This window comes from Arthrobacter sp. 10T425 (genome assembly GCF_056393985.1).
On sequence record NZ_JBFTGZ010000010.1, the window covers coordinates 1 to 56673 of the forward strand.

Sequence of the window (56673 nt, forward strand, 5' to 3'; positions counted from 1 at the left end):
TAGGCGGTGATAAACCCGATCAACCGTGGCTCGGTGACGGTGAGGTTGAAGGTCACGGCGGAAACCTTCGCCGGAATCCCGTGGGCCCCGCCGGCCTGGAAGGACACGCTCCCGTCCGGGCGCACTGCAGCAGAAGTCCGCGTGTCCAGTGCCCGGAAGGGCGTGACCGGGACCAAAGCACCCGGCACGGTCGGCTTCGCGTACGTCTCGGCCACCGCGACAGGGGACGTCAGCACGTCGTTTGCCTTCGCCGCTGGCGCGGCCACCGCTGATGCTGCAAGCAAGACACCCAACGCGGCAGCCAGACAGGCGGTCCGCCGCCGAAATTGCGCACTCAAAGTAGCCATGATTCCCCCAAAACATGGCCCCGGGACAGCAGACCGCGGATACTTCTCGCGAAGCTACCACATAAGCGCGCCCCGTCAAGGTCTACTCCCCGGCCCGGCCGCCGCCACTTCGGCGTCGACCGGTCCGCGGGACGATCAGCGCGCCGGCGACGTGCCTGGTGTCGTCGGCGGCATTCCTCCCGAGGCTGCTACCCGATCAGCGCGAGCACCGCGCCGACCGTGACAACCCCGCCCGCTTTGGTGCGGACGTCGGTGACGGTGCCGTCCCGGTGCGCGGAGACCTGGGTTTCCATCTTCATGGCCTCAAGGACCACCACCGGGTCCCCGGCCGATACTTCGGCTCCCGGCTCGACGAGCCATTTCACGACTGTCCCTGCCATGTCCGCACGCAGCTCCCCCGGGTCGCCAGCGGCGGCGGCACCGCCGTCGGACGCTACCGACACTCCGGCGGGCGCTGAGCTGCCCGAGCGGGCCCAGGCGTCGAGCAGATCGGCCGGAAGGCCGACGGCGAGGCGCCTGCCGTCCACGTCGACGGTGATGGTGCGGCGTTCGCCGTCGGGCGCGGTAGTGCTGTAGTCGGGATCGGCAGGGATGCTGTCCGCGAAGTCGGTTTCGATCCAGCGGGTGTGGATGCCGAGGCCGTCCTCGGAGGTGAAGTCCGGGGATTCCAGCACGGCCCGGTGGAACGGTAGCACGGTGGCGACGCCGGTGATCCGCATTTCGGCGAGGGCCCGGCGGGCACGGCGCAGGGCCTGCTGGCGGTCCGCGCCGGTGACGATCAGCTTCGCGAGCAGGGAATCGAACTGCGGCGCGACGAAGGACCCGGAGCGGACGCCGGTGTCGAGGCGGATGCCCGGGCCGGTGGGACCGGCGAATTCGCCGATGGTGCCGGGCGAGGGCAGGAAGCCGCGGCCCACGTCCTCGGCGTTAAGCCGGAATTCGAAGGCGTGTCCGTGCGGTGCCGGGTCTTCGGCCAGGCGCAGCGGCTCCCCCGCGGCGATCCGGAACTGTTCCTGGACGAGGTCGATCCCCGTGGTTTCCTCGGTGATCGGGTGCTCCACCTGGAGCCGGGTGTTGACCTCCAGGAAGGCCACGGTGCCGTCCGCCGCGACGAGGAATTCCACCGTGCCGGCGCCGGAGTAGCCCGCTTCCCGGCAGACGGCCTTGGCGGCGTCGTAGATCAGCGTGGTCTGCTCGTCGGTCAGGAACGGCGCGGGGGCCTCTTCGAGGAGCTTCTGGTGCCGGCGCTGCAGGGAGCAGTCACGGGTTCCGACGACCACGACGTTGCCGTGCGCGTCCGCCAGGACCTGCGCCTCGACGTGGCGCGGACGGTCCAGGTAGCGCTCCACGAAGCACTCGCCCCGGCCGAAGGCGGCAACGGCTTCGCGGACGGCGGAGTCGAAGGCTTCCTCGACCTCGTCGATGATCCGGACCACTTTCATGCCGCGGCCACCGCCGCCGAAGGCGGCCTTGATGGCGATCGGCAGGCCATGCTCTTCGGCGAAGGCGCGGGCCTCGGCCGCCGTGTCGACGGGACCGTCGCTGCCGGCCACCAGGGGTGCGCCGGCCCGGACGGCCGCGTCGCGGGCCGTGATCTTGTTCCCGAGCAGCCGGATCGCGTCCGGGGTCGGACCGATCCAGGTCAGCCCGGCGTCGAGGACGGCCTGGGCAAAGTCGGCGTTTTCGGAGAGGAAGCCGTAGCCGGGGTGGACGGCGTCCGCACCGGACTGGGCCGCCACGGCGAGGAGCTTGGGGATGTTCAGGTACGTGTCCGCGGGCGAGTTGCCGTCCAGGCTGAAGGCCTCATCCGCGGCCGAGACGTGCAGGGCGTCGGCGTCGATGTCGGCGTAGACAGCGACGGACGCCAGCTGCGCGTCGTCGCAGGCCCGGGCTATGCGGACCGCGATTTCTCCACGGTTGGCGATCAGGACCTTGCGCATCAGTTACTCGCTTCTTCTGTGGTGGTGGCGTGTTCAGTAGTGCCGTGTTCGGTGGTGTGTTCGGTGGTGGCGGATTCGGCCCAGCGGAAGCGGATCCTGCCGCCGATCGGGACCTGGGCGGCGAGGTCCAGCTGGGAGTCGACCACCACGGCGATCACCGGGTAGCCGCCGGTGATCGGATGGTCGGCCAGGAAGAGCACGGGCAGGCCCTCCGGCGGGACCTGCAGGGCTCCGGCGACGGTGCCTTCGCTGGGCAGTTCGCCCTGGCGGCTGCGCTGCAGCGGCGTACCGTCCAGCCGCATGCCGACGCGGTTGGACTGTGGCAGCACGGCCCAGTCCTGGGCGGTGAAGGAATCCAGTGCCGCCTGATCGAACCAGTCGGCGCGGGGGCCGGGGACGACGTCGAGGACGGTCACCCCGGTGCCCGGGTAGTCCGGCTGCAGTTCGGGATTTCCGACGACGCCGGTCTCGGCTTCTCCGCCGGCGCCCAGTTGCTGCCCGGCGGCCAGGGGCGCAGGACCGATCCCGGACATGGTGTCCGTGGAGCGGCTGCCCAGTACCGGGGCGGCATCCAGCCCGCCGCGGACCGCGAGGTAGCTGCGGAAGCCGCTGTGCGGCGCACCGATGCTGAGCGTTTCGCCGTCGAGCAGCGCGAAGGGAGTGGCCACCGGCACGGTGCGCTGCCACGTATCGCCGGCGTCGTCCGGTGCGGACGCGATGCTCAGTTCCGACGGCGCCCCGGCGACGGCGAGGACCTGGTCCCCCACGGCCTGGACCTTGAGTCCGCCCGCGACGGTCTCGATGCCGGCTGCGCCGGTGGCGTTGCCGACGAGGCGGTTGGCCCGGCGCAACGAGGCCCGGTCCAGCGCGCCGGCGGCGGAGACGCCCAGGCCGGAGTGGCCGTCCCGGCCGAGGTCCTGGATCAGGCTCTGAAGGCCCGGTGAAACGATCCGGATCCCGGCCATGACGTCCTGCCCGGCAACCGGTTCCGGCGCGGTGCCCTCGGCCGCAGGCACCGCGGCCGGCTCGACAGCTGGCTCGGTGGCTGGCTCGGGGGCCGGCTCGGCCGCTAGGGCGAGTGCATCCCGGACCGGACGGAACTGCACCCGGTGGCCGGGGGCGGCCAGGGCGGGCGGCTCCCGGTCCAAGTCCCACATCTTGGCGTTGGTGCGCCCGATCAGCTGCCAGCCGCCCGGGGAACGGCGCGGGTACACGGCCGAGTAGTTGCCGGCCAGCGCCACGGAGCCCGCGGGAACTGCGGTGCGGGGCGAGCTGCGGCGCGGCACTTCCAGCTGCTGGTTCTCCCCGATCATGTATCCGAATCCGGGGGCGAAGCCGGCGAAGGCCACGGTCCAGACCTGCCCGGAGTGGGCGGCGATCACGCCGTCCGTTCCCAGGCCGGTGAGCCGTCCGACTTCGGCGAGGTCCTCGCCGTCGTACACGGTGTCAATGACCACCAGCTCGCCGTCGCGTTGCACGGGTGCGGTGAGGTCGAGCTGCATCAGGCGGGTGGCGATGCGCCGGGCCGAGGCCGGGGATTCGGCCTTGACCAGGACGGTCTCGGCCGCGGCCAGGATGTCCTGCTGGCCCGGCAGCGGTTTCTCGAGGAGCAGCGCCTGGAGGGCGAGCACGTCCTGGGTGCCGGAGAGCTCTGCGAGGACCGCGCGCGTCCCCACGGCCCGCACGGAGCGGACCTTGTGAACTGCGGTTTCGCCTGCTGCGGCGGCTTGTACCTTCAGGGGTTCCCCTGCTGTCTCAATCACGAGTTGCCTCAATCATTGTGCCGGTGAAATCATGCCGGCGGACAGGATCCGCCGAAGAAGATCCGCGCCGCTCAGGCGCGGGCTTCCTGCAGGAGCCGCTCCTCCTCGTCGGTATGCGGGTTGCGCCCGATGGCCAGCCCGATCACGGTCACGATGGAGGCGACCGCGAGGTAGCCGGCGATCAGGAACCAGTTGCCGCTGACAGCGAAGAGGGCAGTGAAGACCAGCGGTGCGATAGCGCCGCCGACCACGCCGGCCAGGGTGTAAGCCAGCGAACTGCCGGCGTAGCGCAGCCGCGCCGGGAACTGTTCGGTGATGTAAGCCGCCTGCGGGCCATACATGAAGGCGTGGAAGGCCAGCCCGATCACGATTCCGATGGTCAGCGTGAGGACCGACTTGTCCTGAATCATGAGGAAGAACAGCGGAATGTAGACGGCGGTTCCGACGGCGGCGATGCCGTATACGAGTCGGCGGTTGACGCGGTCCGTGAGGGCGCCCGCCGCCGGGATCAGGAACAGTTGGAAGGCTGAGCCGATCAGGATGGCGGTCAGTACGTTGCTGGTGCTCATGCCCAGTTCCTTGGTGGCGTACACGGCCATAAAGACGGTGAGCAGGGAGTACAGCACGTCCGGGCTGATGCGGGACAGGGCGGCCGAGACGAGGGCGCGCGGCTCCTTGGTGAAGACCTCCTTGATGGGGGCCTTGGGCTGTTCGCCGTGGGCCTGGATGGCCTTGAAGACGGGAGTTTCCTCGAGCTTCAGCCGGATCAGCAGGCCGAAGCCCACCAACACCGCCGAGGCGAGGAAGGCCACGCGCCAGCCCCAGGAGAGGAACTCTTCGTTGCTGAGCGTCGCGGCGAGCACGGCCAGAACGCCGTTGGCCATCAGGTTGCCGGCGGGCGGGCCAATCTGCGCGGCGGAAGACCAGAAGCCGCGCCGCTTCGCGTCGCCGAATTCGCTCGAGAGCAGCACGGCCCCGCCCCACTCGCCGCCGACGCCGATGCCCTGCGCCAGGCGCAGCAACACGAGGATGATGGGTGCGGCTATACCGATGGTGGCGTAGCCCGGGAGCGCGCCGATCACCACCGTAGCGATGCCGATCAGCAGCAGGGTGGTCACGAGGACCTGCTTGCGGCCGATCTTGTCACCGAGCCGGCCGAAGATCACGCCGCCGATGGGACGGGCGAGGTAGCCAACCGCAAAGGTCGAGAAGGACAGCAGCAGCCCGACGTATTCGTCGTTACCCGGGAAGAAGACCTTGGGGAACACGAGGGCCGAGGCCACGGAGTAGATCGCGAAGTCGTAGTACTCCAGCGAAGTGCCGGTGAGGCTCGCGACATAGGCCTTGAGGGCACCAGGCGGGATCCTCCTCTTGCCGGCGGCCGGGGTGGCCTGATGCGGTGCTGCAGTCATGGTTTTCCTCCAGGTGTGCGGGGTGCTGCCTGTTGCTTGGGTTTAGGTGCGGGTGGTCCCGGCAGAACCGGGGTGTGAAGCGTGAAGCTGCGGCCTAGACGAAGGCGGCGGTGGTGATGTCTGCGGCGTTGAGCGCTTCGCGGACGGCAGCGGCCATGGCGACGGCCCCCGGGGAGTCACCGTGCACGCAGATGCTTTCGGCGCGGATTTTCAGGATGGAGCCGTCGATGGTGCGGATGGCGGAATCGGTGGCCATCCGGAGGACATGCTCAGTGACGAGAGCGGGGTCCTCCAGCACGGCTCCGGGAAGCGTACGGGACACGAGGGTGCCGTCCGGGTTGTAGGCCCGGTCCGCGAAGGCTTCGGTCACCGCGCGGAGGCCGGCGGCCTCGGCCAGGCGCAGCACTTCCGAGCCCGGCAGGCCCAGGATGGGCAGGTTCGGGTCAACGGATTTCACGGCGTCGACGACGGCCTTCGCCTGGCCGGTGTGCGAGACGATCGCGTTGTAGAGGCCGCCGTGCGGCTTGACGTACTTGACCGTGCCGCCCTCGACGGCAGCCAGCGCCTGCAGCGCACCGATCTGGTAGACGACGTCGTCGGCCAGTTCGATCGGGTCGATGTCCAGGAAGCGGCGGCCGAAGCCGGCGAGATCGCGGTAGCCGACGTGGGCGCCGATCACGACGCCGGCGGCAACCGCCTCGCGGCAGGTCCGGCGGATGACGCTGGGGTCGCCCGCATGGAATCCGCACGCCACGTTGGCGCTGGAGACCGAGCGGAACATCGCCGAGTCGTCGCCCAGGGTCCAGCGGCCGAAGGACTCGCCAACGTCGCTGTTCAGGTCAATGGTTGCCATTTGTGATCCTCGTCTCATGATAGCCCCCTACTAGGATGCATCAATTTCTCGGATTGTTCAACAATCCGACGATTCAACATTGGGACAATCGTGTAGATTCGGCACTATGACCACTCCCGATGCAGCTGCCGGCTCCGCCCTAGGCGCAGCTGCGGCGCGGCTGCGCGTGGCCGTCCCCTCCGTGGCGGACCGGGTGGCGGCCGAGCTGCGCCTGCAACTGGCGGAGGGCCTGCTCCTGCCGGGAGCCCGGCTCACGGAGTCGACCATCGCCGAAGACCTGGGCGTCTCCCGCAACACGGTCCGCGAGGCCTTCGCCGAACTGGCGGCCGAGCGCCTGGTGGTCCGGCACCCCAACCGCGGCGTCTTCGTGGCCAGACTCGAGGCCGGCGACATCCACGACGTCTACACCGTGCGCCGCGCCATTGAAGTCAGTGCGATCCGCGGCGGCGGCAGCCCGGAGCGCGTGGCCGTGGTCCGCGCTGCCGTTGAAGAGGGCAAAGCCGCCGCCGCCGCCAATGACGAGGAGGGCCTGGGCAGCGCCAACCAGCATTTCCATGGCGCGATCGTGGCCCTGGCGGGCAGCCGGCGGCTGGACACGATCATGTCCCAGGTACTGGCTGAGATGCGGCTGTTCTTCCACAAGGCCACCGTGGACGCGCACTTCTACCGGGGCTACCTGCCGGACAACGAGGAAATCTGCACCGCCCTGGAAGCCGGAGACCTGGACCGCGCCGGCGCGCTGCTGCTGGCCTATTTGAACCGGTCCGAGGAGCGCCAGGCCGCCGTCCACGGCGAGTGAACGATTCCATGGAATCGATTCCATGATTCGTTTTGAGCGCCGTCCAGGGTGCTCTCCGGAAACCCGGCGACCTCCGCCGAGTCCCGCCAGAGGGTGGCCGCCGCCGTCACCCAGCTGGACTTCCACCCCAACGCCCAGGCGCGCGCGCTCCGTTCCACCGGGACCAACGTCATCGTGACGGCAGCGCCCCTCAATTCCGCCCCTATGTACTGCGGCTTCGGGCACCGTCCCGCACCACCGAAGGAGCAGGTCCAATGAGCACGGTTTTTGTGGTCGGAAGCCTCAATATCGACCAGAACGTCCGTGTCAGCGCCCTGCCCCGGGCGGGCGAAACCGTCCGGGGCTCGGACGCAACGTACAGCCCCGGGGGCAAGGGCGGCAACCAGGCCGTCGCGGCCGCCCGGGCCGGCGCCGCAGTGAAGTTCACCGGCGCCGTCGGCGACGACGCCCATGGCCGGCGAATTCTTGAGGTCCTCGCCGAGGCCGGCATCGATGCCGGCCACGTTCGGGTCAGCGGCACCGCCGCCACCGGAACGGCGGTCATCGCGGTCGATGACCAGGGCGAAAACCAGATCATCGTGAGTCCGGGCGCGAACGCCGGGCTTACCGCCGCCGACGTCGAAGCGGGACTCGCCGCCGTCCAGCCCGGCGACGTCCTGGTCCTGCAGCTGGAAATCCCGACGGCGCTGGTCCGGCAGGCCGCGCGGACCGCGAAGAATCGCGGGGCATTCGTCATCCTCAACGCCGCGCCGGCCCCCCGGCAGATCGAGGCGCTGCTCGACGACGTCCACCTCCTGGTGGTGAACGAACAGGAAATCCAGGTTCTCGCGGCCCTCACCGGCCTGGCCGGAATCCAAGGAAACCACCGGGACCTGGTCGTGTCGCTCCCGCCCGTCCTGGGGCCCGCCATCGTGTGCACCGCAGGCGCGGAAGGATCCTTCACCGTCGTCGACGGCAGTCCCGTGCACGTGCCGGCAACGAAAGTGGACGCCAGGGACACCACCGGAGCCGGCGACACGTTCGTGGGCTACCTCGCCGCATCCCTCGCCGGCAGCGACCGCGAGATGCCTGCGGCAATGCTCCACGCCACCCATGCCTCCGCTGTCGCCGTGACGCGCCCCGGCGCTATGGAATCGATTCCATGGCGCGATGAAGTACCGGCGTAGCCGCCAAACCCCGCAGCACCCCGCCTGAACGTCCCGCACTAAGTCCCACACGAAGGAGACCCATGAAAATCGCACTCGGCAACGACCACGCCGGCTGAACACCCGCGAAACCTGGGGCGCCAAGGAAAAGGCTGAAGTGGACGCCATCATCGCCGGCGAGCCGGCCGCCGCCGGGGACCAGACGGCGCCATCGGCTGCCCGGTAGCCGCACAGCAAAGACCCGCAATAAACGTCCGACCGGGGCCGGCCTCTTGGAGGCCGGCCCCGGTCGCAGCAGTCTGAAGTATCCCGTGCTACTTTCCGGCCGCTACCGGGACCGGATGCTCTGCCGCCGGCTTCCCGGCGTCGACATCAGCCGCGGGCGGGGTTTTCAGTTTGAGACGCTCGATGATCGAGATCCCACCGCCCTTGCCGCTGCGGTTCTTGTTGAAGATGTCGAAGCCGACGGCGAGGAGCAGTACCAGGCCCTTGATGAGCTGCTGGTAGTCGGTGCCGAGGCCCAGGATCGACATGCCGTTGTTGAGGACACCCATGATGAGACCGCCGATCATGGCCCCTGCGACGGTTCCGATGCCGCCTGTGACTGCGGCGCCGCCGATGAACGCCGCTGCGATGGCGTCCAGTTCGAAGCCCGTGCCGCCGGCCGGCTGGGCGGAGTTGAGCCGGGCCGTGAACACGAGGCCGGCCAGTGCGGCAAGGACGCCCATGTTCACGAACAGCCGGAAGGTGACGACCTTGGTTTTGATGCCGGACAGCTCAGCCGCGTGCAGGTTGCCGCCGAGTGCGTAGGTGTGCCGGCCGAAGACGCTGTTGTTCATCAGGGCCGTGTAGACGATCACCAGGACCGCCAGCACGATCAGGACGATTGGGGTGCCCCGGTAGCTGGCGAGCAGGAAGGTGATGGTCAGCATGAGCAGGGCAATGAACGCGGTCTTGGTGGCGAACCAGGCCATCGGCTCGTTCTCGAGTTCGAACTTCTTGCGGATCCGGCGTTCCTTGACCGCCTGGATCACCAGCGCCAGGGTGGCGCCGACGCCAAGGATGACCGTCAGCCACTCCAGCACCGACGTGCCGCCGGAAATGTCCGGCAGGAAGCCGCCGCCCAGCGCCCGCAGTTCGCCGGGGAACGGCGTGATCTGCTGGTTTTTGAGAACGATCAGTGTCAGGCCGCGGAAAATCAGCATCCCGGCGAGGGTGACGATGAAGGCGGGAATGCCGACGTACGCGATCCAGTAGCCCTGCCAGGCACCCACCAGCGCGCCGATCAGCAGGCAGGCCGGAATTGCAAGCCACCACTCCCAGCCCCAGTGCACGATCATGACACCGGCACAGGCGCCGATGAAGCCGGCGACCGAACCGACGGACAGGTCGATGTGGCCGGCGATGATCACCATCACCATCCCGATGGCCAGGATCAGGATATAGCTGTTCTGGACCACCAGGTTGGTGACGTTCTGCGGCTCCAGCAGGATCCCGTCCGTCAGGATCTGGAACAGCAGGACGATCAGGATCAGGGCGACAAAGATGCCAACCTGGCGGAGGCGGCTTGTCAGGAAGCCCAGGGATTCTCGGAGGGCGGACATGTTCGCTATTCCTTCTCTTTGGTCATGTAGTGCATGAGGGTTTCCTGTGATGCTTCGGCGATCGGGACCTCGCCGGTGATGTGCCCGGCAGACAGGGTGTAAATCCTGTCGCAGATGCCCAGCAGTTCGGGAAGTTCGGAGGAGATCACAATGACCGCCTTTCCTTCCGCGGCCAGCTTCGCGATGATCGTGTAGATCTCAAACTTCGCTCCGACGTCGATGCCGCGGGTGGGTTCATCGAGGATCAGCACGTCCGGATCGGAGTACATCCACTTGCTCAGCACCACTTTCTGCTGGTTGCCGCCGGACAACTTGCCCGTGACGGCGGCAACCGAGGGGGCCTTGATATTCATGCTCTTCCGGTAGTCGTTGGCCACCACGGTTTCCTGGTTCTTGTCCACCCAGCCGCCCTTGACCAGCTTGCGCAGCGCCGCCATGGATACGTTCCGCTTGATGTCCTCGATGAGGTTCAAACCGTAGAGCTTGCGGTCCTCAGTGGCGTAGGCGATGCCGTGCTTGATGGCGTCGGAGACGGTGGAAGTGTTGATTTCCGTGCCGTGTTTGAACACCTTCCCCGAGGTGGCGGTGCCGTAGCTCCGTCCAAAGACGCTCATGGCCAGCTCCGTCCTGCCGGCACCCATCAGTCCGGCCAGCCCCACCACTTCCCCCTTGCGGACGTTGAGGCTGGCGTTGTTGACCACCACCCGGCTGTAGTCCTGCGGGTGCCTGACGGACCAGTCCTCGATCCGCAGGACTTCCTCGCCAATCCGTGGTTCCCGGTCCGGATACAGGCTTTCCAGGTCCCGGCCCACCATTCCGCGGATAATGCGTTCCTGGGTGATCTCGCCGTCGCCCAGGCGGAGGGTCTCGATGGTCTTGCCGTCGCGAATGATGGTGACGGCATCCGCAACCTTGCGGATTTCGTTGAGCTTGTGGCTGATGATGATGCTGGTGACACCCTGGCCCTTGAGGTGCAGGATCAAGTCCAGCAGGTGGCTCGAGTCCTCGTCGTTGAGGGCCGCCGTCGGTTCATCGAGGATAAGGAGCTTGACCTCCTTCGAGAGTGCCTTGGCGATTTCCACGAGCTGCTGCTTGCCCACGCTGATGTGCTGGACGGGGGTGACCGGGTTTTCGCTCAGGCCCACCCGGGCCAGGAGTTTCGCGGCCTCCAGGTTGGTCTTGCGCCAGTTCACCCAGCCGCGGTTGGCCTGTTCATTGCCGAGGTAGATGTTCTCGGCGATGGACAGGTAAGGGCTCAGTGCCAGCTCCTGGTGGATGATCACGATTCCGCGCTTCTCGCTGTCGCTGATGCTGGAGAAGTTGCAGGGTTCGTTTTCGAAGAGGATGTCGCCGTCGAAGGAGCTGTGCGGGTAGACGCCGGACAGGACCTTCATCAGGGTGGATTTCCCTGCGCCGTTTTCACCGCAGATGGCGTGGACTTCGCCGCGGTTCACCTGCAGGGTGACGTCCTGGAGGGCCTTCACGCCCGGGAAGGTCTTGGTGATTCCTCGCATTTGAAGAATGGGTGTGTTCATCGCCAATTCTCACTGACTGGTAGTACCTGAGACGTCCTGCGGCTGCAGGGGTCTACGGGAAAGGGTGGCGGCCCGGACTCGACGGCGGCCCGCCACCCTTCGACGTGGCTACTTGACGTCGGCCGCGGTGTAGTAACCGGAGTCGATGAGTTCCTTCTTGTAGTTCTCGTTCGTGATGATGACGGACTTGAGCAGGTACGCAGGGACGACCTTGACCTTGTTGTTGTAGGTCTTGGTGTCGTTGACCTCGGGTTCCTGACCCTTCAGGAGGCCGTCGACCATCTTCACAGCCTGGGCTCCCAGCTGGCGGGTGTCCTTGAAGATCGTGGAGTACTGTTCGCCGGCGGTGATGGACTTCACCGAACCCTTTTCGGCGTCCTGGCCGGTGACGATCGGCAGGCTTCCCTTGGCGTAGCCGCCGGTGCTCGTCAGGGCCGAGATGATGCCGATGGAGAGGCCGTCATACGGGGAGAGGACGCCATTGAGCTTGGTGCCGGAACTGTAGGCGGCCGTGAGGATGTCCTCCATGCGCTTCTGGGCCACGGGGGCCTGCCAGCGCAGGATGGCAGCCTGCTCAAACTTGGTCTGGCCGCTGGGCACCTTCAGGGTTCCGGCGTCCAGGTACGGCTTGAGGGTGTCCATGGCGCCGGTCCAGAAGAAGTTGGCGTTGTTGTCATCCGGGCTGCCGGCGAAGAGCTCCACATTGAACGGGCCCTTGCCTTCGACCTTTTTGCCGCTGGCGTCAACAAGGCCCAGGCCGGTCAGCAACGAAGTGGCCTGCTGGACGCCCACCGTGTAGTTGTCGAAGGTGGTGTAGAAGTCGACGTTCGGCGTGCCGTTGATGAGCCGGTCGTACGCGATGACCTTGACGTTCTGCTCCTTCGCCTTGGCGAGGACATCGGTCAGCGTGGTGCCGTCGATGGCTGCGACGATGAGGGCTTTGGCACCCTTGGTGAGCATGTTCTCGATCTGGGACACCTGGGTGGGGATGTCATCATTGGCGTACTGCAGGTCGGCTTTGTAGCCGAGCTTCGTCAGGGATTCCGAGACGTTCTTGCCGTCGGCGATCCACCGCTCCGAGGTCTGCGTCGGCATCGAGATCCCGACGAGGGAACCGGCGGCGTCGGCGCTGGCGGCCGGGGCGGCCGTGCCGGGCCGGCTGCCGCAGCCTGTGGCCCCTACGGTCACAGCGAGGACAACCGCGACGGCGCCCAGGAGTTTCCTGATCTTCACAATTTTCTCCTTCCGCGGACCCATAGTCCGCGAAGTTGCTCCTGATCGCAGTCCTGCACGTCATCGTGCCCCTGCGGGGCGGTAACAGCGGGAGGATTGCGGAGGTCTGAATGGAACGGGGATTCAGCCGTCAAGGGATCTGCGGCTGATTGTTATCGCTAACAATATGGTCAAAGATAGCTTCTTGAAACATGTGAGTCAACGCACATTCGGCGCCAGTCTCCTTCTTACCGCCGCCGGACCCTCATGCGGCGAAGGTGCGCCAGGCCGCGCGGTGCGAGTCTCCGGGTTCGAGCCGCACGAGGTCCGTGCCGGTGTTGAAGGCATCCGGCGGGCACGTCATGGGTTCCACGGCGAGTCCGAGCCGGCCGGGCAGCGGCGGTTCCGCATCCCCGGTGTAGAGCTGCAGCCAGGCGCAGCTGCGGTCCCAGGCCATGCCGACGCCGGTCCCGCCCGGGTCCCGGACCACGACGTGTGCCTGTCCGTCGCCGTCGAACACCATGTCGGTGAAGGCATGGTCGATCTTGGTGGAACCGATGACGCGGGCCGCGCGGAAGTCATATCCGTGTCCTTCAACGGACCGGGTGGCGACCGGCAGCAGCCGGTCCGGCGTGACCTCAAGGAACGTCCGCGCCGGCACCTCCAGGCTCCATTGGTCCAGCGGCGCCGGCCCGGCCAGCAGGTACGGGTGGGGACAGACCCCGTAGGGCGCGGACCGCTGCCCCACATTGGCTGCTGTGACGGCAGTGTGCAGGCCCCCGCTGGCCAGCCGGTAGCTGGCGGTGATCGACAACGCGAAGGGGTAGCCCGGCGTCGGTTCGATGGCGCAGGAGAGTTCCACGGCGGAATCCGTCCGGGACTCCAGCCTCCACTCCAGCTCCGGGGTGAAGCCGTGCAGGGCGCATTGCCGGTCGGGTTCGTTGACCGGGAGCTCGTAGTCCGCACCGCCAAAGGTGTACGTCCCGTCGGGAATCCGGTTCGGCCAGGGTGCCACGATGACGCCGCGGAAGTCCGGGTTGGGCCCGCCGGCCGGGAACGGGACGATCAGGTCCCGCCCGCGGAACTGCAGCGTCCGCACCGCGGCACCGCGGGCGGCGACGACGGCGGTGTACTCCCCGTGCCGGAGCCCGTATTCGTCCCCGGTCACAGACCGCCGGCCAGCTTGTAGTAGGCGGCGTTCCAGGCGAGTTCCTTCTTGAAGCCCCTGATGGTGGTGCCGTCGTCAATGGTCAACAGCTCGGTTTGGGCGATCTCGGCGAAGTCCTCGAAGACGTCCATGCCGACGGCGGTGGAAAGCACAGTGTGGTGGGCGGCTCCGGCGGTCAGCCAGGCAGCAGCGGAGGTGGCGAAGTCCGGCTTGGGCGACCAGAGGGCACGGGCCACCGGCAGGTTGGGCAGCGGCTGCTCAAGGTCCACGACGTCGACGGCGTTGGCCACGAGGCGGAAGCGGTCGCGCATGTCGGACAGCGCCACCACGACGCCGGGGCCGGCATCGGTGTCGAAGACCAGGCGGACGGGGTCTTCCTTGCCGCCGATGCCCAGCGGGTGGATTTCCACGCGCGGCTTAGCGGCAGTCAGGGACGGGCAGACCTCCAGCATGTGCGCGCCCAGGATTTTCTCCTGGCCCGGGACGAGGTGGTAGGTGTAGTCCTCCATGAGCGAGGCGCCGCCGGGGAGCCCGGCGCCCATGACTTTGGCTGCCCGGACCAGGATGGCAGTCTTCCAGTCGCCCTCGGCGCCGAAGCCGTAACCGTCGGCCATGAGGCGCTGGACGGCCATGCCCGGCAGCTGGCGCAGTGCGCCGAGGTCTTCGAAGGACGTGGTGAAGGCGGCCGAGCCGTTGGCCTCCAGGAAGCTGCGGAGCCCCAGCTCGATCCGGGCGCTGTAGCGCAGCGACTCGTGGCGCGGGCCGCCGGCGCGGAGCTCGGGGGCCACCTCGTAGAGCTGCTCGTATTCGGCGACGAGGGAGTCGACGTCGGACTCTGCCGCGCCGTGCACGGCGTCGGCGAGTTCATTGACGGACCAAGTGTTGACCGAGACGCCGAAGCGCAACTCGGCCTCGGTCTTGTCCCCTTCGGTGACGGCGACATTGCGCATGTTGTCGCCGAAACGGGTCAGCTTGAGGGTCCGGACGGCCGCCCAACCCGCCGAGGCGCGCTGCCAGGATCCGACCTGGCGGGACACCTCGGGGTTGGACACGTGGCCGACGACGGTTTTGCGCGGGATGCCGAGACGGGACTGGATGTAGCCGAACTCGCGGTCGCCGTGCGCGGCCTGGTTCAGGTTCATGAAGTCGAAGTCGATGTCCGCCCACGGCAGTTCGACGTTGGCCTGGGTGTGCAAGTGCAGGAGCGGCTTCCGGAGCAGGTCCAGGCCCTGGATCCACATCTTGGCCGGGGAGAAGGTGTGCATCCACGCGGTCACGCCGATCACGGCGTCGTCCGAGTTGGCATCCAGGGCGGTGCGGCGGATGGCGTCCGAGTCCGTGAGCACGGGCTTCCAGACGATTTTCACCGGGACGTCGGCGGAGGCGTTCAGCGCGTCAGCGATGTCTTGGGACTGGGCGGCGACCTGCTTGAGGACGTCCTCGCCGTAGAGGTGCTGGCTGCCGGTGAGGAACCAGACCTCGAACTGCTCAAGGGACGTGTTGTTGGCGTTGGACATGTTTTCTCCTGCGGATGGTGGGGGGCGACGACGGCTTCGCGGCCTGGCGGCCCGGTTTTGGGCCTGGCGGCCTGGTTTTGGGCCTGGTGGCCCGGTTTTGGGCCTGGCGGCCCGGTTTTGGGCCTAGCGGCCGTAGACGTTCTGGTAGCGGGCGTAAAGCGAGTCGATCTGGGCCGGGTCGATCGGCAGGGGTTCGCCGAGTTGCCGGGAAATATGGACGGTCCGTGCCACTTCCTCGCACATGACGGCGGCTTTGACCGCCGAGCGGGCATCCTTGCCCACGGTGAAGGGCCCGTGGTTCTGCATCAGCACGGCCGGCGAGCTGGATTGGGCCAGGGTGTCCACGATGCCGCGGCCGATCGAGTCGTCCCCGATCAGCGCGAACGGGCCCACCGGGATCGTCCCGCCAAACTCGTCACCCATCATGGTCAGCACGCAGGGGATCTCCTCTCCCCGCGCAGCCCAGGCCGTGGCGTAGGTCGAATGCGTGTGCACCACTCCCCCGACCTCCGGCATGTGCCGGTAAACGTAGGCGTGCGCCGCTGTGTCCGAGGACGGTGACAGCGCGGGGTTGCTCCAGTCGCCCTCCGCGGGCGTGCCGTAGAGGTCCGTGACAACCATGCTCTCGGGCGTGAGGTCCGCGTAGGAGACTCCGGACGGCTTGATGACCATCAGGTCATGGCCGGGGACGCGGGCGGAGACGTTGCCGGCCGTCCACACCACCAGTTCGTAGCGCGTGAGTTCGGCGTGCAGTTCGCAGACCTCGCGACGGACCTCCGCGATGCTTTCCAGCAGGTTGCTCATGCGGACACTTCCTCTGCGACCGAGCCGGCGGGGACGGCGTTCTGCTGCGGAGCGCCCGCAGCGGCGGCAAACGAGGGCCTGGCCGCACGCTGGATCGCCTTGAGGCGGTGCATCACGCTGTTGCTGCCGCGGCCGAAGTAGTCGTGCAGCGTGCGGTACTCCTGGAAGAGCTTTTCGTAGGCGGCAACATTTTCCGGAATGGGAATATAGATGCTGCCGGGCTCCGATCCCATGGCAGCCGCAGCGGCACGGATATCCGCGTATTCACCTGCGGCCACGGCGGCGTGGATGGCCGACCCCAGGGCGGGCCCCTGGGTTGAGCCGATGGTGGAGAGCGGCAAGCCGGTGATATCCGCGTAGATCTGCATGAGCAGCTTGTTCTTCAGCAGGCCGCCGGCCACGATGAATTCCCTGACCGGCACTCCGGAGTCGCGGAAGGCGTCCACGATGGTGCGCGTGCCGAAGGCCGTGGCTTCCAGCAAGGCCCGGTAGGTGTCTTCGGGCCTGGTGGCGAGGGTCTGGCCCACCACGACGCCGGAGAGTTCGTGGTCCACCAGCACGGAACGGTTGCCGGAGTGCCAGTCCAGGGCAATGAGGCCGTGTTCGCCGATGGCCTGGCGCGAGGCCAGATCCGTGAGGTATTCGTGGATGCCCAGGCCTGCCGCCTCCGCTGCCTGGTGGTACTCGGGCGGGACGCCGTTGTTCGTGAACCAGCCGAAGATGTCCCCCACTCCGCTTTGGCCAGCTTCGTAGCCCCAAAGTCCGTCGACGATTCCGCCGTCCACCACGCCGCACATGCCCGGGACTTCCCGCAGTTCGGCACCGTTCATAACGTGGCAGGTGGAGGTTCCCATGATGGCCACCAGCTGCCCGGGCTCAACTGCCTTCGCTGCGGGCGCCGTGACGTGGGCGTCCACGTTGCCCACTGCGACGGCGATGCCTTCCGGCAGTCCGGTCCAGGCGGCGGCCTCGGCCGTCAGATAGCCGGCCGCATCGCCGAGCCGGCCGATGGTGTGCGCCAGCTTGGCGCTGACAAAATCCTTGAAGTCCGGGTTCAGGGCGGACAGGAATTCCTTGGACGGGTAGCGGCCGTCCTGGTAGATCCCTTTGTAGCCGGCCGTGCAGGCGTTGCGGACGTAGTTGCCGCACAGCTGCCAGACGATCCAGTCAGCCGCTTCCACCCAGCGGTCCATCGCGGCGTAGCTTTCCGGGTCCTCCTCCAGCAACTGCAGGCCCTTGGCGAACTCCCATTCGGAGGAGATGAGTCCGCCGTAGCGCGGCAGCCAGTTTTCGCCGAGTTCCGAGGCCAGGGCGTTGATGCGGTCCGCCTGCGGCTGGGCGGCATGGTGGCGCCACAGCTTCACGTAGGCGTGCGGGCGGTTGGCGAATCCGGGAAGCTCGTTCAGCGGTGTGCCGTCGCCCTTGACGGGGACCATGGTGCAGGCCGTGAAGTCGGTGGCGATGCCCACCACGGCGGCTGGGTCGATCCCGGCGTCGGCGACGGCCGCCGGCACAGCCCGGCGGAGCACGTCGCGGTAGTCGTTGGGCACCTGCAGGGCCCATTCGCCCGGAAGCCGGATGCCGGCGACGCCAGCCGTGTCCTTCGGAAGCTCGCCGGTGACCACGGCATGCGGGTATTCAAATACCCCGCTGCCCAGTTCCTTGCCGTCCCGGACCCGGACGACGACGGCCCGCCCGGAAAGCGTGCCGTAGTCCACGCCTATGACAAAGTTTTCGGTTCCGTCCACTGAGAAGTCCATCAAATCCTCCAATAGGTTCCGCAACATTGCGAACCCCCTTATTGTTAGCGCTAACAAACTTGCTGTCAAGAAGCCTGGCACGTATTGCCGGAACGGAGGACTTCGGCCCTTAGGAGAGACGGGGGCGGGGTGCGGTGCTGGCGCGCACCACGAGAGCAGGTTTGACCACCAGGGCGCCGCTGGCGGCATCGCCCTCCACCTGGGCGCGTATCAGGTCCACGCAGCGCTTTCCGAGTTCCTCGAAGTCCTGTCGCACGGTGGTCAGCGGCGGCATGAAGTAGGCGGATTCGGGCTGGTCGTCAAAGCCAACCACGGAGACGTCTTCCGGAACCCGGATACCCTTCTCGCCGAACGCCCGCAGCAGTCCGAGCGCCATCTGGTCGTTGCTGACGAACACCGCGGTGGCGCTGCGCTGTTCTGCCAGCTGCTGCCCGATCCGGTACCCGCTGTCCGCACTCCAGTCCCCCTCGACCAGAAGTTCGTCGGAGAGGCCGGCTTCCGCCAACTCCTCGCGCCACCCGTCAACCCGGGCTTTGCCGTCCACCCAGTCGAGCGGTCCGGAGACATGGCCGATCCGCTCGTGGCCAAGGCTGATCAGATGGGCGACGGCCAGCCGCGCACCGAGCTTCTGGTCGACCATCGCGCCGCTCAACCGCCCTTCTCCGGCTCCGCCGACGACGATTACCGGGAGATCCAGGTTCAGGTCCTCGAGCACCTGAAGTGTCCCGTCGTGCGGCACGATCACAATCAATCCGTCCGCGCCCTGGTCCGTCAGGTGCCGCACCGCATCGCAAATGGCGTTCGCCGCGGCCCCCTTGATCGCGGCAATGCTCACGAAATAGCCTGCCTCCCTGGCGGCTTGCTGGACCCCCAGCAGGGTATTCGCCGGGCCGTATTGCCCGAGCTCGGAGGCGAGGACACCGATGGTCTGGGTGCGCCGGGTCACCAGGCTCCGGGCGGCCGTGTTGCGCCGGTAGCCGAGTTCGGCAATCGCCGCCTCGACCCGGGACTTTGTTCCCGCGCTGACATTCGGGTGGTTGTTGATCACCCGCGAGACGGTCTGGTGGGAAACCTTGGCCAGCGCTGCGACGTCTTCGAGCCGCGGCTGCCGCCGGTCATTGTTGTTCCCCATGCGAGGCCCCTTTCGCTCCGATGCCGTCCACCGGCCTGAATCAAAGTGTGAAATCGAACGATAGGAGGGCACGGGGCGCCCGCTGGTCGCCCGCCCCCCGGCTCCTGTTAGCGCTAACGATAGTCCATAGGGCCCCTGGTGTGACGCCCGCAGGGAACGACGCCCGGAACCGCAACGACGTGCCCGGCGGGGACCCTACCCGGCCGGCTCGGCCGCAACCGGCGCGGCGGGCCCGGGCGCGGCAGGCACCGGCGCGCAGCCGCAGGACGCGCGCAGGACCAGCTCCACGGGGAAGATCCTGTTCCGGGTGGGAGACACGCCGTCAAAGCCAATGAGCGCTTCGACGGCGGCCTCGGCCATGGCCTGGACGGGCTGCGCGACCGTGCTCAACGGCGGCCAGCTGAACTCCGCCTCAGCCGAGCCGTCGAAGGAGAAGACCGCCAGGTCCTCGGGGACCCGCAGCCCGGCCTCGGACACGGCGCGCAGCAGGCCGACGGCCTGCAGGTCGGAACTGACGAACACGGCGGTGGGTCGGTCCGCGGCCGCGAGCAGCCGCTGCCCGGCCCGGTAGCCGCCCTGCCGGTCGAAGTCACAGCGCAGAATGGGTCCTTCCGGGAGGCCGGCCTCCGCGAGCCCCTGCTGCCACCCGACCTCGCGGGCATCGAGATCATTGCCGGCGTTCATGCCCATGACCAGTGCGATGTTGCGGTGGCCGTGGCCCACCAGGTGCTCGACGGCACGCCGGGAGCCTTCCAGCAGCTCCACGCCGACCGAGTTGAAGCCCGGCACCTCGGTGCTGTGGTTGAGCAGCACGGCGGGGATCTCCGAATGCTCCAGCTCGGTCAGGTCGGGTTCGAACAGCACGCTGGAGAGGAAGACCCCGTCAACGCGGCGGCTCGCGAGGTTCCTGACCTGGCGGCGCTCATTGGCCGCCGATCCGCCCGAGTTCGCCAGCAGCAGGGCATAGCCGCGCGCCGCCGCGGCTTCCTCCACGGCGCGGGCCAAAGTGGCGAAGAAGGGGTTGGTGGTGTCCGGGACCACCATGCCGAGCATCTCGCTGGAGCCAAGTTTCAGTGCCCTCGCCGCGGCGTTCGGACGGTACCCCAGGGCGCTGATGGCCTCGCGGACTTTCGCAGCGGTCACCGGGGAGACCCGCTTGGGGCCGCCGTTCACCACATAGCTGACGACGGCGGTGCTGACGCCCGCCAGCCTGGCCACGTCTTTTCGGGTGATCGTGGGCCTGGCGGAGGCGGGCGAGTGTGGCACAGTGACCATGCTACCGCCGGAGTTCCCCGGCTAAGCCTTCCTCGTTGGTTCCCTGCGCAGGCAGCAGGACGGGGGCGTCGCCGTGGTCCGGCACGGGCAACCGCTCCCCGCCGCGGAGGGCGGACTCGTGCGCCACGATCCCCGGCAGCGTGTAGCGGGCGGCTTCCCAGGCGTTGACGGGCGGGAGCGTTCCCGTGTCGACGGCCGTGGCAAAGTCGTCCACCAGGAAGTGGTGGCTGCCCTCGTGCCCGTTGTGAAGTCCGCGGAACTCGGCCGGAAGCCGGCCGGCGTCATGCACGGGTGCCATTCCGGAGCTGAAGGCGTCCCGCAGTGCCGGTGCGACACTGGCCAGCGAAGGATCGTCGGCAGCCAGCGTGGCCCCGGTGGCCAGTTCCGCGCTGACGTCGGTCACGGACTCCTTGTCCTGCCACACACTGACCGTGGCCAGCTGCTCGAAGCTGGCGTCCGTGCCGAAGTACCGGAAGCGGCTTTCGCGCAGGTGGGAGGGGTAGCCGACGCGGCGCATCTCGTTGATGCGCATGGACCCGCCGGTTGAGAGTTCGAACAGCGCGGTGGCATTGGAGAAGTCGTTGCCGAACATGCTGACATCCTTATCGAACACGCCGTCGCCGCGCTCGTCGGAGACGCCAATGCAGCTGACGCTGACGGCATGGCCGCCGATTGCGCCCAGTACCCCGCCGGTGGAGTGAGTCGGATACAGCATGGGCGGGTAGCTGGCGGTGCGTTTCCAGTCCTCCCCGCCGCTGTACTGGTAGGCCTCGTAGAAGCCGAGATCCATGTCGTGGACGTAGTCGCCCTCGGCGTAGAAGATGCGGCCAAAGGCGCCTTCAGCCTTGCGCTTGCGGGCATAGACGGTGGCGGGGTTGTAGTAGCTTGTCTCGCCCATCATGTAGGTCAGGCCCGTCTCCCGGACAGCCTCGATGATCCGGGCGATCTCGTCCTCGCTGATGGCCATCGGCACTGCCGAATACACATGCTTGCCCGCCCGGAGCGCCTGCAGCACCAGCGGCCCGTGCGTCCAGCGCTGGGTGAAGATCGCCACGGCGTCGAGGCCGCCGTCGAGCATGGCCTCAAAGCTGGGATAGGTCCCCGCCAGGCCGAGCCGCTCCCGGAGGGCCTCGGCCCGTTCCGGCAGGACGTCCGTGACATGGACTTCTGAAATCGCGGGATGGGCGTCGAAGAGTTTGGCGAAGGCGCCTGCGAACTGTCCGGCGCCGACAATGCCTAGTGAGAAAGTCATGCACGCAAGTTTTACACCAGTTTCTACTCGAGTCAATAGCAGAAGATGAGCAGAAAGATTCCTCCCGGAAACATAAAAGAAACGCTTGCGCATAAGAAAGTTACTCGTGTAGATTCAGGCCTCAGTTGTAATCCACGTCACAGCATCCACGTAACTGCGGAGGACCCACCAATGACCACCACAACTGCCCGCGGAGCCGTTCCGGCACGCAAGGCGCCCGGCACGGGAACGGGCAATGCTGCCCCCCGCGGCCGGCGCCGAACCCGCAGCGACCTGAGGGTCGCCCTTCTCTTCATCGCCCCGGCCTTGCTCGGCTTCGTTGCCTTCTACCTGGTGCCGAGCATCCGCGGCGTCTACCTCAGCTTCACCGAGTACAGCGTTTTGGGCGATCCCACCTGGATCGGCACCAAAAACTACACCGCGATCTTCGCGGACGATCTCTTCTGGAACGCCATGGCCGTGACGGTCCAGTACGTGGCACTGAACATCGGCTTCCAGACCGTCATCGCGCTCGGACTTGCCCTGCTGATGCACAACGTCGCCAAGTCCACGCTAATCCGCGGCGCCCTGCTGCTGCCCTTCCTGGTGGCGAACGTGATCGTCGCGCTGCTCTGGTTCTGGATGCTCGACTACCAGCTGGGAATCGTCAACGAGGTCATCAACTGGCTGGGCCTGCCGCGCATCGCCTTCTTCGGCAGCGAGCAATGGGCCATCCCCACCATCGCCGGCGTCAATGTCTGGCGGCACATGGGCTACACCGCCCTGCTGATCTTCGCCGGCCTGCAGTCCATCCCCAACCACGTGTACGAGGTCGCCTCGCTCGACGGCGCCTCCCCGACCCGGACCTTCTGGAGCATCACGATGCCGCTCCTGCGCCCGGTGCTGGTGTTGGTCCTGGTGGTCACCGTCATCGGCTCCTTCCAGGTCTTCGACACCGTGGCAGTGACCACGGGCGGCGGCCCGATCAATGCCTCCCGCGTCATCCAGATGTACATCTACCAGAAGGCCTTCGGTGAATCCGACTTCGGCTACGCCTCGGCCCTGTCCGTCATTCTCTTCGTCATTCTCGCTCTCGTGGCCTTCGTCCAGATGAAGTTCCTCAAGGGCAACGAATCGGATCTGGACTAAGGAACCCCAGCCATGACTACCCTCGCCCCTTCCCGCAAGAAGCCCGCCACCTCCGCTCCCGCTCCCAGGAAGCCGGTCAACTGGCGCCGCGTCGGCGCCTGGACCCTCGTCGCCATTGCCGTCGCCGTGACGATCGCGCCGTTCCTCTGGATGCTCCGCACCGCGCTGTCCAGCAACGCCTCCCTGGCCTCGAACGCCAGCAACCTCCTGCCGGCCGATTTCAGCCTCGGCGCCTTCAAGCGGGTCCTGGGGCTGCAGAGCCCCGAGGAAGCAATCGCCGAGGGAGGCTCCGGCGCCGCCATCAACTTCTGGCTGTACCTGCGGAACTCCGTCATCTTCGCCACCGTCACCACCGCCGGGCAGGTCTTCTTCAGCGCGATGGCCGCCTACGCCTTCTCCCGGCTCCGCTGGCCGGGCCGGAACGTGGTGTTCGGCCTGTTCCTGGCCACCATGATGGTCCCGCCGATCTTCACAGCCCTGCCCAACTTCCTGATGATCAAGAACCTCGGCCTGCTCAATACCTTCGCCGGTCTGGCCCTGCCGTTCCTGTTCATGACCCCCTTCGCCATCTTCTTCCTGCGCCAGTTCTTCCTCTCCATGTCCCGCGAGGTGGAAGAGGCCGCCATGCTCGACGGCGCCAAGCACGTGCGGATCTTCTTCCAGATCGTGCTCCCGAACGCCGCGGCCCCCCTGGCCACCCTTGCGCTGCTGACCTTCATCGGCCAATGGAACGAGTACTTCTGGCCGCTGCTGGTGGGCCAGGACGAAAGCGTCCGCGTCCTCACCGTGGGCTTGGGCGTCTTCAAGTCCCAGTCCCCGCAGGGCGCCCCCGACTGGTCCGGCCTGATGGCCGCCACCCTGATCGCGGCCCTGCCCGTCCTCCTGCTCTTCATCGCCTTCGGCAAGCGGGTGGTCAACTCCATCGGCTTCTCCGGCATCAAGTAACCCCGGCCCAACACGCAGTGCCCCGTTAACAAACATTCCCCTCAAAGAAGCACTTCCATGAAAGGTCCACCATGAAGAAGACCCTCGGCGCCGTCGCTGCCGCTGCAGCCATCGCCATCTCCCTCTCCGCCTGCGGCGGGTCCGCCCCGGCATCCTCCGAAGCCAAGGGGGAGATCAACTACTGGCTCTGGGACGCCAACCAGCTCCCGGCCTACCAGCAGTGCGCCGACGATTTCACCAAGGCCAACCCGGATATCAAGGTCAAGATCACCCAGCGCGGCTGGGACGACTACTGGACCACCCTGACCAACGGCTTCATTGCCGGCACGGCGCCGGATGTCTTCACCGACCACCTCTCCAAGTACCCCGAGTACGCGGCGAAGAAGCAGCTCCTGGCCCTCGATGACGCCGTGGCCAAGGACGGCATCAAGCTGGACAGCTACACCAAGGGCCTGGCCGAGCTCTGGGTCGGCCAGGACGGGAAGCGCTACGGGCTGCCCAAGGACTGGGACACTGTAGGCCTCTTCTACAACAAGGCCATGACCGACTCCGCCGGTCTCACCGCCGAGCAGATGGCTACCCTGGACTGGAACCCGCAGGACGGCGGCAGCTACGAAAAAGCCATCGCCCACCTGACCGTGGACAAGCGCGGCAAGCGCGGCGACGAGGCCGGCTTCGACAAGGACAACGTGGCCGTCTACGGCCTCGGCCTGGAGTCCTCCGGCTCGGGCCAGGGCCAGACGCAGTGGAGCTTCCTCAGCGCCACGACCGGCTGGACCCACACCGACAAGAACCCCTGGGGCACCAAGTTCAACTACGACGACCCCAAGTTCCAGGAGACCATTGCCTGGTGGGCCGGCCTGGCGGACAAGGGCTACATGCCCAAGCTTGAAACCACGGTAGGCGCCAGCATGTCGGACAACTTCGGCGCCGGCAAGGCCGCCATCAACACCTCGGGCGACTGGCTGATCGGCCAGTACACCGGATACAAGGGTATCCAGACCGGCTTCGCACCCACCCCGACAGGACCGGACGGCAAGCGTGCAAGCATGTTCAACGGCCTGGCCGACTCCATCTGGGCCGGCACCAAGAAGCCCGCAGCAGCCACCAAGTGGGTTGAATACCTCGCTTCCACCGCCTGCCAGGACGTCGTAGCTTCCAAGGCCGTCGTGTTCCCGGCTCTCACTAGCTCCTCCGAGAAGGCAGCCGAAGCGTTCAAGGCCAAGGGCACCGACGTCTCCGCCTTCACCACCCACGTCAAGGAAGGAACCACGTTCCTGTTCCCGATCGCGGACAAGGCGGCCAAGGTGGACGGCATCATGAAGCCGGCTATGGACGCCGTCCTCTCCGGCAAGCAGCCGGCCAGCTCCCTCTCGCAGGCCAACGAGCAGGTCAACTCACTTTTCAACAAGTAAGCCTGTTCAACAAGTAAGCCCCTGAAGCCACAGCCGCCCGCAACGGCGGCGCCCGGTGCGCGGGGTCCCCAACCCGGGATCCCGCGCACCAGCACCTGACTTCCGCACTACTGAAAGCGAATCCCCATGCACCCCGTGCACCTGCGTTCTGCCGGCACCAGCGTCCTGCTGGCCTTCGACTCCGGCGAGGCCGAGATCGTCCATTGGGGCGCCGACCTCGGGGAGAACCTCCCCGATCTGGCGATCCTCCACGGGGCCGTCCAGCACTCCGCCCTCGACCTCCCCGTCACCGCCGGACTGCTCCCGCAGGCCTCCTCCGGCTGGGCCGGGCGGCCGGGCCTGCGCGGGCACCGGAACGCCGACGGCGGCCCCGGCCTGGACTTCTCGCCGGCCCTGCGGGTCGTTGCCGCCCAGATGCAGGACGGCGGGCGCACCGTGGTGATCATCCACCGGGACTCCGAGGCCGGACTTGAGGTCAGTTCCGAACTCACCCTGCACCCCGGCGGCCTCCTGGAGCTGGCTCACACGCTGACCAACAGCGGCTCTGCCGAATACCAGCTCGAGGAACTCGCCACGGTGCTGCCGGTGCCGCGGGACGCCACGGAACTGCTCGACCTCACCGGGCGCTGGTGCCGCGAAAACCACCCGCAGCGGCACGCCGTCCAGCAGGGCACCTGGGTCCGCACTGGCCGGCACGGCCGGACCGGCCACGACTCGTCCCTGTTGGTGGCAGCCGGGACCGCCGGCTTCGCCAACCGCACAGGCCAGGTCTGGGCCACGCACCTGGGCTGGAGCGGCAACCACGAGCAGTACCTCGACAGCCTCGCGGACGGCCGGCGCATGCTCGGTGCCGCCGAGCTGCTCGGCTCCGCCGAAGTGGTGCTGCGCCCCGGCGGCAGCTACCGGACGCCGTCGCTCTATGCCGCCTACTCCGGCCGCGGCCTGGACGGCATCACCGAGGCCTTCTACCACTGGTTCCGTGCCCGGCCGCAGCATGTGGACACCACCTCCGGCCGGGTCCGCCCGGTGGTGCTGAATACGTGGGAAGCGGTCTACTTCGACCACCGCCTCGAGCCGCTGCTCGAACTCGCCGAAGCGGCCGCCGGCCTCGGCGTGGAACGCTTCGTCCTCGACGACGGCTGGTTCCGCGGCCGCCGCGACGATCACGCGGGTCTTGGCGACTGGTACGTCGACGAGGGCCTGTGGCCCGAAGGCCTGACGCCGCTGATCGACGCGGTCACCGGCCACGGCATGGAGTTCGGGCTGTGGGTGGAGCCGGAGATGGTCAACCTGGACTCCGACGTCGCGCGCGAGCACCCGGACTGGATCGTGGGCCCGTCGCTGCTTTCCCACAAGGACGGCGGCCGGCTTCCGCACGCCTGGCGCCATCAGCACGTCCTGGACCTCGCCAACCCGGAGGCCTGGCAATACATATACGGCCGCCTCGATGCCCTGTTGCGCGAGAACAACATCGCCTACCTCAAATGGGACCAGAACCGCGACCTCACCGAGCACGGCCGCGGCGGCCGGCCGTCCGTCCACGAACAGACGCTGGCCGCGTACCGTCTCTTCGACGCGCTCAAGGCATCCCACCCGGACGTGGAGATTGAAAGCTGCTCCTCCGGCGGGGCCCGCGTGGATCTCGGCATCCTGCAGCGAACCGACCGGGTGTGGGCCTCGGACTGCAACGATGCCCTGGAGCGCCAGACCATCCAGCGCTGGACCCAGGCCGTCCTCCCCCCCGAACTCGTCGGATCACATATCGGCCCCACCACCTCGCACACCACGGCCCGCACCCACGACATCTCCTTCCGCGCCATCACCGCCCTCTTTGGCCATTTCGGCATGGAGTGGGACATCCGCGCAGCCACGGACGAGGAACGGGCCACGCTGCGCCGCGCCATCGCGCTCTACAAGCGCCACCGCGCACTGCTCCACTCCGGCAAGCGCGTCAACGCAGACACCGCCGAGCCCACCCTGAGCGTCCACGGTGTAGTTGCGCACGACGCCGGCGAGGCCCTGTTCGCTGCAGTGTCCCTGGCCTCCGCCCCGGCTGAAGTCCCCGGACTGGCCTCACTGCCGGGCCTTGACCCGAAGCGGAACTACCGCGTCCGGGCCGAACTGCCTACCCTTCTCGACGGCGACTACGCGCACACCTTCACCCAGATCCGGCCGCCGGCCTGGCTGGAAGACGGGGCCGTTGCCACCGGCGCCTTCCTGCAGCACGTCGGCCTGCCCCTGCCGGTCCTGAACCCGGAGCACGCCCTGCTCCTCCACGTCCAGGCCCTCTGACCGTCCGGTCCCGCCCCCTGCTTCCGGGTCGGGCACCGCACGTCCCCTCACTCTCGAAGGAACCCCATGACCAGCATCATCAGCCGCAGCAACGCCCCGGCGTCGGTGTCCGCGGTGACCAGTACGCGCCTCGCCGACGGGCGCGAACTCCTGTATTTCGACGACACTTCCCATCCCCTGCAGCGCCCGTCAAGGGACCGCCGCGACCTTCCCGAGCGCGGCCCGTCCGGGGAAATCCGGTACGACGCGCTGACCGGGGAATGGGTGGCGGTCGCCGCGCACCGGCAACACAGGACGCATCTTCCGCCGGCGGACGAGTGCCCGCTGTGCCCGAGCACCGACGCGCGGCCCTCGGAGATCCCGGCGGATTACGACGTCGCCGTGTTTGAAAACCGCTTCCCCTCGCTCGGTCCGGATCTCGCCGCCGTCCCGGCATCGCCGGGCTGGGGTACCCGCGGGACCGCCGGCGGCCGGTGCGAGGTCGTAGCCTTCACGCCCGAGCACACCGGGACGTTCGCCGCCCTCAGCACCCGGCGGGTGCGCACCGTGATCGACGCCTGGGCGCACCGCACCGAGGCCCTGAGCGCGCTGCCCGGCGTGGCTCAGGTGTTCTGTTTCGAGAACCGCGGTCAGGACATCGGCGTGACACTGCACCATCCGCACGGCCAGATCTACGCCTACCCCTACGTCACGCCGAGGACCGCGGTGATGGCCGCGGCCGCCCGGCAGTTCCATGAGGCGGCGGGCGGGACGGCCACCCTGACCGGGGCGATTTTGGCGAGCGAACGTGCCGACGGCGCCCGGATCGTGCTCGAGGGCGAATTTTTCAGCGCCTACGTGCCGTTCGCGGCGCGCTGGCCGCTGGAAATCCATCTGGTCCCGCACCGCCAGGTTCCGGACCTCGCAGCGCTGACCGGCGCCGAGCGTGACGAGCTCGCCGTCCTGTATCCGGACCTGCTGGGCCGCCTCGACAGGCTCTACGGCAGTCCGACGCCGTATATCAGCGCCTGGCACCAGGCCCCCCTTGACCCGGTGCTGCGCCGGTCCGGGTACCTGCACCTGCAGCTCACCTCCCCCCGGCGGGCCGCGGACAAACTCAAGTTCCTGGCCGGCTCCGAGGCCGCCATGGGCGCCTTCATCAACGACACGACTCCCGAAGAGGTTGCGGCCCGGCTCCGGGACGCCAGGAAAGGAACGGCATGACCACCACCGACACCGCAGGAACGGCCCTGGCGGACGCGGTGACCCGCGCCTTTGCCGGCCACTTCGGCCATGACGCCGACGGCGTGTGGCAGGCGCCGGGACGGGTCAACCTGATCGGCGAGCACACGGACTACAACGACGGCCTTGTCCTGCCGTTCGCCATCAACCGCACCACCACCGTGGCCGTGTCGGCCCGGGCGGACCGCACCGTGCGGCTGGCCTCGGCGTTCGCGGCCGCTGACCCGGTCGAATTCGATCTCGATGCCTTCGCCCCGGACCAGGCGGCCGGCTGGTCCGCGTACCCCGCCGGAGTGGCGTGGGAGCTGGAACGTGCCGGCATCACGGTGCCGGGCTTCGACCTGTACGTGACCTCCGATGTCCCGGTCGGCGCCGGGCTGTCCTCCTCCGCCGCCCTGGAATGCGCCGTCGCGTTGGCCCTCTCCGACCTCACCGGAGCGGGCCTGGGCCGGGCCGAACTGGCGGACATCGGGCGGCGGGCCGAAAACAACGTCGTCGGCGCCCCCACCGGGATCATGGATCAGTCCGCGTCGATGCTCGGCACCCGGGACTGCGCGGTCTACCTGGACTGCCGCGACCTCAGCTCCCGCCCGGTGCCGCTCGGCCTGGAGGAGTCCGGGCTTCTCTGCCTGGTGATCGACACCAAGGTCTCGCACGCCCATGCCACCGGCGGGTACGCCGAACGCCGGTCCTCCTGCGTCCGCGGCGCCCGGGCCCTGGGCGTCGGCGCCCTTCGCGATCTTGACGCCGCCGATCTGCCGCGGGCCGGGCGCGTCCTCGACGAAGTGACGTTCCGCCGGGTCCGGCACATTGTCACCGAGAACGAACGGGTCGCCCGGGCCGCGGAACTGCTCACGTCCCATGGGCCGCTGGCAATCGGAGACCTGCTGGACGCCAGCCACCGCTCCATGCGGGACGACTTCGAAATCTCCTGCCCGGAACTGAACCTCGCCGTTGACACCGCGCGCGCCAACGGGGCCATCGGGGCCCGGATGACCGGCGGCGGGTTCGGCGGCTCCGCCATCGCCCTGGTTCCAGTGGACGACGCCGATCAGGTCCGGTCCGCGGTCCTGGCCGGCTTCGCCGCCCGCGGGCTGCAGGCGCCCGATGTCTTCGCCGTCCTGCCGGCAGAGGGGGCGCGCCGGCTGTGATCAGGCCGCCGGCCGGGTGGTCAGCGCCCGAAGCCGGCGCAGCGCAGTCCTCTGCTGGGTCCCGGCCATCAGTACTTCCTCAGATCCAGCGGATCCTGGCCGTACCAGCGCTTGCGCAGCAGGGCGGTGGCGGCTCCCAGAACACACCTCAGTTCCTCCGTGCTGTTCGAGAGCGACCTCAGCACCAGCCCGGCCGTTCCCAGCACGGCGGCGGTGAGCGAGATGCCGGTATGGGCACCGAGCCCGGCCGTGATCTCGTGGAGTTCGTCGGCAAGGGCTTGGTCCACCCGCGGGTCCACCACGATCAGCGACCCCAGATGGCTGAAGCCCTCCATGAACGCCAGGCCCGTCACATCGCCCAGGGGCGGCCGGATGAGCACGTTGTCCAGGGCCAGCAGCCCGCCCGCCTCCCCGACGGACGCCTCCGACTCGACCCGGATCTCGGTCCGCAACCGCAGCTCCTCGTACCGGAACGAGGCCCCGTCCGGCGACCACCCCGGGGTCACAATTTCGGCCATGATGAGGCTCGACGACGGCCGCACCGTCACGTGCGTATTCTGCCGGTAGCTGGCCTCCCGGTAGGCGATCACCTGATCCGGGGCGAGCTCCAGCCGGGCCCCCTCCCCGAGCCGCAGCCGCATCCTCTGCTCGGCAAACGAGTCCGGAGTCCGGTAGATCTTGGTGGCCGACTGCGTGGCGAGCAGCAGCTTCGCCCCATCGGCCACCTCCACGTCAATCACATACAGGTCAGCGCCCAGATAGGCACCGCCAGGATTGACGAGCACATAACAAACCTGCCCGCTGCCATCCAAGTAATGCGGCCGCAAAGCCCTCAAAGCCCCCCGATGGAACTGATGCGTGGCGACACAACGTCCGCCCCGATTTTCGACGACGAGTTCCAGTTCCCCCATCGGCGACTTAACCGCTGAGGCGGCGAGGCCGGATTTTGGGGCCGCGGCGTGGCGGGCACCGCGGGGGGCCCACTGCCGCGAGGGTCCCGACTCGAGCTTGCGAGAGTCGGGAGCGGCTGGGGACGGGCACGGCCCCAAATCCGGCGAAGCCGCCGGACTCCGCACAATCGCCGTCACGACGCCAGATCGAGCATCAGGACGTCCCGCCGCACCCATTCGATGACGCGGTCCAGCCCTTCGTCGGTCTTGAGGTTCGTGAAGCAGAACGGCTTCTCGCGCCGGAATTCCTTGGAGTCCCGCTCCATGACGGCCAGGTCCGCGCCGACGTGGGGTGCGAGGTCGGTCTTGTTGATGATGAACAGATCGGACTTGATCATGCCCTGGCCGGCCTTGCGCGGGATCTTCTCACCCTGGGCCACGTCGATGATGTAGATGGAAAAGTCCACCAGTTCGGGGCTGAACGTTGCGGAGAGGTTGTCGCCGCCGGATTCCACGAAGATCACCTGCAGGTCAGGGTGCCGCTTTTTCAGCTCCTCGATGGCGGCCGTATTCATGGACGTGTCTTCGCGGATGGCGGTGTGCGGGCAGCCGCCGGTTTCAACGCCGATGATCCGGTCGACAGGCAGGATCCCGTTGGCGGCGAGAATCTTGGCGTCCTCGATTGTGTAGATATCGTTGGTGATGGCCGCCATGGAGATCTCCCGGCTCATATGACGGGTGAGCCGCTCCACGAGCTGGGTCTTGCCGGCACCCACCGGGCCGCCGATGCCGATTTTGACGGGCTCAGACATATTCTTCTCCAGACATATTTCGTGTGTAGCTCGGTTAACTCATGAACATGCGGGCGCGCTGGCGTTCGTGCCGCATTTGCGAAATTTCCAGCCCGGGGCTGACGGCCCCAAAGTCGTCAGGCGTGAGGAGACTGATCCGCTCGATAGCGGCGGCGACGCCGTCGGCCGCCTTCCGCAGGATCCGCTGGCCGGCGTTCTGCCCCAGGGGGATCACCCGGACGGCGTTCTGCGTCAACGACGTCACAGCGGCGAACAGGTAAGCGGCGAGGGCCTCCGGGAGCGGTACGTTCAGGGACCGTGCGACGACGGCGAACGCCAGCGGCTGATGCCCGGCGGCACGGCCGGAACCCACCAGCTCCCGGTACTCCGCCAGATCTGCGGACGGAAAGATCTCAGCGCCGATCTCCAACAGACGCCCGCCCATCTTGGTACTGGCCTCGCGCAACTGCCGTGGCAACAACTGGGCGGTCAACAACGCATCCAGTTCGGCAACCGGAACGTCCTCATAGAGGAACCGGATTGCCAGGGCGTCCGAGTACGTCAGCTGCTGTGAAATGAACGCCGCCAGCCACACCCCAAAGGACTCCTCGTCGTGCACCAGCCCGCGCTCCACATACGTCTCAAACCCAAGCGAGTGAGCAAACGCCCCGGTAGGCAGAGCGGAATCCGTCAGCTGCTGCAACGCAAGCTGGTACTGGGTCATGACCGCCCCCGAATGCGCGAAGCTGGGAAGGGGGATGCGGTGTGGTGGGCACCGCGAAGCGGGCACAGCCCCCTTCCCAGCGGAGCGCCCAGCGCGGCCGCGGCGAAACTAGTGCGAGTGTTCGGCATGGCGGAAGGGGACGGGCATCACGCGTTCCTGGCGGTTGTAGGGCGCTCCGGCGTGTTTGAGATAGTCCTCCACGGTGTGGTCGTACTGGCAGACCATCACCTCCGCCCCGTACTCCGAGGAAGCGTCGAAGAACTGGGCCTGCAGGTGCCGGTTGCCCAGGGAGTGGGCCACCACCCCCATCTCGTGGATGGAGCGCGGGGCGATCACCAGGACGTCGGTGGGCAGGACCGACACCACGATCATGTTGGTGCCGGCCACGTGCAGGATGTCGCCGTCGCGCAGGTCCCCGGAACCGGCGGGGAGGCGGATGCCGAGTTCCTTCCCGTGGTCGGTGGTGACGCGCTGGATGCGTTTGACCAGCTGGGCGCTGGGCAGCACCACCTTCTCGCGGTGGAGCCCAAGGTAGGGGTCCGGACCGGGAGGGAGGTCGTGGGTGTTGCCGAGGACCTTTTCGATGATCATGGTGGTCTCCTCTGGAAGCCTAGAAAAGGAAGTAGCGCTGCGCCATGGGCAGCACGTCTGAGGGCTCGCAGGTGACGTCCTCGCCGTCGACGCTCACCTGATACGTTTCCGGGTCCACCTCGATATCAGGGGTGGCGCCGTTGTACTTGAGGTCCGCCTTGGTGAGGTTCCTGATTCCGGACACCGGCCGGATGACCTTCTCCAGTCCGAGCTCCGCCGGGATCCCGGCCTCGATGGCGGCCTGGGAGAGGAAGGTGATGGAGGACTGCTGCAGCGCCTTGCCATAGGCGGCGAACATCGGCCGCATGGTGCGCGGTTGCGGGGTGGGAATGGAGGCGTTGGCGTCACCCATGAGGGCGTAGGCGATCTGGCCGCCCTTGAGCACAAGGTCCGGCTTCACTCCGAAGAACGCGGGGTCCCAGAGCACAAGGTCGGCGAACTTGCCGACCTCCACGGAGCCGATGGAATCGGCCATGCCCTGCGCGATGGCCGGGTTGATGGTGTATTTCGCCACGTAACGCTTCAGGCGGAAGTTGTCGCTCTCGGCGCCCAGGCCTGACGCGGCCCCGTGCGCACCCCCGGCAGGGTCTTTGAGTACACCGCGCTGCCGCTTCATCTTGTCCGCCACCTGCCAGGTGCGGATGATCACCTCGCCCACCCGGCCCATGGCCTGGGAGTCCGAGGACGTGATCGCGAAGATGCCCAGGTCCTGCAGGACGTCCTCGGCGGCGATGGTCTCGGCGCGGATGCGGGAGTCCGCGAATGCCACGTCCTCCGGGATGTCCGGGTTCAGGTGGTGGCAGACCATGAGCATGTCCAGGTGCTCTTCGATGGTGTTGCGCGTGTACGGCAGGGTGGGGTTGGTGGACGCCGGCAGGACGTTGGGCAGCCCGGCGATCTTGATGATGTCCGGGGCGTGGCCGCCGCCGGCGCCTTCGGTGTGGAAGGTGTGGATCACGCGGCCGTCGATGGCCCGGATGGTGTCCTCCACGAAGCCGCACTCGTTCAGGGTGTCGGTGTGGATGGCCACCTGGACGTCGTACTGGTCCGCTACCTGCAGCGACGTGTCGATCGAGGACGTGGTGGAGCCCCAGTCCTCATGGACTTTCAGCCCGATCGCGCCGGCGCGGATTTGCTCGGCCAGGGGTTCGACGGCGGACGCGTGGCCCTTGCCGAACAGGCCGATGTTGATGGGCAGCCCTTCGGCGGCCTGCAGCATCCGCTGGATGTGCCATTTTCCGGGGGTGACCGTGGTGGCTTTGGTGCCTTCGGCGGGACCGGTGCCGCCGCCGACCATCGTGGTCACGCCGCTGCACAGGGCGGCAGGGACCTGGTCCGGGGAGATGAAGTGGATGTGCGAGTCCACCCCGCCGGCGGTCAGGATTTTCCGCTCACCCGCAATGATTTCGGTGCTCGCGCCGATCACGATGTCCACGCCGTCGGTGATCTGCGGGTTGCCGGCCTTGCCGATCCGGAAGATGTGGCCGTCCCGGAGCGCGACGTCGGCCTTGTAGATGCCGGTGTAGTCCAGCACCACGACGTTGGTGATCACCGTGTCCGGGACTCCGCCGCCGGAACCAATACCGCCGGAACCGTCACCGTCCCGGGTCACCTGGCCGTTCTGGCCCATGCCGTCGCGGATCACCTTGCCGCCGCCGAACACCACTTCCTCGCCGTAGACGGTGAGGTCCTTCTCGATCTCAAGAAACAGATCCGTGTCGGCCAGGCGGATGGCGTCGCCCGTCGTCGGGCCGTAGAGGTCCGCGTACTGCCTGCGGGATAGCTCGAAACTCACTGTGCGTCACCTTCCCCTTCGGAAACAGGGAGTCCGCTCTTGCGGAGTGCGCCGTTGACGGCGTTGCTGAGGCCGTACACTTCCCGTCTGCCCGCGAGCTCGATCAGCCGGACGGTCCTGCTGTCCCCGGGTTCGAACCGCGCGGCCGTGCCGGCCGGGATGTCCAGCCGGCGGCCGTAGGCGTCCGCCCGGTCAAACTGCAGCGCGGAGTTGGCTTCGGCAAAGTGATAATGCGAGCCCACCTGGACGGGCCGGTCTCCGGTGTTGGTCACCGCGACGTCCACCGCCTCACGGCCGGCGTTGATGACCAGCGGCGCGGAACTGAGCACGTATTCTCCCGGAATCATCGAAGCTCCTAACGGATCGGGTCGTGAACGGTGACGAGCTTGGTGCCGTCCGGGAAGGTTGCTTCGATCTGGACGTCGTGGATCATTTCCGGCACGCCCTCCATCACGTCGTCGCGGCCAAGGATGGTGGTTCCGTAGCTCATGAGCTCCGGAACGGTCCGGCCGTCCCGGGCGCCCTCGATCAGTTCGTAGCTGATTACCGCGACGGCCTCGGGGAAGTTCAGCTTCAGTCCGCGCGCCTGGCGGCGGCGGGCGAGATCCGCCGCGACCACGATCATGAGCTTTTCCTGCTCACGGGGCAAGAGGTGCATGACGGTATCCCTTCAAGAACCAGCCGACTGGCGGACCGCAGAAGCCGCGGTGTGACCAGAGTAGGCCGCGGAGATTTCCTGCAGGTTTCCGGGACCCGTCATCATCTCAGGAGCTAACCGCTGACGGGCCTATCCGGTGATCCGCCAGTGCGCCTGGAATTCGGGGTGGTCCGCATACGGCAGCGCCAGGGTGTGCAGGGAGAGCGTGGTCCATTCGATGACGTCCGGCACCCATCCGGCCTCGGCGGGTTCCTGGCTGACCAACATGGCCAGCACGGACTGGCGTGCGGATTCAATGATGCCGATGAGCTGGCGCTTGGCCTCGCACTCACGGAGCAGGCGGCGTTCATACCACTCGCCGGAGACGGCAAGCGTGGGGTCGCCGAGCAGCTTTAGGGCGACGGCTTCGTCTTCTCTAATGCGTGCGGTCAGAAACTCGACGATGTCCACTCACCGAGCCTATGCGCGCCGGTGCCCACACGGCTACGGCCTGGCGTTTGCCCTTTTTCCTCAGGCCGGCACAAGCCGCGCTTGTTAGGGTGGGTGGATGAAACGACGTCTCGCCGCCCTTGCCGCTGCCGCCTTCTTGATCGGACTTACCGGCTGTGGGCAAGTGCAGGACGCTACCGAAAAGGCCGTCAACGACGGGGCGTCACGGGCTGCGACGGCGGCCGGCAATGAAGTGAAGAAGCAGGCCTGCGCCATCGTGAAGAACGGCCTGGTCAGCGCCAAGGACAAGGAACTGCTGGGCGGTCTTGTCACCAGCGCGGAAGCCGCGGGTGCACCCGCGGAGATCACCACCCCGCTGCGCCAGATCGCCGACTCCGGCGACCAGGTTCCGGCCGAATCCGTCAAGGCCCTTCAGGACGCCTGCGCCAAGTAGCAGGCTGCGGCCCAGCGTGTGGAGTCCGGCGCCTCGTGGCGGCGTTCCGTGATCGCCCGGTCTCTGAATGAGGAGGGTGAGGGGCCAGTGCGCCTGACTTCAGTCATTGCCGCTCTGCGTGTCCTTTGGGAGGCAGGGCGCGCTTCAGCTCGGCAATACGCAGCCGGAGAAAGACGAGCACGAGGATCAGAACGTACAGTGCCAAGCCGATCAGCACGGCAGTGAAGATCAGATAGAGGACGTACGAGACGCCAAAGACTTCGATGTTGTTCACTGATTACCCCCAATAGTTGTGTCTTCGCGGTAGCCTACGTGGCTAGCCAGGCCAACTTGAGATTTGCGTCCAAGCGAACTCTGGACAAGGTCTTGCTGGGTGTGTCCCTATTGAAGGGCCGAGCGCGAGGCCGGCGGGGCTTACCAAATCGACCGTGAGTTCCAGCCCGGTCCCGCGTTTTCAGGCACATCCACCATCCGCGCGAATTTTGGGGGCACGTTTGAAACTCTTGCTTACGTCAGGCGGCGTGACGAACCCGAGCATCCACTCGGCGCTCGTGCAGCTTCTCAACAAGCCGATCGCCCAGTGCCACGCCCTGGTCGTCCCGACAGCGCAGTGGGGTCACCCGATGTGCGGACCGGCATCGGTGCGGGGCCTCCTGGCCGACGAGCCCGGCTCCCGTCACTTGTCCGGCCTGGGCTGGGCGACGCTCGGCGTTCTTGAGCTCACCGCGCTGCCCACCATCGGCGCGGAGCGATGGGTCCCCTGGCTTCGGGAGGCCGACGTGCTCCTGGTCGACGGCGGCGACGCGACGTACCTGTGCCATTGGATGCGTGAGTCCGGGCTGGCCGACCTGCTGCCGTCGCTGCCGGACACGGTGTGGGTGGGAGTGAGTGCCGGGAGCATGGTGATGACGCCCCGGATCGGGAAGTACTTCGTCGAGTGGCCGTCCGCGCCGGACGACCGCACCCTGGGGGTGGTGGACTTTTCGATCTTCCCGCACTTGAACGCTTTCCCGACCAACACTCTGGCCCACGCAGAGCGGTGGGCCGCCGACCTCGGCGGCCCGGCCTATGCCATCGACGAGCAGACAGCTATCAAGGTCGTCGACGGCTCCGTCGTGGTGGTTTCCGAAGGAGAATGGACGAAGTTCGGGTGATAGCAAACCGCCGGAGTGACCCGTTCGAGGATCCTTCACCCGGCAGCTCAGTTGAAACGCGGACCGAAGGGCTATGGCATCCAGCTCATGGGCAGTTACGGTGGCTCCATGAGGGACGGGAGGCTCCTGATCATGTGCGGGACAGCAGAGTCCAATGACGCCCTCGACCACTACGAGACGGAAGGCTGGCGCCGTGCGGAAACTGATCTACGGCATGAACCTGACCCTGGACGGCTACATCGCCGCGGCTGGCGACGACATCGGCTGGGGCGGGCCGAGCGAGGAACTGTTCCAGTGGTGGCTCGACCAGGAGCGGGCTAGCAGCCTGTCGCTGTACGGCCGCAAGCTCTGGGAGACCATGAGCTCCTACTGGCCGACCGGCGATCAGCAGCCCGACGCCACCGCGGCGGAGATCGAGTTCGCAAGAAACTGGCGGGACACACCGAAGGTGGTGTTCTCCTCGACGATCGACAAGGTCGACTGGAACACCCGTCTGGTCACCGGTGACGCGATCGCCGAGATCACCCGGCTCAAGGCCGGGGACGGCGGCCCGATGAGCGTCGGCGGCGCATCGCTCGCCGGGGCGGCCATGCGGGCCGGGCTGATCGACGAGTACGTGCTGGCCACCCATCCGGTCCTGGTGGGCGGCGGCACTCCGTTCTTCACCGCGCTGGACAGTTGGGTGAACCTGGACCTGGTGGAGACGCGGACGTTTCCCGGCGGCGTGGTCCTGACCAGGTACGAGGCGAGGCGCTGAGCACGCTTCCTCCGGGCGGTCGAGGAAGGACTCCACACCAGCGTCTGCCAATCGACGGGCAGTAGATAGTCCGGAATGTCATCGGTGGGTTCAACCTTGAGTGGTCACTGAGACAACCGTTCCTGGTTTCGGTGCGTCGTCGTCTGCCGGGCATTCTCCACAACATAGACCTTCCCGTCGGGCGCTTTTTTGTGGGACTCCGTGGTGTAGAAGCGGATCTCGTGTCCGTCCGGGTCCGAGAGACCGGGCAGAATCCACCCCAGAGAAGCGACCTGGACGCCAGCATGGGCGTCCCCCAACTGCGTCAGCCGCGCGGAGAGCTGGTCAATTGCCGCCTTGGTCGGAACGCCTATGGAGAAGTAATCGAATCCGGAAGAGGCCGCCGCTTTGCCGGGGTCCAGCCGCAGGGCCAGTCTCGGTCCGCCATCCGGGTGATTAAGAGCAAGGCCCATGACTTTGCCATCTTCGCGGAACTCCATCGCAACGGCATAACCAAGCCGGCTCTGGTACCACTCGCGGCTGCGGTCGAGATCACTGACCGGGAGTTTGAGGTGGTGCACGCCATCGAACTGGGGAACCTGAGTGTCCACGGCAAATCCTTTGATCGCGGGGTCGTGTTCCAACGATAGGTCCGAATCATCTGCGGGAGGCCGCAATCGTGGCGCCCCTCGTAGTAAGGCCTAGCGTTTCCCCTTTTTCCGGGATCCCTTGCCGCGGCCCTTGTCCGGGTTGGGTGCGTAACGCTGCGCCACCTTGGGCTTCTTGGCGGCTCCGGTGCCGCGCCGGTCCGGCTTGGGCTCGCGTTTGGGTTTCTCCTGCTGCGCCGAGGGCTGGCGGGAGCTCGCGGCGGTGCGTCCGCGGACAATACCGATGAATTCCTCGATGACCTCGTCCGTGGCGTCGCTCGGCCAGGCCAGGGCGATCTCCGTGCCGGGCGCCCCCGTGAGTTTCCGCGCCACGGTGTCCTTGACGTTGAAGTGCCGGGCCACGGACATCGGCAGGATCACCAGCCCGGCACCGGACGCCACCACCTGCAGCGCCATCGCGGGTCCGCCGAGCTCCTGCACATCGAGAAACGTCTCGGCAGACAGGTCCGCCAGGTCCACTTCTTCAAACAAGGAGACCTCGTGCCCCTTCGGTGCCACCACCACCGGCTGCTCCTCGTAGAGCGGGATCACGCTGAGGCCCTCGCGTTCCACCGGGAGCCGGACGAAACTCAGGTCCGCGGAACCGTCGCGGAGCACGGACAGTTGCGCGCCGTCGTCGGACATAAAGGAGTGCAGCGGAACATCGGGCATCCGTTCCTCCCAGCGGCGGATCCATTTGCCCGGTGTCACACCGGCCACGTACGCGAAGCGCAGCTCCCGCCCGACTGCGACGGCTGGGACGACGGCGGTTTCGTCGGGGGTCTGGGATGGTTCTTCTGCTGCGGACACATGTTCACAGTACCGCCCGGGGTGGCGCGGGGGTCCGCCTCGATGGCGGCACCGTGCTGATCCGGCGCTGGTTTGGTACTGGGTTGGTGCTGGGTTGGTGCCCTGCGGGCGTGCCGGCAGATACCCTAGGACTATGACCTCTGCAAACTCCCAGTCCATGAAACCGGCCACCGTTGCCAAGAAGCTTGGCATCTACCTGCCGGCGACACCCCAGGAGTTCCAGGATTCAACCATCACCCGCGCTGATTTTGCCGATCTCCAGGCCAACCCGCCGGAGTGGCTCGCGGAACTGCGCCGCAACGGCCCGCACCCGCGCCCCGTGGTCGCGCAGAAGCTCAACGTCTCCATCGCCGGCCTGGCCCGCGGTGGTGTTGAGGAAGCGCTGACGACGGCGGAAATCACCGCACTGCTCCAGGCTCCCCCGGCCTGGCTGGTGGCCGAGCGCGCCACCCACGCCGCCGTCCGCGCCGAGGCCCAGCGGGTCAAGGACGAGGCCGCCAAGAAGGACGCCAAGAAAGCCCGCGCCAAGGCCGAATAGCGGCACGCGCTTTCTCCCGACCCCTCTTTTCAACCCGCGGACGCAGGACTACGCTCGCGGAATGGGTCGGGGCCGCCGGTCCGATCCCCTCCATATCCCAATTCACCTGCCACCGGCGGCGTATCGGGAAGGAACAAGGCCATGGGCTTCAAGATCGGATATTTTGTCGGGAGCCTCTCGAGCAATTCCATCAACCGCACCTTGTCCAGGGCGCTGATCCGGCTTGCACCCGCGGAACTGGAGTTCACGGAGATCCCCATCAGGGATCTGCCGTTGTACAGCCCGGATTTTGATGCCGCTTTCCCACCCGTTGGGCAGGCCCTCAAAGATGCCATCTCCGCTTCCGACGGCATCCTGTTCGTCTCGCCCGAATACAACCGGTCCATCCCCGGAGCGCTCAAAAACGCCATCGACTGGGGATCCCGGCCCTGGGGCACGAACTCCTTCGCCCGCAAGCCCACCGGGATCATCGGCGCCTCCCCGGGCGGCATTGGGACGGCCGTGATGCAGTCCTCGTTCCGCAGTGTGCTGAGCTTCCTCGACGCGCCGCAGCTGAATGCTCCGGAGGCGTACATCCGCTTCGTCCCGGAGGCCTACGGCGAGGACGGCGAGGTCAAGGACGAGGCTACGGCCGGGTTGCTGCGCCACTATATGGAGGAGTATGCCTCCTTCGTGGCGCGGGTCCTGGCCGCCAATGCACCGGGCCATATCGGCGACGAGCACCCGGACAAGGACAAGACGAGCCGTTAGGCAGAGTCAGGGCGCGGTTCTCCGGCATCTAGTCCTGGTGCAGCTGCACGAAGTTCCCGCAGCCGTCATCCAACACCACACTGGTCCCGCCGGGCCCCTCGGACGGTTCCCCCTGGAACATCACGCCCTTGGCCGCCAGCCGGTCGTATTCGGCGCGCACGTCCGGCACGCCAAAGACGATCGCGGGAATCCCGGCGTCGTGCAGACCGTTCATGTAGGCCGCGCCGATCGGGTTGTCACTGGGTTCCAGCAGCAGTCCGGCGCCTCCGGCACCATCCGCATCCTTGATGATGAAGAGGTTGTGCTCCGGCATGGCCATCAGCGTTTCGAAGCCCAGCGTGCCGGTGTAGAACTCATGGGCCGAGGCTGGATCCTTGACGTGGATACTGCACATTTTCAGTCGCATGGCCCCTAGGCTACGCCGGGAGGCTCGGGGTAGGAACCGCGACGCGGCCTCCGCACCGGGCCTTGGCGCCTGGGTTTGCGTCAGCGCTGGCGCCGGGCATTGCCCCGGCCCGGCAGGCATTGACGGCCCCGCCGCCAGGGATTCCAATGGAACTAGCGGAACAGCGCCCGCCCGGGACCGTTCCGGGGAGGTGTGCAATGACGCTTTCACTATCCGGCGCCCTCGCGGCCTGGCAGTTCCTGGCCCTCGCCATTCTGGTTGCCGGGGCAGCGTTCGCCTCGGTCTATTTCGCCCGCAAGCACCTGGCGGCCGACGACGGGCCTTCCGAAGGCGCGGACGGCGCGTTTTGGGACGCATTCGCCGGACTCGCCGTCATTGTGCCCGCCATCGTCCTGGCCTCCTCCACATGGCCCTGGGCCGGCCTGGCGCTCGGGATGCTGGCCGCGGGGGCTGCCCTGGCGGCCGTGGCTGCGGCACCTCGGCTGCTCCGCCGGCAGGAAGCCCGCCGGGCCAGCCGGGAAACCCGGCTCTTGAACGAGGCGGCCGCCGCACGGCACCGGAGCGCCCTCGCCCGGTGGCAGCGGTACGAACTGGATCCGGGGTTCTCGATTGACTATCCCGCGATGAGCGATACCCGGCAACCGGAAACCGCGGCACTGATCCGGGCGATCAAGGCCGCCGAGGGCCTCGGCGGCCGTACGGACCGCGCCTGCACCGATGCCGCCTACGCCCCGGCCGTGGAACGGCTGGAACATGCCCTCGCTGCCGCCGAACGCGCGGCCGGCGTCAGCGCCGCCGGGCCGCCTGGCCCGGACCACGCGCACGGCTGATTCCCCGGAATTGCCGATCCGGCAGTTCGCGGCCACCTTGGAAAGGTTCCATCATGACTGACATCACGATCATCGGCAGCGGCAATATGGCACGGGCGATCGGAACCCGGGCTGTCGCCGCCGGGCGCTCCGTCCAGATCTTGGACCGGACGCCGGAGAATGCCGCCAAGCTCGCTGCTGAACTTGGCGGCACCACCAGCTCCGGCGGCCTGAGCGAGGTTCCCGAGGGAGACATCGTCGTCCTCGCGCTGTACTTCGGCCCGGCCAGGGAAGTTGCCACGCATTTCGGCGACACGCTCAGCGGCAAGACGGTGGTGGACATCAGCAATCCGATTGACACCGAAACCTTCGACTCGCTGGTGGTCGCCCCGGGGACGTCGGCGGCGGAGGAAATCGCCGGACTGCTCCCGGGCGCACGGGTGGTGAAAGCCTTCAACACCACCTTTGCCGGCCCGCTCGGGTCCGGGGCAGCCGGCGGCCAGCCGATGGATGTCTTCATCGCCTCGGACTCCGAAGAGGCCCGCAACGAGGTTGCGGTCTTCGCCGAAGCCGCTGGGCTGCGTCCGCTCCAGGTGGGCGGACTGCGTCACGCCCGAGAACTCGAGGGCTTCATGCTGCTGGTCATGGCGCTGCAGGCCAACCCCGCGTATCCAACCTTCAACTGGGGCACCGGCCTGAAAATCACCGACTAGGAGCAGTCCGGTCCCGATCGGCCGTCATAGGCCCAGAGCGGTGATATCGAGCGGCAATATCCACCGGTGAGACCGGGCAGTGGCCCGGGTTCGGCGCGCTACAGCTCGACCGTTCCGCTGTTGCCCACGCTCATCCGGCTGTTGGTCACCTTGGACTTGATCCACTGCAGCACGGTGGCCGCCGTGCCGCCCGGGCTGGTCCAGTACTCGGCGGAGTCCGAGTCGACGTGGAGCAGGACCACCTCAGGGGTGTCCGGCCCGTCCGGGAACCAGGCCTCCACCACCTGATTCCACATGTCGTGGATCAGTTGCCGGTCAGTGACCACTTCAGCGGTCCCGGCCACCGAAACCCACTCGGTGCGCTTGCCGAAGGAGACGTTCACCGCCGGGTTGGCGCGGATGTGGGCCACCTGAGAGGTGGTCGCCGACGTGAAAAACCACACGTCGCGGTCGTCTTTGACCTCCTGGACGGCCAGTGGCCGGCTGACGAGCGCGCCTGCTTCGTTGATGGTGGTGAACATTCCGATGTGCGAATCGTTGATGATGTCCGTGACCTTGCTGATGCTTTCGGCATCCGACATGCTCTCACCTCGTTCTGGTTCCAACGGAGGAAGGTCCCCCTCCGGACAGCCTATTGGTAAGTGTGCTTACTTTCCAATGGCTGCCGGCCGGAGACCTTCCCGGGACCTTCCCTGAACCGGCAGTGGACTCAGTGCCCGCGGGTCAGGACCTGGCCCCTGAAGAACTCGGGGCGGAGCTTGGCCATGACCAGCATGAGCACCACGCCCAGCAGGAGGACGCCCATGCCCAGGATGAAGACCAGCCCCACACCGCCGATCGACGACCCTGATCCGTACGCGGGATCCATGGAGTCGTAGGCGGTCTTGACGAACATGACCAGCAGGATGACGCCGCCCAGGAGTGGCGCGAGGAACTTGAAGAAGAAGGCCCTCGCTCCGCTGAACGCCTCGGCGCGGAAGAACCAGACACAGGCCAACGCGGTGATGCCGTAGTAGAAGCAGATCATCATACCCAGGGCCGTGATGGTGTCCCACAGTGCGTTTTCCGACGTGGTCCGGGTGATGACATAGAACGCCGCGGCCGCGATGGCAGAGGCGATCGTGGCATAACTCGGCGACTTGTATGTGGGGCTGATCCTGCCGAACTTCTGCGGCAGCGCCCGGTAATGGCCCATGGACAGCAGGGTGCGCGCCGGCGAGACAAATGTGGACTGCAGAGACGCGGCGGAGCTGCTCAGGATAGCCAGGGACATCAGGATGGCGAACGGGCCCATTACCGGTCCCGCCAGAACGGCGAAGATGCTGCCCTGGTTCTCCGGGTTGCCGGTGCCCAGCCCCGTGTCGCCGACGCCGGCGTAGCTCAGCGTGGCCAGGGCAACCGTCATGTAGATGATCACGATGACCAGCACGGTGATCGTGGCGGCACGTCCCGGCGTTTTCTCCGGGTTCTTGGTCTCCTCGTTCATGGTCAGCGTGACGTCCCAGCCCCAGTAGATGAAGATGGACAGCGAAACGCCGGCGGCGAAGGCGGAGAAGGATCCCACGGCGAACGGGTTAAACCAGTCCGGGGAGATGGCCGTGGCGTCAAAGGCGGTTCCGTTGGCGACGTGGCTGAACGCTGAGATCGAGAACCAGGCGAGGACCAGCAACTGAAATCCCACGAGAACGTACTGGACGGTCTTGGTGGTTTCCATGCCGCGGTAGGAGATCCAGCACGCGAGGGCGATAAACACCAGCGTGGTCGCGATATTCAGCGGCAGGTTGGTGGTGAGGTCGGCGAGTTCGGGATTGCCGAAGATCTGCGCCAGCATGAGGTAGAAGAAGTCCACCGCGACGGCGGCCAGGTTCGAGAGCACGATGATGGTGGCGGCGATGAGTCCCCAGCCGCCCATCCAGCCAATCCAGGGGCCGAACGCCCGCGACGCCCAGGTGAAGGAGGTCCCGGCGTCGGGCATGGCGTTGTTCAGCTCCCGGTAGCCGAAGGCCACCAGCAGCATGGGGATAAAGCCCACCAGGAAGATCGCCGGCAGTTGCACGCCGACCTCGGCCACGGTGGGACCCAGGGCGGCCGTGAGGGTGTATGCCGGGGCGATACAGGAAATGCCGATGACGACGGCGCCAATGAGCCCCACCGATCCTGCTTTCAGGCCCTTCTCACTCAGTCCGTGCTGCTGTTCGGTGTGCTGTCCTGTGTGCTGTCCTGTCTGCGACGGCTTGGACATCGCATGGTCTGCGCTCATTGTTGTGCCTCTCGGGGGGTGTCACTCGACGCTGAATGATTGAGGTGCTTGAGTTCATAGTCGCTGGGGACCACGATCATCGGCACCGGCAGGGCGCGCAGAATGCGGCCCGCTGTGCTGCCGAGGAAGATGGACCGGCCCTTGGCAAGCCGGCTGGATCCGATCAACAGGACCTCGCCGTCTTCCCAGTCCAGGCGGTCCACGGCTTCCTCGATGCTGCGCCCGTGGGCGACGACGATTTCCGTCTTCGCCTCCACCTGGGCTTCCGTCTTGGCCTCCCCCGGGACCTCCGCCTTCGCCTCCCCCGGGACTGCCGGCCCGCCGGCAGCCAGTGCGTCGGCAAGGCACTTGGCCGCATACTCCCGGGCCGCGTCGGCTGAATCGGCCGCGTCGCCGTCGAGGGCCAGAAGCGACACCACCCGCAGTGGCACGTCCCGGTTCGACGCCATGCCTAGGGCGAATTCGAGCAGCTTCTCCGCACCGGCCCGGGTTCCGAGCCCGCAACTGATCCGGGTCAGAGCCTCCTGGCGGTGATAGCCGTGCGGTGCCAGGGCCACCGGAACGGTCGAGGCGTGGAGCAATGCACTGGCCACCGACCCGATCGTGAACCGTTTGAAGAGTCCGGTGCTGGTGGCCCCGATGATGAGCATGTCCGCGCCCAATTCCTCGGCCGCCTCGATCAGTGCGTGCGCGTCGGAATCATGGCTGCGGATGTGTGCCTGCGCCGGGACACTGGATGGAACCAGCGCCAGGGCCTGGTCGAGCCACTCCTGGGCCTGCTCGGTGAGCAGATTTTCGAAGCCGGCCTTCGGCGCGAGGGCGTGCCCGGACTGCTGCACTTCGGGCACCACCAGCACAAGGTCCAGGCTCGCCCCCCGCCCGAGCGCCAGGGAGACGGCCAGATTGACCGCATCATGGCCCCTGGCATTGGCTGAATACCCCACTACGTAACGCATCTGGCCGCTCTCCTAACTGAACTGGACTGCATTCAACTGAATTGTTGGGATTCTCTACGAGGCGACGGACGCACGGTCCGCAGCAGCGACGATCCGGGCCGCCGTGAGCTGCCCCATCCGGACGGCGCCGTCAACATGCTGGTAGCCCTCGGCCGCAAGATCCGAGCAGGACCAGTAGATCGGCCCGACCGGCGTCAGCTGGTCCTTGCCGTAGCGGTGCAGTCCGCCAAGGTCGTAGCTGGCGGCGTAAGCCCCCCGGGTCCATTCCTCCGAACCCCAGTCGGACTCGTAGTAAACCTCGGGATCCAGGGCCTTTTCGCCGAGGAAGGACGCAATCGACTCGAGGATGGCGCGGCGGCGGTCCTCCGCGCTGAGCTCGAACATGGCGTCGGCCTTCTCATCCGAGACAAAGCCCACCAGCGTGCCGCGCGGGTCCTCGTGGTTGGTGTTGTCGTAGACCTCCTGCACAATGGCGCCGGCGCCGAAGGCCGTCCCGGACAGGCCGTCTTCGCGCCAGAACGGGCTGCTGTAGACGGCGTGGACCTTGATGACCAGGCCAAGTGACTGGTGCTGGTGCATCTGGTGCTGGCGGCGGGGCAACGGCGGGTTAAAGGACACCCGGGTGTAGAGGTTTGGCGGCACGGCCATGATGACGAAACGTGCGTTCACCGTGGCCCGGTCGGAGACGGCAGTGACACGGTAGCCTCCGCTCGCGTCATTGGCCCAGTTGATGGTGCGGACCGGGCTGCCGAGGACGACGTCGTCGCCCAGTTCCGCGGCCTGCAGCAGCGAAACCTGCTGCATCCCGCCGACAACCCGCTTGTCCAGGATGAAGTCCTCATCCGTGAGGTTGGTGAAGGACCCCGCCGAGGCAGCCATGAGGACGGCCTGCAGGGCGGAGAAGGCGTGGGCCGGTTTGGTCAGCATGCCGCCGGCGATGAACAGGCCGATGTTGTTGCAGGCTTCCTCATCTGTTGAGTTCTGCCGCAGCCAATGGTGAAAGGAGATGGTGTCCAGCTCGCGGGCCTTGGGGTGGGCCCACGGCTCCTCGGGAACCATCTCCGCGGCCAGGGAGTCCAGCAGTGCCGTGAGCTTGTCCATTTCAACGGCGGTGGTTTCGCTGACCGGGAAGGTGTCACCGGTGTACAGGGTGCGCCTGCCGTCCGCGCCAATGTAGACGGATTCGCCGTCGCGGTAGCGGGAATAGGTCTGCAGTCCGAGCTCATCCAGGAGCCCCAGGAGCCCGGTCTGGTCCGGCGAAACCCACTGGCCGCCGATCTCGAGCATGGCCCCGTCAACCGTGTCGGTCCAGGTCCGGCCGCCCACGCGGTCCCGCGCCTCGAGCACCGCCACACTGAGTCCGGCCTTTTTCAGCTCGCGGGCGGCGGTCAAGCCTGACGGGCCGGCTCCTACGATGACGACGTCGCGGTCAAGTTCCAGCATGATGTTCCTCCCCGTGGCCGCTAGAGTGATGCGGACCACAAAATGAATGGCGTTCATTTAGAATGATAGACCTTCCACACGCTTCGGGGAAGACCCTCCGCCTAATGAATTTCGCCCGTAAAGTAGGGGCAGAACGGGCTCACCCCGAACCCGCCAGCCAAACTGAGAAGCCAAGCAGAGAAGAAAGGCCCGGAATGACGGCAGCAACCAGCGCCCCCGCCGATCCGCACGGCCCCGCAGCCAGGCCCCGCCGCCGTGCGGGACGGCCCGCCGCGGCAGTGCTGGACCAGAACGGCATCACCGTGGCGGCCCTGCAGCTGATTGGCAAGAGCGGCTACGACGGGTTCACCATGGCTGCCCTGGCGCGGACCCTCAACGTGGCTCCCTCGGCGCTGTACAACCATGTCTCGTCCAAACGGGACGTGCTGGTCCTCGTCCAGGACCACTTGACCTCGTTCGTGGACGTCACCGCCTTCGAGGCCGGGGACTGGGAACAGGCCGTGAGGGATTGGGCCTGGAGCTACCGCGACGTATTTTCCAAGCACACCCCACTGATTCCCGTCATTGCCGTACTGCCCGTGACCGACGCGCCCAAGACACTGGCCATGTATGAGGCCGTCAGTGCCGGTTTCAGCCGCGCAGGCTTTCCGCAGGAGCGCATTGTCCCGGCCATTGTCGCGATCGAATCGTTCATCTTTGGCTCCGCCTACGACGTCACCGCACCCGCGGACATCTTCGATTCCGGCACCATGGCCGCGTCGACACCGCATTTCACCGCCGCCGTCCAGCGCCTGGCCGAGGAAGGCCATGAAAAACCGGCCGACGTCGCCTTCAAGCTGGGACTCGAGGCACTCCTCGCCGGGCTCGGGGCGCTGCGGGCAGCCTAGCGGTCTTGCCGCGTGGTCTTGCCGCGTGGTCCGCTGCTGCGGAGTCCGCTGCTGCGGAGTTTCCCCACTTTTGACGGACCGGCGCCGCCCCACACCGGCGGGTCGGCGCAACACGCCGGGCCAAGCCTTCGAATGTGGGGAAACCGGGAAACTCCGACGCCGGCTGCCCCCGCGCGGGTTAAACAAAAGAACCCCGGTCCAAGACCGGGGTTCTTTCGATTGCGTGCGCGAGGGGGGATTTGAACCCCCACGCCCTTTCGGACACTGGCACCTGAAGCCAGCGCGTCTGCCGTTCCGCCACTCGCGCGCAACTTCTTCCACTCGGATAGGGCCGGTTTCCCGGACCGCCAACCTCGTAAAAGCAGCGAGATCAAGCATAACGGACAATTGCCGGAAAACACCAATCGAGCCCCAGAGCCCCCTGAATGGGGTCGTTTGCCGGCCACGTTTGCCCCGCGGCCGGGCGTCACGCGGGGACCCGCCGCGGCAGTCCGGGCGGCGGTGTCCGCGCACGTCAGGGCGCGGCGGGCACTCATTTTGACGTCGCCCCGGCGGCGTCCGTTGAGGCCATTCCCAGACACGCCCAGTAGTATCTGATGTAGGAGTGTCCGCTGAGCGCGGGCTCGCAAAAGTTGGAAACCGAGTTCCGGAACGACCGCTGCCCCGCAGCCAACAGGAAAGGAGAAGGACCATGGGATTGCTGGACAAAGTCGAGCGCGGCATCGAAAAGGCCGTCCGCGGAGTCTTCTCCACCGGTTCCCGCGCCCAGGTTGAGCCTGTCGAGATCGCGAGCCGCCTCCGCACCGAGGTGGACAACAAGGCCATCACGATCGCCGCGGGACGCACCCTGGCCCCTAACGTTTTTGACGTACTCCTCAGCAGCGAGGACTTCCAGCGCGCCCAGGAATGGGGCACACCGCTCGCGGAGGAACTGTGCGACGTCGTCATCAACCATGTCCGCAGCCAGGGCTACACCCTCCAGGGCCCGGTCCGGATCAGTTTCCGCCGCGATGAGGAGCACCGCGCCGGGAATTTCGACATCACCTCGCGGACCGAGAAAGCCTCCGCCCCTTCCGTCCCGGCGCAGCCGGGTATTCACGGCAACGTACCCGCGGCTCCGACACGCCAGCCGGCGCAGCTTCAGCCTGTGCTGGACATCGACGGCCAGCGCTATTCGCTGAACGCGCCCTCAATCGTCCTCGGACGGTCCTCCGAAGCAGACATCCTTATTGACGACACCGGCGTTTCGCGCCGCCACCTGGAAATCCGGACTGGGCCTGGTACGGCCCAGGCGATCGATCTCGGCTCCACGAACGGCAGCTACGTCAACGGCCAAAAGATCGTAGGCAGTTCGGATCTTGCTGACGGCGCCACGATCATGATGGGACGAACCAAAATCATCTTCCGCCTACTGCCCGCCCACCCAGGCGGCCACGCATGAGCGAATTGACCATCACGGCCCTGCGTTTCGGGTTCCTCATCCTCCTGTGGGTGCTGATCTTCAGCATTGTCTCGGCCATGCGCCGCGACCTGATGATCGGCCGCAAGGCGGCGGCCGGTGCCCCCACGGCACGCCAGGTGCGCAAGAATCCTTCCCTTGCTGAACCGCCGCCCGCCCCCGTCAAACAGCAGGCCCGCCAGCTGATCGTGACCGAGGGGCCGTTGAAGGGCACCACCATCGCCCTCGCGGCGAGCCCCATCCTCCTTGGCCGGGCACAGGAAGCCACCCTGGTCCTGGAGGACGACTACGCCTCGGGCCGCCATGCCCGCCTGTTCCCGCAGGGCAGCCGCTGGTTCATCGAGGACCTCGGCTCCACTAATGGCACATATCTGGCAGACCAGCAGCTGACCCGGGCCCTCCCGGTGGAGCTGGGCGTCCCCGTGAGAATCGGCAAGACGGTCATCGAATTGAGGCCGTAGCCGTGGCTGCCCCGGAATTTCCCGCAGACAGGGCCGAAGGCAAGCCAACTGCCCCGAAGCGGCCGCTCATCATGCGCTACGCCGCGCGGTCAGACGTCGGCCGCATACGCGCCAAGAATGACGACTCCGCCTACGTCGGCCGGCACCTCGCCGTCGTTGCCGACGGCATGGGTGGCCATGCCGGCGGCGACGTCGCCTCCGCCGCGACCGTCCTGGACATGATCCACCTGGACCATGACGACTACGACGGCGACGCCGGGACCGTGCTCGCCGACGAAATCCAGACGGCCAACTCCCTGCTGTCCGAACTGGTGCACATGAATCCCAAGCTCGCCGGGATGGGCACCACGGTCACGGCCCTGCTCCTCGCCGAAGGAAAGCTCCACTTCGCCCACATCGGCGACTCCCGGGCCTACCGGCTGCGCGACGGCGAGTTCGAACAGGTCAGTGTCGACCACACCTTTGTCCAGCGGCTCATCGATGAGGGCAGGCTCCGCCCCGAAGAGGCCGAAACGCATCCGCACAAGAACGTCCTCATGCGCGTGCTCGGCGACGTCGATGCCAGCCCGGAGCTTGATCTTGACACACTGGCAGTCCAGGCCGGGGAACGATGGCTGCTCTGCTCGGACGGCCTGAACTATGTGGCCGGCCACGTCGTGGAGCGCACCGTCCGGGAGACGAAGGACCTGGGCGAATGCGCCGAACTGCTGGTTGAACTCACGCTGGAGGCCGGCGCCCCGGACAACGTGACCGTGGTGGTACTCGACATCGCCGAGCCGACACGCGATGACGTCCGGACCGCCGCCGTCGACGTCGTGCCCGCGCCCGCAGCGGCCGCCGGGACGTCAGCGCCCGCCGCCCCGGCCGGACCCCTGGCCGGGCCCCTGGCCGGGAGCACCGTTGGTGCCGCGAAAACCCCCGGCGAGTCCGTAAACGAGTCCGTAAAGAAGGACAACTCCGTCCAGGACACCGGGCCCGCCGCGCTGGCCGCCGCGGCAGGAGCCTCGGGGCCGCCGGCCGACCCGGCCGCAGGGTCCCCGGCCGACGGCACATCGCCGGCCGCCGCCACACAGAAGGCCGCCGAGGGCAAGGAACCCGAGACCACCACCGACCCGCATCTGGGCGAACACCTCTCGGCCGAAGTCCTGCGGGAAGAACTCTCCATGCGCCCGCACGAACTTGTCGGGGCCGCCGCCGCAGCAGCGGAATCAGGGTCCATTCCTTCCATCGCCGGACGCACCGTGGCCCGGCGCGCGGCCACGGTCCTCACGCACAAGTCCGAACAGGACCGCGAGGAGGCAGACGACTTCAGGCCCGCCGGACGGCCGCGCCGGTGGCTTACCGTATCCATTGCCGCCGCGATCGTCGCGCTGCTGGCCGTCGGACTCTGGCTTGGCTACGCCTGGACCCAGACGCGCTACTACATCGGCGAACACGATCAGCATGTGGCCATCTTCAACGGCGTCTCCCAGCGTCTCGGACCCATCCAGCTTTCCACTCTCGAAGCGGTAACCGATATCAAGATGTCCGACCTTCCCGAATTTTCGCAGCAGCGGGTGCGCCAGACTGTGCCCGCCCGCGACCTCTACGACGCGCAGCGGATCGTCAAAAACCTGGAACGCACCGGCACGACCGCCCCGGCCGATGAATGCCTCACCCCGTCCCCCGCAGCGACGGCCGCCGGTGCCACCCCCTCCCCCGGCACCACGGCCAAGCCGGGCTCCACGGCGTCGCCAAGTGCCACAGCCTCCCCTGGAGCGGCCAAGCCGTCGCCATCCGCCACCCCGACTACGAATTGCGAGGGGGCCAAATGACACCCATCGACCCCGTGCCCAGGCCACGACGAAACGTGGAGCTTGTCCTCCTGGTCCTCGCCCTCGCCGTAGGGATTGGTGCCCAGGCACTCGTGGGCGTGGACCGGCAAAAAGCGTTTGACACCGACTTCTGGTTCCAGTCCGGACTCCTGGCGTTGGCCGCCCTCGCCTTCCATGTGGTGCTGCGGCTCCGCGCAAAATATGCCGACCCGGTAATACTTCCGCTCGTGGTCGCCCTTAACGGGCTGGGCCTGGCCATGATCCACCGGCTGGACAGGGTGGGCGAAGACACCGGCAACAACCAGCTGCGCTGGACCCTGGTGGCCATGGCGGTCGCGATCGCGGTCATTTGGTTCCTCAAGGACCACCGGATCCTGCGCCGCTTCACCTATATCTCCCTGGCCATCAGCGCCGTGCTCCTCATCCTGCCGCTGGTTCCCGGCGTCTCCGCCGGAGAGGTCCTGGGTGCCAGCGTCTGGATCAAGATCGGTTCCATGACCTTCCAGCCGGGTGAAATCGCCAAGATCACGCTGGCCATCTTCTTCGCCGGCTATCTGTCGTCGAACCGGGACCTCATCCTGCTGGCGGGCCGCAAGATCGGCCCGGTGCAGTTCCCGCGGTTCAAGGACATGGGCCCCATGATCACCGCCTGGCTCGTGAGCATCGGCGTGCTGGTCTTCCAGCGTGACCTGGGATCCTCGATCCTGTTCTTCGGCCTGTTCCTCGTCATGATCTACGTCGCCACGAGCCGCATCAGCTGGGTGATCATCGGCCTCGTGCTGATTGCCGTCGGCGGCGTCGTCGCTGCCCGCGTGTTCTCGCACGTGGCCCTGCGGATCGACGGCTGGCTCAACGCGTTCACCGATGAGGTCTACGGCCGGCAGTTCGGCGGCAGCCTCCAAATTGTCGAGGGCCTGTTCGGCATGGCCAACGGCGGCCTGGTCGGCACCGGCCTCGGCCAGGGCCGGCCCAACCTCGTCCCCTTCGCCAACAGCGACATGATCATCGCCTCCTTTGGCGAGGAACTGGGCCTGATCGGCGTCTTCGCGATCGTCCTGATGTACCTGCTGCTGTTCACCCGGGGCTTCCGCGCCGCGCTGGGCACCCGTGACGCGTTCGGCAAACTGCTCGCCACCGGGCTCTCCTTCGCGATCGCGCTGCAGTGCTTTGTGGTGATCGGCGGCGTGACGCGCCTGATCCCCCTGACCGGACTTACGACGCCGTTCCTCGCCGCCGGCGGGTCCTCGCTCCTGGCGAACTGGATCATTGTGGGTCTGCTGCTCATGATTTCGCACTCCGCGCGCGGCCCGGTGGATACAACGCCGTTGCCGCCCGGCCAGGAACCCGGTGCGCGCAAGAACTTCCCCGTGCTGCCTGCCAAACCGGCGCCGGATCCCCGTAACAGTCCCGACGCACCCACCGAGGCGGTGAAACAGCTGTGAACCAGGCCATCCGCAATTCATGGATTGCCGCCATCGCGATGTTCGTGCTGATCTTCGGCGCGCTCAGCTATGTGCAGGTGGTTGGCGCCGACGAGCTTAAGGCCAACGCCTGGAACAGGCGCGCCATCCTGCAGAACTACTGCAACGACCGCGGTGCGATCATTGTCGGCGGCACCCCGGTGGCAGAGTCCGTGCCCGCCACGGAAAGCTGCAAATTCCAGCGGACCTACTCCCAGCCCGAACTCTACGCGGGCGTCACCGGCTACTTCTCCAAGAACTACGGCCTCACCGGACTCGAGAAGTCCATGAACGATGTCCTGGCCGGCAGCTCGGACCAGCAGTTCCTGGACCGGGTGGGCCAGTTGTTCCTCGGCAACCAGCCCAAGGGCGCGTCCGTGGAGCTTACCCTGGACCCCAAGCTCCAGAAGCTGGCGTACGACCTCATCCCGGACGGCATTCGCGGGCACATCGTTGTCACCAACCCGAAGACCGGCGCGGTCCTGGCCATGGTGTCCAAACCGTCCTATGACCCCAACCTGATTGCCACCCAGGACGCTGCCGCCGAACAGGCCAACTACACCGAGCTGAACCAGGTCCCCGGGATCAACCTGAACCAGAACGTCTCTGGACCCACGGGCGAGCTGCTGGCACCGGGATCGGTGTTCAAGCTCATCGACACCTCTGCGGCGCTGAAATCGGGCAAGTACAACAAGGACAGCGACCTGCCCAACCCGGCCGAGATGTCCTTCCCCGGCATCGACTACAAGCTGCCCAACTACGCGGGCGGCAACTGCTACACACGCACGACGGCGTCGTTCGCGTTTGCCCTGCAGCAGTCCTGCAACACACCGTTCGCCAGCATCGCCCTGGACCTGAAGCAGAAAGCCATCGCGGACGAGGCGGAGAAATTCGGCTTCGGCCAGGACTTCGGCGACCAGCTCAAGCTGGACAGCGCCCCAAGCTTCTTCCCGACCGAACCGCTGGACGACGCCGGGCTGGCGCAGTCCTCGATCGGCCAGCGCGACGTCCGCGCGACGCCGCTGCAGATCAACACCATGACGGCGGCGATCGCCAACGACGGAGTGCAGATGCAGCCGAACCTGATCAAGGCCGTACGCGCCCCCGACCTGCGGACGATCAACGAACCGAAACCCCAGGCCCTGCGCACCGCCACGACTCCGGAGATCGCACGGCAGATCAACGAGTGGATGGTCAGCGTTGTCGACGACGGCATCGCACACCGTGCGGCCGTGCCCGGTGTCCAGGTGGCCGGCAAGACCGGTACCGCGGAACTCGGCAACGGCCTGAACAATTCTTGGTTTACCGGGTTTGCCCCGGCAAATGACCCGCAAGTGGCCGTCACCATCGTCATGGAAGGCGTAGACATCACCACTGGCGCAAACCTAACCAGTCCGAACGCGAAGAAGATTTTTGAGGCGGTGTTGAATAAGTGAGGCCTACTTCGGGAATCACCCTCGGCGGCAGATTCCAGCTGACCACGCGCATTGCGATCGGCGGCATGGGAGAAGTCTGGAAAGCCAAAGACCTGATCCTTGGCCGCATCGTCGCCATCAAGGTGCTCAAGGAGGAATACACGGGCGACCCCGGTTTCCTGCAGCGCTTCCGCGCCGAGGCACGCCATACCGCCCTGCTGAACCACGTGGGCATCGCCAACGTCTTCGATTACGGCGAGGAAGAGGGTTCCGCCTACCTGGTCATGGAACTGGTTCCGGGCCAGCCGCTGAGCAGCATCATCGAGCACGAACAGGTGCTTTCCCCGGACCGCACCCTTTCGATGATCGCCCAGACGGCGCGGGCCCTGGCAGTCGCCCACGCCCAGGGCCTCGTGCACCGCGACATCAAGCCGGGGAACCTGCTCATCACCCCCGACGGCCGCGTCAAGGTCACCGACTTCGGCATCGCGCGCCTGGCCGACCAGGTTCCGCTGACCCAGACCGGCCAGGTGATGGGCACCGCCCAGTACCTGGCACCCGAACAGGCCACGGGGCAGACTGCCACCGGAGCCTCGGACATCTACTCCCTCGGCGTCATCGGCTACGAGTGCCTCACGGGCCACCGGCCGTTCTCCGGGGAATCCCAGATCGCCATCGCGCTGGCCCAGGTCAACGATGCGCCTCCGCCCCTGCCGGACACGCTGCCCAGGCCCGTCCGCGCCCTGCTGATGTCCATGCTGGCCAAGGATCCGAAGAACCGCCCGGCCGACGCCATCAAGCTGTCCGAGGCGGCCGAGGCCATCCGCAACGGTGATATCGCCGCCGCACACGCAGCCGTACCGGGCATGCTGCTTTTCGAGGCAGCCACCGGGCCCATCACGGCCCCCGTCGACGTCCCCACAGCGGCCACCAGCGTCATTGGCTCCAGCGCCGCGGAGGACAAGTCGACGTCGGCGACGTCCGCGCTGCCCGTCGTGGGCGCCGCCGGTGCAGGTGCGGCCGCGGGCCTGGCAGCAGGCGCTGCCGCAGCCAGCGGCTACGGCGCCCGCAACGCTCTCAACCGCGCCGATGCCCTGGCGGCCGAGCGAAGCTGGGTGCAGGAAGAGGAGGAAGAAGACTACGACGAGCCGGAGGAGGAGCCGAAGCGCCGCGGACGCAGCCCGTGGACGTGGCCGCTGATTGCGCTGATCCTGCTGGTGGTGTTCGCCCTGGTCGGTGTGGTCCTGAGCCAGGCCGGCAGCCTCTTCCCCTCGCAGGGTCCGGCCACGAGCAGTGCCACGTCCAGCATCGCGAAACCGAGCAGTGCCACGCCGTCGGCGTCGTCGGCTTCCCCGACCGAGACCCCCACCCCCACGCCCAGCTCAGCGACACCCACCGAATCCACCCCGGCCGCGGTCAACCTGATCCCGGACGCCTACCTCGGGCGGCCGTACAACGATGTCCGCAATGAGCTGATTGGCAAGGGGCTGCAAGTCACCGGTGTCGAGGTCGTCAACGACGCGACGCCAGGCACCGTCACCAACATCGATCCCTCCGGTGCCGTCCAGCCGGGCACCACCATCACGGTCAGCTACTCCAAGGGCCCGGAAATGGTCGACGTCCCGTCCATCAAGGCGGGCGCCAGCGAGGCTGAAGTCCAGCAGGCAATCCAGGACGCCGGGCTGCGCTGGGCCAAGGGAGCCGACGTCAGTCCCACGAACAAGAAGGAAGATCCGGGCACTTTCGTGAGCTCGCAGCCTCCTTCCGGGTCCAAAGTGACCGCGGGAAGCGTCGTGACCTACCACCTCGCCAAGGCCACGGCCGCATCCCCTTCACCTTCAGCTACCAAGTCCGGACCCTAAACGATCATGAGCAATACACCCCGCACTCCGTCGCACAGGGAGGAACGCCCGGCGAACACGCAGCGCGTCCTCAGCGGGCGCTATGAGCTGG

General features: G+C 67.1%; 55 protein-coding genes and 1 tRNA gene (1 of these 56 only partly in view). 24 read left to right on the forward strand and 32 right to left on the reverse strand.

Annotated features, from left to right (window positions below):
* The 5 genes from AC1DDH_RS12860 to AC1DDH_RS12880 all read right to left on the reverse strand — a co-directional run.
* Positions 1-236 (reverse strand): hypothetical protein (locus AC1DDH_RS12860; RefSeq protein WP_476931827.1); only part of this gene is annotated, 236 nt, incomplete at its 3' end.
* 299 nt (positions 237-535) lie between these two features.
* Complete coding sequence (locus tag AC1DDH_RS12865; protein ID WP_476856732.1) at positions 536-2287, reverse strand: acetyl/propionyl/methylcrotonyl-CoA carboxylase subunit alpha; 1752 nt, start codon at positions 2285-2287, stop codon at positions 536-538.
* Positions 2287-4047 carry a 5-oxoprolinase subunit B/C family protein gene (locus AC1DDH_RS12870; RefSeq protein ID WP_476955615.1) on the reverse strand — a complete coding sequence of 587 codons (1761 nt, stop codon included), beginning with the start codon at positions 4045-4047 and terminating at the stop codon, positions 2287-2289. Before AC1DDH_RS12870 ends, AC1DDH_RS12865 begins: the two co-directional genes overlap by 1 nt.
* A gap of 74 nt (positions 4048-4121) precedes the next feature.
* On the reverse strand, positions 4122-5462 hold the full coding sequence (locus tag AC1DDH_RS12875) for an MFS transporter (protein ID WP_476859679.1): 1341 nt from the start codon (positions 5460-5462) through the stop codon (positions 4122-4124).
* 94 nt (positions 5463-5556) lie between these two features.
* Positions 5557-6315, reverse strand: a complete 759-nt coding sequence (locus AC1DDH_RS12880) for a LamB/YcsF family protein (RefSeq protein ID WP_223914816.1) — start codon at positions 6313-6315, stop codon at positions 5557-5559.
* Between the two features lie 106 nt (positions 6316-6421).
* On the opposite strand from AC1DDH_RS12880, the gene AC1DDH_RS12885 reads away from it, so the two are divergent.
* From AC1DDH_RS12885 to AC1DDH_RS12895, 3 genes are read left to right on the forward strand one after another with little or no spacing between them, the layout of a single operon-like run.
* Entirely contained in the window at positions 6422-7114 is a 693-nt protein-coding gene (locus AC1DDH_RS12885) for a GntR family transcriptional regulator (RefSeq protein ID WP_476931821.1), read from the forward strand.
* Positions 7115-7162: 48 nt separating this feature from the next.
* Positions 7163-7372, forward strand: coding sequence for a hypothetical protein (locus AC1DDH_RS12890; protein ID WP_476955575.1), 210 nt, complete (start codon positions 7163-7165; stop codon positions 7370-7372).
* The gene (locus AC1DDH_RS12895; protein ID WP_476955576.1) at positions 7369-8280 is read left to right on the forward strand and encodes a ribokinase; all 912 of its coding nucleotides are present in this window, start codon (positions 7369-7371) and stop codon (positions 8278-8280) included. Before AC1DDH_RS12890 ends, AC1DDH_RS12895 begins: the two co-directional genes overlap by 4 nt.
* Positions 8281-8573: 293 nt before the next feature.
* On the opposite strand, the gene mmsB is transcribed toward AC1DDH_RS12895, so the two are convergent.
* The 10 genes from mmsB to AC1DDH_RS12945 form a co-directional block, all read right to left on the reverse strand.
* Positions 8574-9863 carry a multiple monosaccharide ABC transporter permease gene (gene mmsB / locus AC1DDH_RS12900; protein ID WP_028278178.1) on the reverse strand — a complete coding sequence of 430 codons (1290 nt, stop codon included), beginning with the start codon at positions 9861-9863 and terminating at the stop codon, positions 8574-8576.
* Positions 9864-9868: 5 nt separating this feature from the next.
* Positions 9869-11398 (reverse strand): multiple monosaccharide ABC transporter ATP-binding protein, encoded by a 1530-nt coding sequence (gene mmsA, locus AC1DDH_RS12905; RefSeq protein ID WP_230007792.1) that lies wholly within the window; start codon positions 11396-11398, stop codon positions 9869-9871.
* A 108-nt stretch (positions 11399-11506) separates the two neighbouring features.
* Positions 11507-12631: a multiple monosaccharide ABC transporter substrate-binding protein gene (gene chvE / locus AC1DDH_RS12910; RefSeq protein WP_368859392.1), complete on the reverse strand. Its 1125-nt coding sequence runs from the start codon at positions 12629-12631 to the stop codon at positions 11507-11509.
* 244 nt (positions 12632-12875) lie between these two features.
* Entirely contained in the window at positions 12876-13778 is a 903-nt protein-coding gene (locus AC1DDH_RS12915) for an aldose 1-epimerase family protein (RefSeq protein WP_476955577.1), read from the reverse strand.
* A complete protein-coding gene (araA, locus tag AC1DDH_RS12920) occupies positions 13775-15295 on the reverse strand; it encodes an L-arabinose isomerase (RefSeq protein ID WP_476955578.1) in 1521 nt (506 codons plus the stop codon). Before araA ends, AC1DDH_RS12915 begins: the two co-directional genes overlap by 4 nt.
* Before the next feature lie 123 nt (positions 15296-15418).
* A complete protein-coding gene (locus tag AC1DDH_RS12925; RefSeq protein WP_476859671.1) occupies positions 15419-16099 on the reverse strand; it encodes an L-ribulose-5-phosphate 4-epimerase in 681 nt (226 codons plus the stop codon).
* The gene (gene araB / locus AC1DDH_RS12930) at positions 16096-17859 is read right to left on the reverse strand and encodes a ribulokinase (protein ID WP_476931815.1); all 1764 of its coding nucleotides are present in this window, start codon (positions 17857-17859) and stop codon (positions 16096-16098) included. Before araB ends, AC1DDH_RS12925 begins: the two co-directional genes overlap by 4 nt.
* 109 nt (positions 17860-17968) lie before the next feature.
* Positions 17969-18991: a LacI family DNA-binding transcriptional regulator gene (locus AC1DDH_RS12935; RefSeq protein WP_476931814.1), complete on the reverse strand. Its 1023-nt coding sequence runs from the start codon at positions 18989-18991 to the stop codon at positions 17969-17971.
* Positions 18992-19186: 195 nt separating this feature from the next.
* Complete coding sequence (locus AC1DDH_RS12940) at positions 19187-20266, reverse strand: LacI family DNA-binding transcriptional regulator (RefSeq protein WP_230006159.1); 1080 nt, start codon at positions 20264-20266, stop codon at positions 19187-19189.
* 1 nt (position 20267) lies between these two features.
* Positions 20268-21518 carry a Gfo/Idh/MocA family protein gene (locus tag AC1DDH_RS12945; RefSeq protein WP_230006160.1) on the reverse strand — a complete coding sequence of 417 codons (1251 nt, stop codon included), beginning with the start codon at positions 21516-21518 and terminating at the stop codon, positions 20268-20270.
* A 171-nt stretch (positions 21519-21689) separates the two neighbouring features.
* Between AC1DDH_RS12945 and AC1DDH_RS12950 the strand changes: the two genes are divergently transcribed.
* The 6 genes from AC1DDH_RS12950 to galK all read left to right on the forward strand — a co-directional run bounded on the left by AC1DDH_RS12950 (position 21690) and on the right by galK (position 29670).
* Positions 21690-22646, forward strand: coding sequence for a carbohydrate ABC transporter permease (locus tag AC1DDH_RS12950; RefSeq protein ID WP_476856738.1), 957 nt, complete (start codon positions 21690-21692; stop codon positions 22644-22646).
* A 12-nt stretch (positions 22647-22658) separates the two neighbouring features.
* Positions 22659-23591: a carbohydrate ABC transporter permease gene (locus AC1DDH_RS12955; RefSeq protein WP_476856739.1), complete on the forward strand. Its 933-nt coding sequence runs from the start codon at positions 22659-22661 to the stop codon at positions 23589-23591.
* Between the two features lie 71 nt (positions 23592-23662).
* Entirely contained in the window at positions 23663-25006 is a 1344-nt protein-coding gene (locus AC1DDH_RS12960) for an ABC transporter substrate-binding protein (protein WP_476859667.1), read from the forward strand.
* Positions 25007-25132: 126 nt separating this feature from the next.
* Positions 25133-27298 (forward strand): alpha-galactosidase, encoded by a 2166-nt coding sequence (locus AC1DDH_RS12965; RefSeq protein WP_476859666.1) that lies wholly within the window; start codon positions 25133-25135, stop codon positions 27296-27298.
* Between the two features lie 105 nt (positions 27299-27403).
* Positions 27404-28501: a galactose-1-phosphate uridylyltransferase gene (gene galT / locus AC1DDH_RS12970; RefSeq protein ID WP_476851790.1), complete on the forward strand. Its 1098-nt coding sequence runs from the start codon at positions 27404-27406 to the stop codon at positions 28499-28501.
* Positions 28498-29670, forward strand: a complete 1173-nt coding sequence (gene galK / locus AC1DDH_RS12975) for a galactokinase (protein ID WP_476955579.1) — start codon at positions 28498-28500, stop codon at positions 29668-29670. The genes galT and galK overlap by 4 nt, the downstream gene beginning before the upstream one ends.
* A 68-nt stretch (positions 29671-29738) precedes the next feature.
* On the opposite strand, the gene AC1DDH_RS12980 is transcribed toward galK, so the two are convergent.
* The 8 genes from AC1DDH_RS12980 to AC1DDH_RS13015 form a co-directional block, all read right to left on the reverse strand.
* Positions 29739-30455 (reverse strand): urease accessory protein UreD, encoded by a 717-nt coding sequence (locus AC1DDH_RS12980; RefSeq protein ID WP_476856743.1) that lies wholly within the window; start codon positions 30453-30455, stop codon positions 29739-29741.
* Positions 30456-30754: 299 nt separating this feature from the next.
* Positions 30755-31372 (reverse strand): urease accessory protein UreG, encoded by a 618-nt coding sequence (gene ureG / locus AC1DDH_RS12985; RefSeq protein WP_476955580.1) that lies wholly within the window; start codon positions 31370-31372, stop codon positions 30755-30757.
* A gap of 34 nt (positions 31373-31406) precedes the next feature.
* Positions 31407-32075, reverse strand: a complete 669-nt coding sequence (locus tag AC1DDH_RS12990; protein WP_476955581.1) for an urease accessory protein UreF — start codon at positions 32073-32075, stop codon at positions 31407-31409.
* 108 nt (positions 32076-32183) lie between these two features.
* Positions 32184-32666, reverse strand: coding sequence for an urease accessory protein UreE (gene ureE, locus AC1DDH_RS12995; RefSeq protein WP_476955582.1), 483 nt, complete (start codon positions 32664-32666; stop codon positions 32184-32186).
* Between the two features lie 19 nt (positions 32667-32685).
* Positions 32686-34461, reverse strand: a complete 1776-nt coding sequence (gene ureC, locus AC1DDH_RS13000; RefSeq protein WP_476955583.1) for an urease subunit alpha — start codon at positions 34459-34461, stop codon at positions 32686-32688.
* On the reverse strand, positions 34458-34808 hold the full coding sequence (locus AC1DDH_RS13005; RefSeq protein ID WP_476955584.1) for an urease subunit beta: 351 nt from the start codon (positions 34806-34808) through the stop codon (positions 34458-34460). Before AC1DDH_RS13005 ends, ureC begins: the two co-directional genes overlap by 4 nt.
* Before the next feature lie 8 nt (positions 34809-34816).
* The gene (locus AC1DDH_RS13010) at positions 34817-35119 is read right to left on the reverse strand and encodes an urease subunit gamma (protein WP_079552648.1); all 303 of its coding nucleotides are present in this window, start codon (positions 35117-35119) and stop codon (positions 34817-34819) included.
* Between the two features lie 129 nt (positions 35120-35248).
* A complete protein-coding gene (locus AC1DDH_RS13015; RefSeq protein ID WP_230010922.1) occupies positions 35249-35569 on the reverse strand; it encodes a DUF6221 family protein in 321 nt (106 codons plus the stop codon).
* A 97-nt stretch (positions 35570-35666) separates the two neighbouring features.
* On the opposite strand from AC1DDH_RS13015, the gene AC1DDH_RS13020 reads away from it, so the two are divergent.
* On the forward strand, positions 35667-36002 hold the full coding sequence (locus tag AC1DDH_RS13020; protein WP_230012656.1) for a hypothetical protein: 336 nt from the start codon (positions 35667-35669) through the stop codon (positions 36000-36002).
* A 103-nt stretch (positions 36003-36105) separates the two neighbouring features.
* Here AC1DDH_RS13020 and AC1DDH_RS13025 read toward each other — a convergent pair whose 3' ends face one another.
* The gene (locus AC1DDH_RS13025; protein ID WP_476955585.1) at positions 36106-36276 is read right to left on the reverse strand and encodes a hypothetical protein; all 171 of its coding nucleotides are present in this window, start codon (positions 36274-36276) and stop codon (positions 36106-36108) included.
* 220 nt (positions 36277-36496) lie between these two features.
* Here AC1DDH_RS13025 and AC1DDH_RS13030 point away from each other — a divergent pair, with 220 nt between their 5' ends.
* On the forward strand, positions 36497-37156 hold the full coding sequence (locus AC1DDH_RS13030; protein WP_476955586.1) for a Type 1 glutamine amidotransferase-like domain-containing protein: 660 nt from the start codon (positions 36497-36499) through the stop codon (positions 37154-37156).
* A gap of 193 nt (positions 37157-37349) precedes the next feature.
* The gene (locus AC1DDH_RS13035) at positions 37350-37913 is read left to right on the forward strand and encodes a dihydrofolate reductase family protein (protein WP_476955587.1); all 564 of its coding nucleotides are present in this window, start codon (positions 37350-37352) and stop codon (positions 37911-37913) included.
* 104 nt (positions 37914-38017) lie between these two features.
* Here AC1DDH_RS13035 and AC1DDH_RS13040 read toward each other — a convergent pair whose 3' ends face one another.
* Together AC1DDH_RS13040 and AC1DDH_RS13045 are read right to left on the reverse strand one after the other, a co-directional pair.
* Positions 38018-38503: a VOC family protein gene (locus AC1DDH_RS13040; RefSeq protein ID WP_476931801.1), complete on the reverse strand. Its 486-nt coding sequence runs from the start codon at positions 38501-38503 to the stop codon at positions 38018-38020.
* Positions 38504-38593: 90 nt separating this feature from the next.
* Positions 38594-39349, reverse strand: a complete 756-nt coding sequence (locus AC1DDH_RS13045) for a LysR family substrate-binding domain-containing protein (RefSeq protein ID WP_026538047.1) — start codon at positions 39347-39349, stop codon at positions 38594-38596.
* Positions 39350-39482: 133 nt separating this feature from the next.
* Between AC1DDH_RS13045 and AC1DDH_RS13050 the strand changes: the two genes are divergently transcribed.
* A complete protein-coding gene (locus AC1DDH_RS13050; RefSeq protein WP_018775636.1) occupies positions 39483-39887 on the forward strand; it encodes a DUF5997 family protein in 405 nt (134 codons plus the stop codon).
* 141 nt (positions 39888-40028) lie between these two features.
* On the forward strand, positions 40029-40637 hold the full coding sequence (locus AC1DDH_RS13055) for an NADPH-dependent FMN reductase (protein ID WP_230008239.1): 609 nt from the start codon (positions 40029-40031) through the stop codon (positions 40635-40637).
* A 28-nt stretch (positions 40638-40665) separates the two neighbouring features.
* On the opposite strand, the gene AC1DDH_RS13060 is transcribed toward AC1DDH_RS13055, so the two are convergent.
* A complete protein-coding gene (locus AC1DDH_RS13060; RefSeq protein ID WP_230008240.1) occupies positions 40666-41043 on the reverse strand; it encodes a VOC family protein in 378 nt (125 codons plus the stop codon).
* A 197-nt stretch (positions 41044-41240) separates the two neighbouring features.
* On the opposite strand from AC1DDH_RS13060, the gene AC1DDH_RS13065 reads away from it, so the two are divergent.
* A complete protein-coding gene (locus AC1DDH_RS13065) occupies positions 41241-41873 on the forward strand; it encodes a hypothetical protein (protein WP_230008241.1) in 633 nt (210 codons plus the stop codon).
* Between the two features lie 53 nt (positions 41874-41926).
* A complete protein-coding gene (locus AC1DDH_RS13070) occupies positions 41927-42565 on the forward strand; it encodes an NADPH-dependent F420 reductase (protein ID WP_230008242.1) in 639 nt (212 codons plus the stop codon).
* Between the two features lie 98 nt (positions 42566-42663).
* On the opposite strand, the gene AC1DDH_RS13075 is transcribed toward AC1DDH_RS13070, so the two are convergent.
* From AC1DDH_RS13075 to AC1DDH_RS13090, 4 genes are all read right to left on the reverse strand, one after another.
* Positions 42664-43146 carry a pyridoxamine 5'-phosphate oxidase family protein gene (locus AC1DDH_RS13075; protein WP_476955588.1) on the reverse strand — a complete coding sequence of 161 codons (483 nt, stop codon included), beginning with the start codon at positions 43144-43146 and terminating at the stop codon, positions 42664-42666.
* A gap of 128 nt (positions 43147-43274) precedes the next feature.
* The gene (locus AC1DDH_RS13080) at positions 43275-44807 is read right to left on the reverse strand and encodes an APC family permease (protein ID WP_476931833.1); all 1533 of its coding nucleotides are present in this window, start codon (positions 44805-44807) and stop codon (positions 43275-43277) included.
* A gap of 14 nt (positions 44808-44821) precedes the next feature.
* Positions 44822-45781 carry a universal stress protein gene (locus tag AC1DDH_RS13085; protein WP_459383496.1) on the reverse strand — a complete coding sequence of 320 codons (960 nt, stop codon included), beginning with the start codon at positions 45779-45781 and terminating at the stop codon, positions 44822-44824.
* 54 nt (positions 45782-45835) lie between these two features.
* A complete protein-coding gene (locus AC1DDH_RS13090; RefSeq protein WP_476850726.1) occupies positions 45836-47224 on the reverse strand; it encodes a flavin monoamine oxidase family protein in 1389 nt (462 codons plus the stop codon).
* Positions 47225-47418: 194 nt separating this feature from the next.
* On the opposite strand from AC1DDH_RS13090, the gene AC1DDH_RS13095 reads away from it, so the two are divergent.
* Positions 47419-48111 carry a TetR/AcrR family transcriptional regulator gene (locus AC1DDH_RS13095; protein ID WP_476850718.1) on the forward strand — a complete coding sequence of 231 codons (693 nt, stop codon included), beginning with the start codon at positions 47419-47421 and terminating at the stop codon, positions 48109-48111.
* Between the two features lie 224 nt (positions 48112-48335).
* Here the strand turns inward: AC1DDH_RS13095 and AC1DDH_RS13100 are convergent.
* A tRNA-Leu gene (locus AC1DDH_RS13100) sits at positions 48336-48418 on the reverse strand.
* 384 nt (positions 48419-48802) lie between these two features.
* Here AC1DDH_RS13100 and AC1DDH_RS13105 point away from each other — a divergent pair.
* The 7 genes in view from AC1DDH_RS13105 to pknB are tightly spaced (at most 6 nt apart) and all read left to right on the forward strand, a layout consistent with a single transcriptional unit that may run on beyond the window.
* Positions 48803-49552, forward strand: a complete 750-nt coding sequence (locus AC1DDH_RS13105) for an FhaA domain-containing protein (protein ID WP_223914854.1) — start codon at positions 48803-48805, stop codon at positions 49550-49552.
* Complete coding sequence (locus tag AC1DDH_RS13110) at positions 49549-50031, forward strand: FHA domain-containing protein FhaB/FipA (RefSeq protein ID WP_018775647.1); 483 nt, start codon at positions 49549-49551, stop codon at positions 50029-50031. Before AC1DDH_RS13105 ends, AC1DDH_RS13110 begins: the two co-directional genes overlap by 4 nt.
* Positions 50032-50033: 2 nt before the next feature.
* Positions 50034-51845 carry a PP2C family protein-serine/threonine phosphatase gene (locus tag AC1DDH_RS13115; protein WP_476955589.1) on the forward strand — a complete coding sequence of 604 codons (1812 nt, stop codon included), beginning with the start codon at positions 50034-50036 and terminating at the stop codon, positions 51843-51845.
* Complete coding sequence (locus AC1DDH_RS13120; protein WP_476850716.1) at positions 51842-53287, forward strand: FtsW/RodA/SpoVE family cell cycle protein; 1446 nt, start codon at positions 51842-51844, stop codon at positions 53285-53287. The genes AC1DDH_RS13115 and AC1DDH_RS13120 overlap by 4 nt, the downstream gene beginning before the upstream one ends.
* A complete protein-coding gene (locus tag AC1DDH_RS13125) occupies positions 53284-54741 on the forward strand; it encodes a peptidoglycan D,D-transpeptidase FtsI family protein (protein WP_476850715.1) in 1458 nt (485 codons plus the stop codon). The genes AC1DDH_RS13120 and AC1DDH_RS13125 overlap by 4 nt, the downstream gene beginning before the upstream one ends.
* Entirely contained in the window at positions 54738-56582 is a 1845-nt protein-coding gene (locus AC1DDH_RS13130; protein WP_476850714.1) for a protein kinase domain-containing protein, read from the forward strand. The genes AC1DDH_RS13125 and AC1DDH_RS13130 overlap by 4 nt, the downstream gene beginning before the upstream one ends.
* Positions 56583-56588: 6 nt before the next feature.
* On the forward strand, positions 56589-56673 hold the beginning of the coding sequence (gene pknB / locus AC1DDH_RS13135) for a Stk1 family PASTA domain-containing Ser/Thr kinase (protein WP_476955590.1). It continues 1889 nt past the right edge of the window; 85 of the gene's 1974 nt are visible here — the first part of the coding sequence; it begins with the start codon at positions 56589-56591; the stop codon falls past the right edge of the window.

Bases quoted from the DNA above. Each gene is read 5' to 3' on its own strand.
- AC1DDH_RS12865 (WP_476856732.1), bottom strand. From the start codon at position 2,287: ATGCGCAAGGTCCTGATCGCCAACCGTGGAGAAATCGCGGTCCGCATA.
- AC1DDH_RS12875 (WP_476859679.1), bottom strand. From the start codon at position 5,462: ATGACTGCAGCACCGCATCAGGCCACCCCGGCCGCCGGCAAGAGGAGG.
- AC1DDH_RS12880 (WP_223914816.1), bottom strand. From the start codon at position 6,315: ATGGCAACCATTGACCTGAACAGCGACGTTGGCGAGTCCTTCGGCCGC.
- AC1DDH_RS12885 (WP_476931821.1), top strand. From the start codon at position 6,422: ATGACCACTCCCGATGCAGCTGCCGGCTCCGCCCTAGGCGCAGCTGCG.
- AC1DDH_RS12895 (WP_476955576.1), top strand. From the start codon at position 7,369: ATGAGCACGGTTTTTGTGGTCGGAAGCCTCAATATCGACCAGAACGTC.
- mmsB (WP_028278178.1), bottom strand. From the start codon at position 9,863: ATGTCCGCCCTCCGAGAATCCCTGGGCTTCCTGACAAGCCGCCTCCGC.
- mmsA (WP_230007792.1), bottom strand. From the start codon at position 11,398: ATGAACACACCCATTCTTCAAATGCGAGGAATCACCAAGACCTTCCCG.
- araA (WP_476955578.1), bottom strand. From the start codon at position 15,295: ATGTCCAACGCCAACAACACGTCCCTTGAGCAGTTCGAGGTCTGGTTC.
- AC1DDH_RS12925 (WP_476859671.1), bottom strand. From the start codon at position 16,099: ATGAGCAACCTGCTGGAAAGCATCGCGGAGGTCCGTCGCGAGGTCTGC.
- araB (WP_476931815.1), bottom strand. From the start codon at position 17,859: ATGGACTTCTCAGTGGACGGAACCGAAAACTTTGTCATAGGCGTGGAC.
- AC1DDH_RS12935 (WP_476931814.1), bottom strand. From the start codon at position 18,991: ATGGGGAACAACAATGACCGGCGGCAGCCGCGGCTCGAAGACGTCGCA.
- AC1DDH_RS12940 (WP_230006159.1), bottom strand. From the start codon at position 20,266: ATGGTCACTGTGCCACACTCGCCCGCCTCCGCCAGGCCCACGATCACC.
- AC1DDH_RS12945 (WP_230006160.1), bottom strand. From the start codon at position 21,518: ATGACTTTCTCACTAGGCATTGTCGGCGCCGGACAGTTCGCAGGCGCC.
- AC1DDH_RS12950 (WP_476856738.1), top strand. From the start codon at position 21,690: ATGACCACCACAACTGCCCGCGGAGCCGTTCCGGCACGCAAGGCGCCC.
- AC1DDH_RS12955 (WP_476856739.1), top strand. From the start codon at position 22,659: ATGACTACCCTCGCCCCTTCCCGCAAGAAGCCCGCCACCTCCGCTCCC.
- AC1DDH_RS12960 (WP_476859667.1), top strand. From the start codon at position 23,663: ATGAAGAAGACCCTCGGCGCCGTCGCTGCCGCTGCAGCCATCGCCATC.
- AC1DDH_RS12965 (WP_476859666.1), top strand. From the start codon at position 25,133: ATGCACCCCGTGCACCTGCGTTCTGCCGGCACCAGCGTCCTGCTGGCC.
- galK (WP_476955579.1), top strand. From the start codon at position 28,498: ATGACCACCACCGACACCGCAGGAACGGCCCTGGCGGACGCGGTGACC.
- ureG (WP_476955580.1), bottom strand. From the start codon at position 31,372: ATGTCTGAGCCCGTCAAAATCGGCATCGGCGGCCCGGTGGGTGCCGGC.
- AC1DDH_RS12990 (WP_476955581.1), bottom strand. From the start codon at position 32,075: ATGACCCAGTACCAGCTTGCGTTGCAGCAGCTGACGGATTCCGCTCTG.
- ureE (WP_476955582.1), bottom strand. From the start codon at position 32,666: ATGATCATCGAAAAGGTCCTCGGCAACACCCACGACCTCCCTCCCGGT.
- AC1DDH_RS13005 (WP_476955584.1), bottom strand. From the start codon at position 34,808: ATGATTCCGGGAGAATACGTGCTCAGTTCCGCGCCGCTGGTCATCAAC.
- AC1DDH_RS13010 (WP_079552648.1), bottom strand. From the start codon at position 35,119: ATGCACCTCTTGCCCCGTGAGCAGGAAAAGCTCATGATCGTGGTCGCG.
- AC1DDH_RS13020 (WP_230012656.1), top strand. From the start codon at position 35,667: ATGAAACGACGTCTCGCCGCCCTTGCCGCTGCCGCCTTCTTGATCGGA.
- AC1DDH_RS13050 (WP_018775636.1), top strand. From the start codon at position 39,483: ATGACCTCTGCAAACTCCCAGTCCATGAAACCGGCCACCGTTGCCAAG.
- AC1DDH_RS13055 (WP_230008239.1), top strand. From the start codon at position 40,029: ATGGGCTTCAAGATCGGATATTTTGTCGGGAGCCTCTCGAGCAATTCC.
- AC1DDH_RS13060 (WP_230008240.1), bottom strand. From the start codon at position 41,043: ATGCGACTGAAAATGTGCAGTATCCACGTCAAGGATCCAGCCTCGGCC.
- AC1DDH_RS13065 (WP_230008241.1), top strand. From the start codon at position 41,241: ATGACGCTTTCACTATCCGGCGCCCTCGCGGCCTGGCAGTTCCTGGCC.
- AC1DDH_RS13070 (WP_230008242.1), top strand. From the start codon at position 41,927: ATGACTGACATCACGATCATCGGCAGCGGCAATATGGCACGGGCGATC.
- AC1DDH_RS13075 (WP_476955588.1), bottom strand. From the start codon at position 43,146: ATGTCGGATGCCGAAAGCATCAGCAAGGTCACGGACATCATCAACGAT.
- AC1DDH_RS13080 (WP_476931833.1), bottom strand. From the start codon at position 44,807: ATGTCCAAGCCGTCGCAGACAGGACAGCACACAGGACAGCACACCGAA.
- AC1DDH_RS13085 (WP_459383496.1), bottom strand. From the start codon at position 45,781: ATGCGTTACGTAGTGGGGTATTCAGCCAATGCCAGGGGCCATGATGCG.
- AC1DDH_RS13090 (WP_476850726.1), bottom strand. From the start codon at position 47,224: ATGCTGGAACTTGACCGCGACGTCGTCATCGTAGGAGCCGGCCCGTCA.
- AC1DDH_RS13095 (WP_476850718.1), top strand. From the start codon at position 47,419: ATGACGGCAGCAACCAGCGCCCCCGCCGATCCGCACGGCCCCGCAGCC.
- AC1DDH_RS13105 (WP_223914854.1), top strand. From the start codon at position 48,803: ATGGGATTGCTGGACAAAGTCGAGCGCGGCATCGAAAAGGCCGTCCGC.
- AC1DDH_RS13110 (WP_018775647.1), top strand. From the start codon at position 49,549: ATGAGCGAATTGACCATCACGGCCCTGCGTTTCGGGTTCCTCATCCTC.
- AC1DDH_RS13120 (WP_476850716.1), top strand. From the start codon at position 51,842: ATGACACCCATCGACCCCGTGCCCAGGCCACGACGAAACGTGGAGCTT.